The organism is Mameliella sp. AT18 (assembly GCF_028807275.1).
Taxonomy (GTDB): domain Bacteria; phylum Pseudomonadota; class Alphaproteobacteria; order Rhodobacterales; family Rhodobacteraceae; genus Antarctobacter; species Antarctobacter albus.
In genome coordinates, this window is the sequence record NZ_JARAMO010000025.1 from 1 (window position 1) to 51,548 (window position 51,548).

General features: G+C 65.6%; 52 protein-coding genes. 35 read left to right on the top strand and 17 right to left on the bottom strand.

What is annotated here, in order from left to right; genetic code table 11:
• Together PVW46_RS03110 and PVW46_RS03115 are read right to left on the bottom strand one after the other, a co-directional pair.
• The coding region (locus PVW46_RS03110; protein ID WP_500862254.1) for an ammonium transporter family protein at positions 1–791 on the bottom strand (791 nt) is incomplete at its 3' end.
• A 30-nt stretch (positions 792–821) separates the two neighbouring features.
• Entirely contained in the window at positions 822–1,160 is a 339-nt protein-coding gene (locus tag PVW46_RS03115) for a P-II family nitrogen regulator (RefSeq protein WP_043142336.1), read from the bottom strand.
• 253 nt (positions 1,161–1,413) lie between these two features.
• On the opposite strand from PVW46_RS03115, the gene PVW46_RS03120 reads away from it, so the two are divergent.
• A complete protein-coding gene (locus PVW46_RS03120) occupies positions 1,414–3,567 on the top strand; it encodes a transglycosylase domain-containing protein (protein WP_069207963.1) in 2,154 nt (717 codons plus the stop codon).
• 242 nt (positions 3,568–3,809) lie between these two features.
• Positions 3,810–4,601 (top strand): abortive infection family protein, encoded by a 792-nt coding sequence (locus PVW46_RS03125; protein ID WP_157903795.1) that lies wholly within the window; start codon positions 3,810–3,812, stop codon positions 4,599–4,601.
• 233 nt (positions 4,602–4,834) lie between these two features.
• On the opposite strand, the gene PVW46_RS03130 is transcribed toward PVW46_RS03125, so the two are convergent.
• Both PVW46_RS03130 and PVW46_RS03135 read right to left on the bottom strand, forming a co-directional pair.
• The gene (locus tag PVW46_RS03130; protein WP_043142341.1) at positions 4,835–5,422 is read right to left on the bottom strand and encodes an MlaC/ttg2D family ABC transporter substrate-binding protein; all 588 of its coding nucleotides are present in this window, start codon (positions 5,420–5,422) and stop codon (positions 4,835–4,837) included.
• Positions 5,423–5,435: 13 nt separating this feature from the next.
• Complete coding sequence (locus PVW46_RS03135) at positions 5,436–6,251, bottom strand: MlaA family lipoprotein (RefSeq protein WP_223306211.1); 816 nt, start codon at positions 6,249–6,251, stop codon at positions 5,436–5,438.
• A 126-nt stretch (positions 6,252–6,377) separates the two neighbouring features.
• Here PVW46_RS03135 and PVW46_RS03140 point away from each other — a divergent pair, with 126 nt between their 5' ends.
• The 6 genes from PVW46_RS03140 (at position 6,378) to PVW46_RS03165 (ending at position 12,298) form a co-directional block, all read left to right on the top strand.
• The gene (locus PVW46_RS03140; protein WP_069207962.1) at positions 6,378–8,108 is read left to right on the top strand and encodes a type I secretion system permease/ATPase; all 1,731 of its coding nucleotides are present in this window, start codon (positions 6,378–6,380) and stop codon (positions 8,106–8,108) included.
• On the top strand, positions 8,105–9,409 hold the full coding sequence (locus PVW46_RS03145) for an HlyD family type I secretion periplasmic adaptor subunit (RefSeq protein ID WP_043142348.1): 1,305 nt from the start codon (positions 8,105–8,107) through the stop codon (positions 9,407–9,409). Before PVW46_RS03140 ends, PVW46_RS03145 begins: the two co-directional genes overlap by 4 nt.
• 154 nt (positions 9,410–9,563) lie before the next feature.
• The gene (locus PVW46_RS03150; RefSeq protein ID WP_043142615.1) at positions 9,564–10,028 is read left to right on the top strand and encodes a RidA family protein; all 465 of its coding nucleotides are present in this window, start codon (positions 9,564–9,566) and stop codon (positions 10,026–10,028) included.
• Positions 10,028–10,777, top strand: coding sequence for a glycerophosphodiester phosphodiesterase family protein (locus PVW46_RS03155; RefSeq protein ID WP_069207961.1), 750 nt, complete (start codon positions 10,028–10,030; stop codon positions 10,775–10,777). Before PVW46_RS03150 ends, PVW46_RS03155 begins: the two co-directional genes overlap by 1 nt.
• A 34-nt stretch (positions 10,778–10,811) precedes the next feature.
• The gene (locus tag PVW46_RS03160; RefSeq protein ID WP_069208146.1) at positions 10,812–12,011 is read left to right on the top strand and encodes a GNAT family N-acetyltransferase; all 1,200 of its coding nucleotides are present in this window, start codon (positions 10,812–10,814) and stop codon (positions 12,009–12,011) included.
• Positions 12,008–12,298: a 4a-hydroxytetrahydrobiopterin dehydratase gene (locus PVW46_RS03165; RefSeq protein ID WP_043142353.1), complete on the top strand. Its 291-nt coding sequence runs from the start codon at positions 12,008–12,010 to the stop codon at positions 12,296–12,298. Before PVW46_RS03160 ends, PVW46_RS03165 begins: the two co-directional genes overlap by 4 nt.
• 48 nt (positions 12,299–12,346) lie before the next feature.
• On the opposite strand, the gene PVW46_RS03170 is transcribed toward PVW46_RS03165, so the two are convergent.
• Positions 12,347–12,832, bottom strand: coding sequence for a peroxiredoxin (locus PVW46_RS03170; RefSeq protein WP_043142356.1), 486 nt, complete (start codon positions 12,830–12,832; stop codon positions 12,347–12,349).
• An 83-nt stretch (positions 12,833–12,915) separates the two neighbouring features.
• Here PVW46_RS03170 and PVW46_RS03175 point away from each other — a divergent pair, with 83 nt between their 5' ends.
• From PVW46_RS03175 to PVW46_RS03185, 3 genes are all read left to right on the top strand, one after another.
• Complete coding sequence (locus PVW46_RS03175) at positions 12,916–14,121, top strand: NAD(P)/FAD-dependent oxidoreductase (RefSeq protein WP_069207960.1); 1,206 nt, start codon at positions 12,916–12,918, stop codon at positions 14,119–14,121.
• Positions 14,118–14,684 carry a 16S rRNA (guanine(966)-N(2))-methyltransferase RsmD gene (gene rsmD, locus PVW46_RS03180; RefSeq protein ID WP_069207959.1) on the top strand — a complete coding sequence of 189 codons (567 nt, stop codon included), beginning with the start codon at positions 14,118–14,120 and terminating at the stop codon, positions 14,682–14,684. Before PVW46_RS03175 ends, rsmD begins: the two co-directional genes overlap by 4 nt.
• A 120-nt stretch (positions 14,685–14,804) precedes the next feature.
• Positions 14,805–15,785 (top strand): MBL fold metallo-hydrolase, encoded by a 981-nt coding sequence (locus tag PVW46_RS03185; protein ID WP_069207958.1) that lies wholly within the window; start codon positions 14,805–14,807, stop codon positions 15,783–15,785.
• Between the two features lie 92 nt (positions 15,786–15,877).
• Here PVW46_RS03185 and PVW46_RS03190 read toward each other — a convergent pair whose 3' ends face one another.
• Both PVW46_RS03190 and map read right to left on the bottom strand, forming a co-directional pair.
• Positions 15,878–16,246 carry a thiol-activated cytolysin C-terminal domain-containing protein gene (locus tag PVW46_RS03190; RefSeq protein ID WP_043142367.1) on the bottom strand — a complete coding sequence of 123 codons (369 nt, stop codon included), beginning with the start codon at positions 16,244–16,246 and terminating at the stop codon, positions 15,878–15,880.
• A 233-nt stretch (positions 16,247–16,479) separates the two neighbouring features.
• Positions 16,480–17,289, bottom strand: a complete 810-nt coding sequence (map, locus tag PVW46_RS03195; RefSeq protein ID WP_043142370.1) for a type I methionyl aminopeptidase — start codon at positions 17,287–17,289, stop codon at positions 16,480–16,482.
• Between the two features lie 223 nt (positions 17,290–17,512).
• On the opposite strand from map, the gene PVW46_RS03200 reads away from it, so the two are divergent.
• The 4 genes from PVW46_RS03200 (at position 17,513) to PVW46_RS03215 (ending at position 20,875) form a co-directional block, all read left to right on the top strand.
• Positions 17,513–18,172: a histidine phosphatase family protein gene (locus PVW46_RS03200; protein WP_043142372.1), complete on the top strand. Its 660-nt coding sequence runs from the start codon at positions 17,513–17,515 to the stop codon at positions 18,170–18,172.
• A 74-nt stretch (positions 18,173–18,246) separates the two neighbouring features.
• The gene (locus tag PVW46_RS03205; protein ID WP_069207957.1) at positions 18,247–19,302 is read left to right on the top strand and encodes a saccharopine dehydrogenase; all 1,056 of its coding nucleotides are present in this window, start codon (positions 18,247–18,249) and stop codon (positions 19,300–19,302) included.
• Positions 19,299–20,429 carry a saccharopine dehydrogenase family protein gene (locus PVW46_RS03210; protein WP_069207956.1) on the top strand — a complete coding sequence of 377 codons (1,131 nt, stop codon included), beginning with the start codon at positions 19,299–19,301 and terminating at the stop codon, positions 20,427–20,429. The genes PVW46_RS03205 and PVW46_RS03210 overlap by 4 nt, the downstream gene beginning before the upstream one ends.
• Entirely contained in the window at positions 20,426–20,875 is a 450-nt protein-coding gene (locus PVW46_RS03215; RefSeq protein WP_069207955.1) for a hypothetical protein, read from the top strand. Before PVW46_RS03210 ends, PVW46_RS03215 begins: the two co-directional genes overlap by 4 nt.
• A gap of 142 nt (positions 20,876–21,017) precedes the next feature.
• Here PVW46_RS03215 and PVW46_RS03220 read toward each other — a convergent pair whose 3' ends face one another.
• Genes PVW46_RS03220 through PVW46_RS03230 form a run of 3 tightly spaced genes read right to left on the bottom strand, consistent with a single transcriptional unit; the run spans position 21,018 to position 23,365 of the window.
• Entirely contained in the window at positions 21,018–22,145 is a 1,128-nt protein-coding gene (locus PVW46_RS03220) for a CaiB/BaiF CoA transferase family protein (RefSeq protein ID WP_043142384.1), read from the bottom strand.
• Positions 22,142–22,816, bottom strand: coding sequence for a DsbA family protein (locus PVW46_RS03225; protein WP_043142386.1), 675 nt, complete (start codon positions 22,814–22,816; stop codon positions 22,142–22,144). The genes PVW46_RS03220 and PVW46_RS03225 overlap by 4 nt, the downstream gene beginning before the upstream one ends.
• Before the next feature lie 36 nt (positions 22,817–22,852).
• Positions 22,853–23,365, bottom strand: a complete 513-nt coding sequence (locus tag PVW46_RS03230) for a DUF721 domain-containing protein (RefSeq protein ID WP_043142389.1) — start codon at positions 23,363–23,365, stop codon at positions 22,853–22,855.
• Between the two features lie 94 nt (positions 23,366–23,459).
• On the opposite strand from PVW46_RS03230, the gene mutY reads away from it, so the two are divergent.
• The 3 genes from mutY (at position 23,460) to PVW46_RS03245 (ending at position 27,115) form a co-directional block, all read left to right on the top strand.
• On the top strand, positions 23,460–24,506 hold the full coding sequence (gene mutY / locus PVW46_RS03235; protein WP_069207954.1) for an A/G-specific adenine glycosylase: 1,047 nt from the start codon (positions 23,460–23,462) through the stop codon (positions 24,504–24,506).
• Positions 24,507–24,560: 54 nt separating this feature from the next.
• Positions 24,561–25,694 carry an alkane 1-monooxygenase gene (locus PVW46_RS03240; RefSeq protein WP_069207953.1) on the top strand — a complete coding sequence of 378 codons (1,134 nt, stop codon included), beginning with the start codon at positions 24,561–24,563 and terminating at the stop codon, positions 25,692–25,694.
• 500 nt (positions 25,695–26,194) lie between these two features.
• On the top strand, positions 26,195–27,115 hold the full coding sequence (locus tag PVW46_RS03245; protein WP_069207952.1) for a manganese-dependent inorganic pyrophosphatase: 921 nt from the start codon (positions 26,195–26,197) through the stop codon (positions 27,113–27,115).
• A gap of 110 nt (positions 27,116–27,225) precedes the next feature.
• Here PVW46_RS03245 and sfsA read toward each other — a convergent pair whose 3' ends face one another.
• Complete coding sequence (gene sfsA, locus PVW46_RS03250) at positions 27,226–27,948, bottom strand: DNA/RNA nuclease SfsA (protein ID WP_069207951.1); 723 nt, start codon at positions 27,946–27,948, stop codon at positions 27,226–27,228.
• Positions 27,949–27,996: 48 nt separating this feature from the next.
• On the opposite strand from sfsA, the gene PVW46_RS03255 reads away from it, so the two are divergent.
• The 4 genes from PVW46_RS03255 to PVW46_RS03270 all read left to right on the top strand — a co-directional run bounded on the left by PVW46_RS03255 (position 27,997) and on the right by PVW46_RS03270 (position 31,034).
• On the top strand, positions 27,997–28,731 hold the full coding sequence (locus PVW46_RS03255) for a competence/damage-inducible protein A (RefSeq protein ID WP_069207950.1): 735 nt from the start codon (positions 27,997–27,999) through the stop codon (positions 28,729–28,731).
• A gap of 86 nt (positions 28,732–28,817) precedes the next feature.
• Positions 28,818–29,555, top strand: coding sequence for a GNAT family N-acetyltransferase (locus tag PVW46_RS03260; protein ID WP_043142406.1), 738 nt, complete (start codon positions 28,818–28,820; stop codon positions 29,553–29,555).
• On the top strand, positions 29,552–30,121 hold the full coding sequence (locus PVW46_RS03265; protein WP_069207949.1) for a peroxidase-related enzyme: 570 nt from the start codon (positions 29,552–29,554) through the stop codon (positions 30,119–30,121). The genes PVW46_RS03260 and PVW46_RS03265 overlap by 4 nt, the downstream gene beginning before the upstream one ends.
• A complete protein-coding gene (locus tag PVW46_RS03270) occupies positions 30,093–31,034 on the top strand; it encodes an OmpA family protein (RefSeq protein WP_069207948.1) in 942 nt (313 codons plus the stop codon). The genes PVW46_RS03265 and PVW46_RS03270 overlap by 29 nt, the downstream gene beginning before the upstream one ends.
• 9 nt (positions 31,035–31,043) lie before the next feature.
• Here the strand turns inward: PVW46_RS03270 and PVW46_RS03275 are convergent, their stop codons facing one another.
• Positions 31,044–31,949, bottom strand: a complete 906-nt coding sequence (locus PVW46_RS03275) for a LysR family transcriptional regulator (RefSeq protein ID WP_043142413.1) — start codon at positions 31,947–31,949, stop codon at positions 31,044–31,046.
• Positions 31,950–32,157: 208 nt separating this feature from the next.
• Between PVW46_RS03275 and PVW46_RS03280 the strand changes: the two genes are divergently transcribed.
• Positions 32,158–32,598, top strand: coding sequence for a DUF4399 domain-containing protein (locus PVW46_RS03280; protein WP_069207947.1), 441 nt, complete (start codon positions 32,158–32,160; stop codon positions 32,596–32,598).
• A 75-nt stretch (positions 32,599–32,673) separates the two neighbouring features.
• On the opposite strand, the gene PVW46_RS03285 is transcribed toward PVW46_RS03280, so the two are convergent.
• Complete coding sequence (locus PVW46_RS03285) at positions 32,674–33,234, bottom strand: type 1 glutamine amidotransferase domain-containing protein (protein WP_069207946.1); 561 nt, start codon at positions 33,232–33,234, stop codon at positions 32,674–32,676.
• A 77-nt stretch (positions 33,235–33,311) separates the two neighbouring features.
• On the bottom strand, positions 33,312–35,336 hold the full coding sequence (locus PVW46_RS03290) for an NADPH-dependent 2,4-dienoyl-CoA reductase (RefSeq protein WP_069208145.1): 2,025 nt from the start codon (positions 35,334–35,336) through the stop codon (positions 33,312–33,314).
• A 147-nt stretch (positions 35,337–35,483) separates the two neighbouring features.
• Here PVW46_RS03290 and PVW46_RS03295 point away from each other — a divergent pair, with 147 nt between their 5' ends.
• From PVW46_RS03295 to PVW46_RS03315, 5 genes are read left to right on the top strand one after another with little or no spacing between them, the layout of a single operon-like run.
• The gene (locus PVW46_RS03295) at positions 35,484–36,575 is read left to right on the top strand and encodes a hypothetical protein (RefSeq protein ID WP_069207945.1); all 1,092 of its coding nucleotides are present in this window, start codon (positions 35,484–35,486) and stop codon (positions 36,573–36,575) included.
• A 50-nt stretch (positions 36,576–36,625) separates the two neighbouring features.
• On the top strand, positions 36,626–37,621 hold the full coding sequence (deoC, locus tag PVW46_RS03300) for a deoxyribose-phosphate aldolase (RefSeq protein ID WP_069207944.1): 996 nt from the start codon (positions 36,626–36,628) through the stop codon (positions 37,619–37,621).
• Positions 37,622–37,625: 4 nt separating this feature from the next.
• On the top strand, positions 37,626–37,916 hold the full coding sequence (locus PVW46_RS03305) for a hypothetical protein (RefSeq protein ID WP_069207943.1): 291 nt from the start codon (positions 37,626–37,628) through the stop codon (positions 37,914–37,916).
• Entirely contained in the window at positions 37,913–38,272 is a 360-nt protein-coding gene (locus PVW46_RS03310) for a hypothetical protein (protein ID WP_069207942.1), read from the top strand. The genes PVW46_RS03305 and PVW46_RS03310 overlap by 4 nt, the downstream gene beginning before the upstream one ends.
• The gene (locus PVW46_RS03315; RefSeq protein ID WP_069207941.1) at positions 38,269–40,602 is read left to right on the top strand and encodes an aldehyde dehydrogenase family protein; all 2,334 of its coding nucleotides are present in this window, start codon (positions 38,269–38,271) and stop codon (positions 40,600–40,602) included. The genes PVW46_RS03310 and PVW46_RS03315 overlap by 4 nt, the downstream gene beginning before the upstream one ends.
• Positions 40,603–40,626: 24 nt before the next feature.
• Here PVW46_RS03315 and PVW46_RS03320 read toward each other — a convergent pair whose 3' ends face one another.
• Together PVW46_RS03320 and PVW46_RS03325 are read right to left on the bottom strand one after the other, a co-directional pair.
• Positions 40,627–40,842, bottom strand: coding sequence for a helix-turn-helix domain-containing protein (locus tag PVW46_RS03320; protein ID WP_043142434.1), 216 nt, complete (start codon positions 40,840–40,842; stop codon positions 40,627–40,629).
• Positions 40,842–41,384, bottom strand: a complete 543-nt coding sequence (locus PVW46_RS03325; RefSeq protein ID WP_043142436.1) for a DUF2975 domain-containing protein — start codon at positions 41,382–41,384, stop codon at positions 40,842–40,844. Before PVW46_RS03325 ends, PVW46_RS03320 begins: the two co-directional genes overlap by 1 nt.
• A gap of 79 nt (positions 41,385–41,463) precedes the next feature.
• Between PVW46_RS03325 and PVW46_RS03330 the strand changes: the two genes are divergently transcribed.
• The 3 genes from PVW46_RS03330 (at position 41,464) to rlmH (ending at position 42,981) form a co-directional block, all read left to right on the top strand.
• A complete protein-coding gene (locus tag PVW46_RS03330; RefSeq protein WP_069207940.1) occupies positions 41,464–42,012 on the top strand; it encodes a hypothetical protein in 549 nt (182 codons plus the stop codon).
• 141 nt (positions 42,013–42,153) lie between these two features.
• Positions 42,154–42,507: a ribosome silencing factor gene (gene rsfS, locus PVW46_RS03335; RefSeq protein ID WP_043142440.1), complete on the top strand. Its 354-nt coding sequence runs from the start codon at positions 42,154–42,156 to the stop codon at positions 42,505–42,507.
• 3 nt (positions 42,508–42,510) lie between these two features.
• Positions 42,511–42,981, top strand: a complete 471-nt coding sequence (gene rlmH, locus PVW46_RS03340) for a 23S rRNA (pseudouridine(1915)-N(3))-methyltransferase RlmH (RefSeq protein WP_069207939.1) — start codon at positions 42,511–42,513, stop codon at positions 42,979–42,981.
• 3 nt (positions 42,982–42,984) lie between these two features.
• On the opposite strand, the gene PVW46_RS03345 is transcribed toward rlmH, so the two are convergent.
• Positions 42,985–43,788 carry an undecaprenyl-diphosphate phosphatase gene (locus tag PVW46_RS03345; RefSeq protein WP_043142444.1) on the bottom strand — a complete coding sequence of 268 codons (804 nt, stop codon included), beginning with the start codon at positions 43,786–43,788 and terminating at the stop codon, positions 42,985–42,987.
• 227 nt (positions 43,789–44,015) lie between these two features.
• Here PVW46_RS03345 and PVW46_RS03350 point away from each other — a divergent pair, with 227 nt between their 5' ends.
• From PVW46_RS03350 to gltB, 4 genes are all read left to right on the top strand, one after another.
• Positions 44,016–45,452, top strand: a complete 1,437-nt coding sequence (locus tag PVW46_RS03350) for an NAD(P)-dependent oxidoreductase (RefSeq protein ID WP_069207938.1) — start codon at positions 44,016–44,018, stop codon at positions 45,450–45,452.
• 119 nt (positions 45,453–45,571) lie between these two features.
• Positions 45,572–46,354, top strand: coding sequence for a hypothetical protein (locus PVW46_RS03355; RefSeq protein WP_069207937.1), 783 nt, complete (start codon positions 45,572–45,574; stop codon positions 46,352–46,354).
• Entirely contained in the window at positions 46,351–46,800 is a 450-nt protein-coding gene (locus tag PVW46_RS03360) for a GFA family protein (protein ID WP_223306213.1), read from the top strand. The genes PVW46_RS03355 and PVW46_RS03360 overlap by 4 nt, the downstream gene beginning before the upstream one ends.
• A 91-nt stretch (positions 46,801–46,891) precedes the next feature.
• The gene (gene gltB, locus PVW46_RS03365) at positions 46,892–51,427 is read left to right on the top strand and encodes a glutamate synthase large subunit (protein WP_069207936.1); all 4,536 of its coding nucleotides are present in this window, start codon (positions 46,892–46,894) and stop codon (positions 51,425–51,427) included.
• Positions 51,428–51,548: the final 121 nt, after the last annotated feature.

Genomic DNA, 51,548 nt, shown 5'->3' on the forward strand with positions numbered 1-51,548 from the left:
TGCGAGCCGCCGTTGAAGCCGAACCAGCCCAGCCACAGGATGAACGTCCCCAGGGTTGCCAGCGCCAGGTTGGAACCCGGGATCGGGTGCACCTTGCCGTCCTTGCCGAATTTGCCGATCCGCGGGCCAAGAACGATGGCACCTGCGAGCGCGGCCCAGCCACCGACCGAGTGCACGACCGTCGAGCCGGCGAAGTCGGAGAAGCCCATTTCGGACAGCCAGCCGCCGCCCCACTGCCAGGAGCCGGAGATCGGGTACATGACACCGGTCAGCACCACGACGAAGACCAGGAAGGGCCACAGCTTGATCCGCTCTGCCAGCGCGCCCGACACGATCGAGGCGGTGGCGGCGACAAAGACCAGCTGGAAGAAGAAGTCCGAACCGATCGAGGCGTAGTCAAGCGCTGCGTCCGCGGCAGCCACGCCAACCGGGTCCAGCACGGTCGGGCTGAAGAACGGGCCGATATAGCCGGTCATGATCCAGCCGTCGCCCGGGTACATCAGGTTGAAACCGATGAGCCAGTACATGATCGCGGCAACCGAGTAGAGCGCGATGTTCTTGGTCATCTGCATGGTGACGTTCTTGGACCGCACCAGGCCGCCTTCGAGCATGGCGAAGCCCGCGGCCATGAAGAACACCAGGAAACCCGCCATGCAGAACAGCAGGGTCGTCATGATGTAGGGGCCGATCTCGTCGAAACCGGGCGCTGCGGCCTCGGCGTCCTGTGCCAGGCCCATGCTCGGCAGGGCCAGCAGAAGCGCGGCCGGCGCAAGCGTCTTGAGAAGTTTCATGTCGTTATCCCTCATGATGAACTGCGCGCCTCAGAGCGCGTCTGCGTCGGTTTCGCCGGTGCGCACGCGCACGGCTTGCTGAACGTCGAGCACGAAGATCTTGCCGTCACCGATCTTGCCGGTCTGCGCGGTGGTCTTGATGGTCTCGATCACCTGGTCGGCCATCGACGACGACACGACGATTTCAAGCTTGATTTTCGGCACGAAATTCACGGCGTATTCTGCGCCGCGGTAGATTTCGGTATGGCCGGACTGAGAGCCGAAGCCCTTGATTTCCGTTACCATCATGCCGCGCACGCCGATGCCGGTCAGGGCTTCGCGCACCTCTTCCAGCTTGAACGGCTTGATCGTTGCAATGATCAGTTTCACCTTGGTCCCCTTCGGTCTGGCAGGGTCGCCCCTGCATTGCACCCGCAGCAAAACTGGTCCGGGGCCTCGAAATGAAGGGATCGGCCCGAATTTCGGGCGAACTTTCGGGCCAAAGAGTCTAATTTTTAGGCTATAAACATTCGACGCACATTATTTAATCGGAAAATAAACCCGTCTGGCGTTCAGCGATGGTCAACATTCCCGGCCGGGACAGGTAGAGTCGGGACCAAAGAAGAGTGACGGGCAGATCTTGATGAGTTCCTCGAAGGGCAAATCCGGCCGCTTGGTGGCCGATCGGCGCTATCCGCGCAAGGCCGGGAAATCCGCCGCAAAGCCGGCGCAAGGCCGCAAGACCAAAACGCGGCGCAAACCCGCCCGGCGGCAGCGGCGCGGCGGCATCCTGGGCTTTTTCGGCGCCATCCTGCGCTGGATCCTGCGGCTGGTCTGGCGGGTGACGTTGTCGGCGACGGTGGTCGTGGCGCTGATCCTGGGATCGGCGGTGCTGTATGTCTACAGCGGGCTGCCCGAACTGTCGGAGGTGACGGACGGGCGCGCGCGGGGCTCGGTGACGCTGCTGGACCGGGACGGCAAGGTCTTTGCCCTGCGCGGCGACCAGTTCGGCGGCGCGGTGACCGCGGACACCGTGTCCGAGCACCTCAAGAACGCCGTGGTGGCGACAGAGGACCGGCGGTTCTACTGGCACTTCGGCGTCAGCCCGCGCGGCGTGGCCAGCGCCATCCGCATCAACCTGCGCGAGGGGCGCGGGCCGCTCTCGGGGCACGGCGGCTCGACGATCACGCAACAGACCGCGAAACTGCTGTGCCTGGGCGTGCAGTACGACCCCGACGAGTGGGAGTCAGAGGCCGATTACGTCGCCGACTGCCGTCGCGGCTCGTTGTCGCGCAAGGCACAGGAAGCGATCTATGCCATCGCGATGGAGGCCAAGTACACCAAGGACGAAATCCTTTCGATCTACCTCAACCGCGCCTACATGGGCGGCGGCGCCTATGGCGCCGAGGCGGCCGCACAGCGCTATTTCGCCAAGCCGGCGGCGGCGCTGAACCCGGCAGAGGCGGCGATGCTGGCGGGGCTGCTCACCGCGCCCTCGACGCTGGCGCCCACCTCCAATCTCCAGCGCAGCCAGGACCGCGCGGCCACGGTGCTGCGGCTGATGTACGACCAAGGTTATCTTGGCGAAGAGGACATGCGCCACTACCAGGAGAACCCGGCAGTGCTGGCGCAGGGCGCGCGCAACCTGGGCGGCGGCTATTTCGCCGACTGGATCATGTCGTCGGACATGGACTACCTGATCGGCGACACGACAGAGGACGTGATCATCGAAACCACGCTGGACCAGCGCATCCAGCGCGCCACCGCCAGTGCGGTCAACAAGATCTTTGCCGAGAAGGTCCGCGAGGGATCGAAGGCGCAGGTGGCGGTGATCGTCATGTCGGCGGACGGCGCGGTGCGCGGCATGGTCGGCGGACGCGACACCGATGCCACCGGCCTGTTCAACCGCGCCACGCAGGCGGTGCGCCAGACCGGATCGGCCTTCAAGCCCTTCGTCTACGCCACGGCGCTGGAACTGGGCTATTCGCCGCTGGATACGGTCGTCGACGAACCCTATTGCCTGAACATCCCCGGCTCGGGCCAGTGGTGCCCCGAGAACTATTCGCGCCGGCATTACGGCCGGGTGAGCCTGGCCGAGGCGCTGGAGAAGTCGCTGAACATCCCGGCGGTCAAGGTCTCGGAAACCGTGGGCCGTGACCTGGTGCTGCGGGTGGCGCGTGATTTCGGCATCTACCGCGAGCTGGCGGACACGCCGGCGCTGGCGCTGGGGGCCTCCGAGGCGACGCTGCTGGAGATGACCGGCGCCTATGCGGGCATCCTGAACGGCGGTTCATCCGTGCGGCCCTACGGCCAGCGGCTGATCCGCTACAAAGGCGCGTCGGACCCGCTGATCGAGGCCAGCGGCGGCATGGGGGAACGGGTGATCCGCGAAGAGGCCGCGCAACAGCTGGTCTGGATGATGCGCCGGGTGGTGGCCCAGGGCACCGGCGGCCGCGCCGCCCTGCCCGACCGCCAGGTCGCCGGCAAGACCGGCACCAGCCAGGAGGCACGCGACGCCTGGTTCGTGGGCTTTACCGCCGATTACGTCGCCGGGGTCTGGATGGGCTATGACGACAACACGCCCCTGACCGGCGTCACCGGCAGCGGCCTGCCCGCGGAAATCTGGCACGAGGTCATGCTGCGGGTCCACGACGGTCTGCCGGTGAGCCCGCTGCCGATGATGGAACCGGTGCCGCCCAAGGTCCCCGAGCCGGAGCCCCAGCCCGTTCCCCGGCAGCCTCAGCGGCGCGATTCCATCCTGGAACAGGTGTTGCGGGACATCCTGGGCGGCAACTGAGGACATCTGCCCGCACATCGGAAAAGACAACGGGATGGCCCCAGGGCGGCCAGCTCTTTGGAGGAGATGGTGCGCGTGAGACCCCGCAGTGGGGTCGGAGCGCAATAACCGCTTTGAGTCCACTTTGACCGATGCAGCCGTTTCCTCGAATGTCCGGTGTCCGGATGGTTCAAACAATCGAGACCTTGCGCGTGGGTCACCACTTGGTCCACATTCGGACATCCTTTTTTCGAGGAAAGCTAATGACCTATGGCGATTTCGGTGAACCTGAGATTCCTGAGGACCTTTTTGAATGTGCACTTTTTCTAAGAAACAACATCATTGGTCTGACGACTAAAGGGGGGTCGGAGACCGCGTACAAATTAGCCAGAATAAGGCTAATGGAAGACCCGGCGAGCAAGCGGCTTCTGCCGAACTTTGTGCGATTCTCAAATGATGCCGCTTCTGTGCAGTCAGCATTATCGAGCGTCGCAAGTGGTTCAGGTTCGTGGGCTATTCGCCGAGGCCACGTTACTGACGCCTTCATACCGGTATTGACCTTCCTCGAGTCAGGTGGCGGTGCGGCAGACGCCACGATCACAGACGGTCTTGATGTCTATGATGCTCCTGCTGTCCAAGCTTTTTGGGCGAAGGCTTTGGAGAGGCGAACAACGGACCCTGATGGCGCCGTGACCGCCGCTAGTACGCTCCTTGAAGAAGTCTGCAAACACATCATCGAGGACAGCGGTGCAAAGTGGGAGGCAAAATGGAATGTGCCAAAACTCTATTCTGAAGCCGCAAAAGTTTTAAAGCTCGCACCATCGCAGCACCAAGAAGAAGTGTTCAAAACGATTCTGGGAAACTGCCAGAGCGTCGTTCAAAGTATTGGTTCTTTGCGCAACAAAGGTGGTGATGCCCATGCTGGGGGGCGCTCACGAGTTCCATTCAAGCCGCGTCATGCCGCTTTGACGGTTAACCTTTCTGGGTCCATGGCCCTGTTTCTGATTGAAACTTGGCAAGCGAGAGTTGAGGAACAACGGAGCAGCGATCAATAGTGGCGGCAGATTCCTGCAGCAGACATTAGCGCAGCCTCAGTGAATGACCGCTCCGTCCCGCACACCTGACATTCATCGCAACCCTCTCCCGCGTTTTTTTTTCGGGAGAGGGTTTCCTGTCATCGGGCTGTCCTGAAAGGCTCTGAGCTCCGCACTGCATCAATTGATGCAGAGGACCAGCCCCAGGGGGACCGGCCCGTTTCCATTCGGTGGGCAGGACGCGTGGGCGCGGCTCAGCCAGCCCGGCGCAGGTCGGCGATCAGCTGGTCGATGTTGCCACGGCGGGCATCCAGCATGGCGCCGATCTCTTCCTTTTCGGACAGCAGCATGTCGGCACCTTCCACGAAGAGGTTGTAGAACCGGTTCGAGTCGGACACGCGGAAGGCGGTTTCCAGCGTCTTGGACCCGCTCATGTGGGCAACACAGCGCACCTCGTAACCGCGGCTGATCGCATGGACCGACTGCACCTCGATGCGCCCGCCCTGGAACTCGCGGAACCGCTTGCCGTACTTGCGCGCGATGTAGCCGGTGAAGGCCTCGGTAAAGGCCTTGCGCTGCGCGTTGCTGGCGCTGCGCCCGGCAACCCCCAGCACGTTGGCGGCGATCAGCGGCGTGTCACCGTATTTCTTGAACAGCCGCTCGAACTCACGGTACATCGACGCTTCGGACTTGCCCGAGGCGATGACCGTGTTGATCTCGTTCACGAGGTTGTGCACGAGGTTCGCGGCCTGCTGCCCGGTCAGGGCAAGAGCGGGCATGGCTGGCATCGCGGCGAGGGCTGCGCCCGCCGCGATGAAATGGCGACGGTTGAGATGGGTCATCACGGGACTCCTCTTAGAAACCTTCAGTGTCGACGGCGAAGGGATCGAAATCCGCCCCCGGCGCCTCTTCACCCAGCTCGTAGCGGCGCTGTTGCAGGTAGATCAACCGCAACTGGGTATAGCTGTCGGCGCTGTCGTAGAGAACCGAATCGACGGTGCCGCTGAACTGGCTGCGTTCACCGAACTTGTCGATGGCCTTTGCGACCGTGCCGATATACCGATCTGGAGTCGGAACCACGTATTTCAATGGATCGGTGAACAGGTCGACCACGTCACCGGCGGCATCCCGCTCGGTCGACGGCCCCAGCAAGGGCACCTCAAGGTAGGCGCCCTCTGGCACGCCCCAGACCGCCAGGGTTTCACCAAAATCAGTCTCGTCGGGCTTGAGGCCCCATTCATTGGCCACATCGAACAGGCCGCCGACACCGATGGTCGCGTTCAGCGTAAAGCGCATGGTGTTGCTGGTCGCGCGCAGCAGGCGCCCCTGAAGCAGTTGGTTGACCACGGTCTGCGGCAGCGACACCGTGTCGGCAAAACTGGAAACGCGATCCTGCACAAAGGGCGGCACGGTCTCGGCGTAGCCCGGTCCATCGCCGCTGAAGAAGGTCTTGTCGACCTTCTTGTTGAAGTCGTGCACTTTGCGGTTCTGCGTCTCGTAGGGGTCGTGGATGCCCCCCGGCGCGCCCTCGGGCCCCGGGACGGAACAGCCCGCGATGCCCAGAACGACGGTCAGAACCACAACCGGCCTTACATACACCATCAACCCCCAGTCCTCTTCAAACCCCTTGGGAAAGCCGCGCGCCTTCCGTAAAAGGGTAGGTAATTTCATCTCCGCCCCTTCCCAACGAAGGATCCCGGAATCCCCGGCCATGTGGCACAATAGCGACATGAGACGGACAGGGTTTCACTGTCACCGATTCCGGCCCAAGACACAACGAAGGGCTGATACAGGCATATGAGCATGGCACAGAAAGACACCGGCCGCGACGAATTGCGGGCAGCCCGCAGGCAAAGCCGGCCATATTACTGGTTCGTCGGCATCTTCAGCTTTTTCGTCAACATGCTGATGCTGACCGGGCCGATGTACATGCTGCAGGTCTATGACCGCGTGCTTGGGTCCCGGTCCGAGGCGACGCTGATCGCGCTTTCTGTGCTGGTGGTCTTTCTCTACTCGATGATGGGCCTGCTGGACTACGTCCGGGGCCGTATCATGGGACGGGTTGCCGCGCGCTTCCAGGCGGCGCTGGACCTGCGGGTCTTCGACGCCGTGCTGCGGCGCGCGGCGGTGCAGAACGACGAACTGGCCCAGACCGGGCTGCGGGACCTGGAATCGGTGCAGCGGCTGATGTCCTCGCCGGTGCTGATGGCCTTCTTCGACATTCCCTGGACGCCCTTCTTCATCTTCGCGATCTTCATCTTCCATCCGTGGATGGGCTTTCTTGCGATCTGCGGCGGCCTGTTCCTGATCGCCGTGACGCTGATCAACCAGACGGTCAGCAAGAACCCGACGCAGAAATCCAACGTCGCCGTGATGCAGGCGGAACGCACCTCGGACCAGATCCGCGCCGAGGCCGAGATGGTGCAGGCGCTGGGGATGCGCGGCGATGCCTTTACCCGCTGGATGCAGGCGCGGTCGCAGGCGCTGTCGGGACAGATCCATTCCGCCGACCTGACCGGCACCTTCACCACGATCACCAAGACCTTCCGGATGCTGCTGCAATCGGCGATGCTGGGCCTGGGTGCCTACCTCGTCCTGCAGGGAGAGCTGACACCGGGCGCGATGATCGCCGGGTCGATCCTGATGGGCCGGGCGCTGGCGCCGATCGAACTGCTGATCGGGCAATGGGTGCTGGTGCAGCGCGCGCGCAAGGGCTGGGACAACCTGGCCCAGCTTCTGACCGAGGTGCCCGAGGCCGGAACCCCCACCGCCCTGCCGAAACCCAAGGCCAAGCTGGACGTCCAGCAGCTGACCGTCGTCGCCCCGGGCGAACAGCAGGCGGCGCTGCGGCTGGTGTCCTTCAGCGTCGGGCCGGGCCAGGCCTGTGGCGTGATCGGGCCGTCGGGCGCGGGCAAGTCGACGCTGGCGCGTGCCCTGACCGGGGTATGGCGCCCGGCAGGCGGCAAGATCCGGCTGGATGGGGCATCCCTGGACCAATACGGCGCCGAGACGCTGGGCAAGCACATCGGCTACCTGCCGCAGCGGGTGACGCTGTTCGATGGCACCATCGCCGAGAACATCGCCCGCCTGTCGCCCCAGCCCGATGCCGAAAAGGTCGTCGAGGCGGCGATGAAGGCCGACGCGCACGAGATGATCCTGAAATTGCCGCAGGGGTATGATACAAGGGTCTCGGCCGCCGGCGGACGGCTGTCGGGCGGCCAGATGCAACGCATCGGGCTGGCCCGTGCAATGTACGGCGACCCGGTGGTGCTGGTCCTCGACGAACCGAACTCGAACCTCGACAACGAGGGGTCCGAGGCGGTCAACAAGGCGATCAAGACCTTCAAGGCAGAGGGCAAGATCGTTCTGATCATGGCCCACCGCCCCGCCGCCATCAAGGAATGCGACCTGCTTCTGATGCTTGAAAACGGCGGGCGCGCGGCCTTCGGGCCCAAGGACGAGGTGTTGCAGGCCATGGTCAAGAACCACCAGCAATTGCAGAAAGCCGGACCGGGAGGCGTCAGATGAGCCCCGAAAAACAGTTTTCCCTGCGCATGCCGATGATCTTCGGGATCATCGGCCTGACGATCCTGGTGGGGGGCTTCGGCACCTGGGCGGCGACGACGAATATCTCGGGCGCCATCGTGGCCTCCGGCCAGATCGAGGTCGACCAGAACAGGCAGGTCGTGCAGCACCCCGACGGCGGCGTGGTCGCCAAGATCCTGGTCGACGAGGGCGACACCGTGACGGAAGGCCAGGTGCTGATCCGGCTGGACCCGACCCTGTTGCTCTCCGAGCTGAACATCATCGAGGGCCAGCTGTACGAGATCATGTCGCGGCGCGCCCGCCTGCAGGCGGAACGGGACGCCAAGGACGAGATCGTCTTTGCCGAGGAAGTGCTGAACCGCGCCGTCACCGACCCGGAGGTTGCCGAACTGGTCGAAGGTCAGCGCAACCTCTTCTTTGCCCGGCGCGACTCCGTCGAGGGCGAGATCGGGCAGCTTCGCAAACGCTCAGACCAGATCGCCGACCAGGTGATCGGCATCCTCGCCCAGCAGGAGGCGCTGGCGCGCCAGCTGGAGCTGATCAAGGAAGAGCTGGTCAACAAGGAGGAACTGCGTGCGCAGGGCCTGGTGCGGGCGCCGGAAATCCTGGCCCTGCAGCGCGAGGAAGCGCGGCTGGCCGGATCGGTGGGGGAACTCAAGGCCTCGAAGGCGCAGGCCGAGGGCCGCATCACCGAAATCGACATCCAGATCCTGAGCCTGCAGACCAAGCGCCGCGAAGAGGCGATCACCACCCTGCGCGACCTGCAGTTCCGTGAACGCGAACTGGCGGAAAAACGGCTTGCCATCCGTGAGCGGCTGAACCGGCTAGACATCACCGCGCCGGTGGGCGGGGTGATCTACGGGCTGACGATCTTCACCCCGCGGTCGGTCATCCGTCCGGCGGACCCGGTGCTGTTCATCGTGCCGCAGGACCGCCCGCTGGTGATTGCCGCGCAGGTCGAACCGATCCACATCGACAAGCTTTTCGTCGACCAGGAGGTGAGTTTGCGCTTTTCCTCGCTCGACCAGCGACAGACGCCGGAACTGTTCGGCCGGGTCGTGCAGATCTCTGCCGATGCCTTCGAGGACCAGAATTCGCGTGTGCGCTATTACCGGGCCGAGATCGTGCTGAACGAGGGCGAGATCGACCGCCTGCCCGAGGGTGCGGCGCTGATCCCCGGCATGCCGGTCGAGGCCTTCATCCGCACCGAAGACCGCACGCCGCTGGCCTACCTGGTCAAACCCTTCACGGATTATTTCGCCAAGGCCTTCCGCGAAAGCTGAGGGGCCCGTTGAAGCGGTTTGGACACCGCTTCAACGCCTTTGCAAAGGCGTTGGGCAAGGCTCTTTCCAAGAGCCTTGCGGCGCGCGGTCTCGGCGCTTGCGCCCGCATTCCGGCGCCGTTAGCGTGGCCGCGAAATCCGACGAGGAACGCATCATGACCAACGCCATCGACGCCCGCCTGGCCGAGCTGGGCCTGACCCTGCCCGACGCCCCGGCCCCCGCCGCCAACTACGTGCCCTACGTCCTGTCGGGCAACCTGGTCTTTGTCTCGGGACAGATCAGCATGAACGCGGATGGGCTGATCACCGGCAAGCTGGGCGCCGGCCTGAGCGTCGAAGAAGGTGCTGCGGCGGCGCGGGCCTGCGCGCTGAGCCTGCTGGCGCAGGTCAAGGCGGCCTGCGGTGGCGACCTCAGCCGCCTCAAGCGGGTGGTCAAGCTGACCGGCTTCGTCAATTCGACAGATGATTTCACCGACCAGCCCAAGGTCATCAACGGCGCCAGCGACACGCTGGTCGAGATCCTGGGGGATGCCGGCCGGCACTCGCGCTCGGCGGTTTCGGCCGCCGCGTTGCCGCTGGGTGTCGCCGTCGAGATCGAAGGCATCTTCGAGATCGCGTGATGGTGCCCCTGCCCGCGGCCTTTCTGGACCGCCCGATTGCCCACCGGGCCCTGCACGGGCCCGGGCGGCCCGAAAACTCGCGCGCGGCGATCCGCGCGGCGATGGACGCGGGCTATGGCATCGAGATCGACCTGCAACTGTCGAAAGACGGACAGGCGATGGTCTTTCACGACTATGCGCTGACCCGGCTGACCGGGGCCAGCGGGCCGATCCAGCAACGCAGCGCAGCCGACCTGGCGGGGCTGACCCTGCTGGGCGGGGACGAGGGCGTGCCGCGTTTCGCCGAGGTGCTGGAGATCGTCGGCGGCGCCGTGCCGCTGCTGGTCGAACTCAAGGACCAGGACGGGCGGATGGGGCCGAACGTGGGGCGGCTGGAACGTGCCGCCGCCGAGGCCGCGCAGGGTTATCGAGGCCCGCTGGCCTTCATGTCCTTCAACCCGCATTCGGCGGCCGAGATGGCGCGGCTCTGTCCCGATGTCCCGCGTGGGCTGACCACCTGCGCCTGCACGCCCGAGGATCACCCGACACTGAGGGCCGAGGCCCGCGCAGAGCTGCGCGAGATGCCGGGGATCGAGGAGATGGGCGCCGGGTTCATCAGCCACGACCACCACGATCTGAACAGCCCGCAGGTGGCCCGGCAAAAGGCGCGCGGGCTGAACGTGCTCTGCTGGACGATCCGATCGCCCGAAGAGGAGGCGCAGGCGCGGCAGGTCGCCGAGAATGTGACCTTCGAGGGGTACATGGCTTGATCGGCGCGCAAGGGATGCCAGATTGAGCGATGTCATGACGGATCAAAGCCAGACCCCCACCCTGACCGTCGAAGTGCTGTCTTCGCTGGACCAGATCGCCGCCGCGACCTGGGACGCCTGCGCCTGTCCCGAGGCTGTGGACGGCGGGCGCCCCAACGATCCCTTCACCACGCACCGCTTTCTCAAGGCGCTGGAGGACAGCGGTTCGGTCGGGGCGGGCACCGGTTGGGACCCGCGTTACCTTGTGGTCCGCGACGGGGAAGAGACGATTGCCGTGGCGCCGATGTACGGCAAAAGTCACAGCCAGGGCGAATACATCTTCGATTTCAACTGGGCCCATGCCTACGAGGGCGCGGGCGGGCGGTACTATCCGAAACTGCAGATCGCCGTGCCCTTTACCCCCGCCACGGGGCGGCGGTTCCTGACCAAGCCCGGGCACGAGGTTGCGGGCATGTCGGCGCTGGTGCAGGGCGCGGTGCAACTGGGGGCCGAAAACCGCCTGTCTTCGATGCATGTCACCTTTTGCACCGAGGCAGAGGCCATCGCGGGCGAGGAAATGGGCCTGCTGCGCCGCACCACGCAGCAGTTCCACTGGCAGAACCACGGCTATGCGGATTTCGACGCCTTCCTGGCCTCGCTGAGTTCGCGCAAGCGCAAGAACATCCGCAAGGAACGCGCCCGGGCGCAGGATTTCGGCGGCGAGATCGAAATGCTGACCGGCGACCAGATCCGCCCCGAGCACTGGGACGCCTTCTGGGTCTTTTACCAGGACACCGGCAGCCGCAAATGGGGCACCCCCTACCTGACGCGGGCCTTCTTCGAGGCGGCGCATGAGACCCTGCGCGACGACATCGCGCTGGTCATGTGCACGCGTGACGGGCGGCCCGTGGCCGGGGCGCTGAACTTCATCGGGCGCGATGCGCTTTACGGGCGTTATTGGGGCTGTGTCGAAGATCACCCCTGCCTGCACTTCGAGGCGTGCTATTATCAGGCCATCGACCTTGCCATCGCACTGGGGCTGGCCGCGGTCGAGGCCGGGGCGCAGGGCGAACACAAACTGGCGCGCGGATACCTGCCGCGCCAGTGCCATTCGCTGCACTGGATCGCCGACCAGGGCTTTGCCGATGCGGTGGGGCGCTACCTGGACGCGGAGCGGCGCGCGGTGGACGAGGACATCGAGGTGCTGACCGCTTACGGCCCCTTCCGCAAGGACAGACAGGAGGACCACGAATGACTGAGAAACTGTCGGACACCGCCCGCAAGACCGTGCTGGAACCGCTGCTGGAATCGGGCTGGGAGATGGTCGAGGGGCGCGATGCGATCGCCAAGACCTACCAGTTCAAGGATTTCACCGAGGCCTTTGCCTGGATGACCCGCGCGGCGCTCTGGGCGGAAAAATGGAACCACCACCCGGAATGGTTCAACGTCTACAAGACCGTGCAGGTGACCCTGTCGACGCATGACGTGGGCGGGCTGTCCTCGCTGGACGCCAAGCTGGCGCGCAAGCTCGACAGCCTGTGACAGGTGGCCTGACGGCCCGGCAGGAACGCCGGGCCAATGGTTCGGGGATCAGATCGCCTCGACCAGCGCCTCACCGGATGAATTGGTGCAGCCGCGCGTATCCTCGACGTTCAGAACCGTCACCTTGCCGTCCTCGACCAGCATGGTGAGACGTTTCAGTCGGTCGTAGAACCCGATCTCGGGCACCGAAAAATCCATGCCAATGCTCTTGGCAAAAGAGGCATCGAGATCGCCCAGCATGGTGATCCCGGCCTCTTCCGCGCCGCTGGACTTTGCCCAGGCCGCCATGACGAAAACATCGTTCACCGCAACGCCGATGATCTCTTCGACACCTTTCGCCGCCAGCTGATCCTTGACCCGGATGATGCTGGGCAGATGCGCCTGGTCGCAGGTGCCGCTGAAGGCGCCCGGAAAGCCCACGATTGCCACTTTGCGCCCCTTGGTCAGGTCGCTCAGCTTGACCTGTTCGGGACCCTCGTCGCCCATACGGGACAGAGTTGCCTCGGGGAGGCTGTCACCTGCGGAAATTGCCATTATCCTGTCGCTCCTGCGAATTGCGTTTCTCTGATGCAGGACTATAGGGTGACGCGGGCAAAGGAAAACCGGAGGGCGGAAATATGAGCGATGTCGTGGTGATCGGCGCAGGACAGGCGGCGGCCTCTCTGGTGGCGCGGCTGCGGTCGAAGGGGCACGAGGGCAAGATCACCCTGATCGGCGAAGAGCCGGTGCCGCCCTACCAGCGCCCGCCGCTGTCCAAGGATTACCTGCTGGGCAAGATGGAGCTGGAACGGCTGTTCCTGCGGCCCGAGGCCTTTTACGCCGAGAACGGCATCGACTTGCGGACCTCTGACACGGTGGTGTCCATCGACCGGGCCGACAAGACCGTGATCGCCGGCGGAGAGGCAATTTCCTACGACCATTGCGTGCTTTGCACCGGATCGGTGCCGCGCCGCCTGCCGGGCGCCATCGGTGGCGAGCTGGAAGGCGTGCATGTCGTCCGCACGTTGCACGACGTGGACAGGATGGCCCCCGACTGCACCGAGGGCAAGCGCGTGCTGGTCGTCGGTGGCGGCTATATCGGGCTGGAGGCCGCGGCGGTCTGCACCAAGCTGGGGCTGACAGTGACGCTGGTCGAGGCTGCGGACCGCATCCTGCAACGGGTCGCCGCGCCGGAAACCTCTGCCTGGTTCCGCGAGTTGCACCAGGCGCGGGGCGTGGACCTGCGCGAGGGCGTGGGCCTGAAACGGCTGATCGGAGAGACCCGCGTGACCGGCGCCGAGCTGGCCGATGGCACCGTTCTGGACGTGGATTTCGTGATTGTCGGCGTCGGCATCACCCCCGCCACCACTCTGGCCGAGGCTTGCGGGCTGGAGATCGACAACGGCATCGCGGTCAATGCGCAGGGCCAGACCAGCGATCCGGCGATCTGGGCGGCGGGCGATTGCGCCTCCTTCCCGCAGAATGGCCAGCGGATGCGGCTGGAGTCGGTGGGCAATGCGATCGACATGGGCGAACTGGTGGCCGACAACATCATGGGCGCCGGGCGCGATTACGTCGCCAAGCCCTGGTTCTGGTCGGATCAATACGACGTCAAGCTGCAGATCGCCGGGCTGAACGCCGGCTATGACCGGATCGTGGTCCGCGAGGATGGCGAGGCCCGCGCGCATTGGTACTATGCAGGGGACACCCTGCTGGCCGTCGACGCGATGAACGACAGCCGGTCCTACATGGTTGGTAAACGGCTGATCGAGGCGGGCAAGAGCCCCGACCCGGCAGCGGTTGCCGACCCGGAAACGAACCTCAAGGCATTGCTGAAGGCGTGAGGATCGTCGCGGGTGACTGGCGCGGGCGGCGGCTGGCCGCCCTGGGCAAGGGCGACGCCGGCGCGCATCTGCGCCCCACCACAGACCGCGTGCGCGAGGCGCTGTTCAACATGCTGGGCGGCGGGCGTTTCGGAGATCCGTTTGACGGGACCCGCGTGCTGGACCTGTTTGCCGGGACCGGCGCGCTGGGGCTGGAGGCCCTGTCACGCGGAGCCGAGAGCGCGGTTTTTGTCGATGACGGGCGCGTGGCGGGCAAGCTGATCCGCGAGAACATCAAGACGCTGGGCTGTGGCGACCGCGCACGGCTGATCGGCCACAATGCTACCCGCCTGCCCCCGGCAGAGGCGCCTTGCGAGCTGATCTTCCTGGACCCGCCCTATGGCAAGGCGCTGGGGGAAAAGGCGCTGGCCTCGGCCCGGGCGCAGGGCTGGGTCGCGCCGGATGCACTGGTGGTCTGGGAAGAAAAGGCGGCGCAGGCGGCGCCCGAGGGGTTCGACCTGTTGGACACGCGGCGTTATGGCGACACGCATGTGACGCTGTTGCGGGCGGCGGCGCAGGCGTGAGCCGAAGCCCCGGCGCGAGGTCAGCGGAACGGATGAGCATCGTCTTTTGCCAAGCCGCTGGAAGTTTCGCGTCTTGATGATATCTTCCCATTCAAATGCATGAATGACTGGGAGGTATCCATGTCCATCTTTCGCCCTTCGCGCCGAGACCTGCTGAACATCGCGGCCCTGTCCCCGGCGCTGGCGCTGCCGGCTCTGGCGGCCTCGCCCGCCCGCGCACAGACGCTGGGCGCGCCCGCCGGGGCCAACCCGGCGCATTTCCGGTTCCAGCTGGGCGAGGCGGTGCTGACCGTCGTTTCGGACGGCCACCTGGAAATCCCGGCCAACGGTCTGGGCGTGAACGCCGACCCCGAAGAAGTAAAGGCTTTCCTCGAAAGCTATTTCCTGTCGACCGAGACCAATTATTCGCACACCAACCACCTGGTGATCGAACTGGGCGAGGCCAAGGTGTTGGTCGATGTCGGTTCGGGCAACCGGTTCCTGCCGACGGCGGGCAAGCTGATGGAGAACCTCGGCGCGGCGGGGATCGACGCCAGCGAGATCACCCATGTGGTCATCACCCACGCCCACCCGGATCACGTCTGGGGCATCCGCGACGATTTCGACGAGGCAATTCTGCCGGACGCCCAGTTCTTCATCGGCGGGACCGAGCGCGACTTCTGGTTGCAGGACGGTCTGGTCAACAGCGTGCCCACCGAGATGCAGCAATTCGTCGTCGGCGCGGTGAATTCGTTGAACGTGGACGGTGCGGAGTGGACCGTGGTCGGCGACGAGGCGGAAATCGCGCCGGGCATCCGGGTCATCGACACGCCCGGCCACACCATCGGGCACATGTCGGTGGTGGTCGAATCCGGCGGCAAGCAGTTGATCGCCCTGGGAGACAGCATGAACCACGCCTGGATGAGCACCGTGCGCCCCGAGTGGGTCAGCAATTTCGACATGGACGGTGAACAGACCGTGGCCACGCGCAAGCGCCTGCTGGACATGGCGGCCACGGACGGGATGGCGGTGCTGGGTTATCACTTCCCCTTCCCCGGCGTGGGGCACATCGCCGCCGAGGGTGACACCTATCGCTTTGTCCCGGCGCTGTGGCAGTGGTGAGAGTGTCCCCCCGCAAACAGGGTGTCTGAGCAAACAACGCCGGGGTCCGGAACGGGACCCCGGCAGCCTGCATCACGCATCGGCCCAAGCGGTCACATGCCCGAGCATTTCGCGTTCAGTGTCGTGCCCGACAAGGTCAGGTTGAGGTCCTCCGGTCCGTCAAAGCCCTTCTCGCAGACCGTGCTCCACGACGCGATGAACCATTCCTCTTGCGCCGACACGAACATGTTGGTCGAGTCCTCCGGCACGCGGATGCATTTCTGGGTGCCTGCGGTGAAATTGCCCGAATGGGTGTGAACCCGTCTCCCTCCCTCATCGTAATCCACCTCGAACCGGGCGACGAAGGCGCCATCGTTCTTGACGCAAACGCGCGAGTCGGCGGCCTGCGCAACATCGGGAACAAAAAGCGAAAAGGCAAAGGCCATCGGGGCGGCAACCGCCACCTTGCAAAAATCGAACATTCAGAGATCTCCCTTGAGATAATGGTTGGTCAACAGACAAAACCACGACATTCCGTCGAAACAACTTATGCCGGAATGCGCCACAAGAGATACCACCTTACGTAGCGTCACGCAATCAGTTCGGGAAAAGCTCGGTCAGGATTCGCCTTTGCAAGCCCAAAGCCAAAGGCAAAGGACAGCCCCGGAACGACGCCAAAGCGACGCCCCTATTCGGCATTGGGCAAATTTTCGGGTCAGTAGGTCGGGTGGAACAGCCCCGCGGGCGAGAGGGTAAAGATCTCGACCCCGTCCGCGGTCACGCCCACCGAATGTTCGAACTGGGCGGAAAGCGACTTGTCCCGGGTGACGGCGGTCCATTCGTCGGCCAGCACCTTGGTTTCGGGGCGGCCGAGGTTCACCATCGGTTCGATGGTGAAGAACATGCCCTCTTCCAGTACCGGCCCGGTGCCGGGGCGCCCATAGTGCAGCACGTTGGGCGGCGCGTGGAACACCTGCCCCAGACCGTGACCGCAGAAATCGCGCACGACGGACATGCGGTTGGCCTCGACAAAGGTCTGGATGGCATGACCGATGTCGCCGAAGGTGTTGCCGGGCTTGACCGCCTCGATCCCCGTCAGCAGGGAATCATGCGTGACCTGGATCAGGCGTTCCGCCTTGCGGCTGAGCTTGCCCGCGACATACATCCGGCTGGTGTCGCCGTACCAGCCGTCGACGATCACGGTCACGTCGATGTTCAGGATGTCGCCGTCCTTCAGCTTCTTGTCGCCGGGGATGCCGTGGCAGACGACGTGGTTGACGCTGATGCAGGTGGCGTGCTGGTAGCCTTTGTATCCGATGGTCGCCGAGGTGGCGCCCTCTTCGGTCACGCGGCGTTCGATGTAGGCGTCGATGGCGCCGGTGGTCTGGCCCGGTTCGACCAGTTCCGCCACCTCGTCCAGCAGCTGCGCGGCCAGCCGTCCGGCCACGCGCATTCCTTCGAAATCCGCCTGGGTATGGATGCGGATGCCGTCGCGGGTCAGTCGATGTCCAGCCTTGTCTTTCACGTCGCGTCCTCTGCTTTTGCCCCTATCTAACGGGCGAAGACGGGATTTGCCAGTAGGGGCGCGGTGCAACGGGCGGCCAACAATGGTCAAAGCCGCATCTGACGGCGTCCGGACCGGGGGGTGCCTCTGCGCTGCCCCGACGATTTCCCCCACCCCGCCCGGGTAGGCCTTTCGCTTCGCGTCGGCGCGGCGTATCAGCCGGGCAAAAGAGCGGAGTTTCTCCATGTCCTTCATTACCCTGGTCCGCCACGGGCAGGCCAATTCCAGCGCCCGGGACGAAGGCAGCTATGACCGGCTGAGCGAACTGGGCTGGCAGCAGGCCCGCTGGCTGGGCGGCTATTTCGAGCAGACGGGCGAGAAATTCGCCCGCGTCTACTCGGGCACGCTGCGCCGTCATCGGGAAACCGTCGAGGGCATCTCACCCGAGAGCCTCGCCGCGCCGGTGCAGGACGCGCGGCTGAACGAACTGGCCTATTTCGACATGGCGCAACTGATCGAGGCCCAGCACGGCATCGCCATTCCCGGCGACCGGGAGGAATTCATCCGCCACATGCCCCGGCTGCTGGCGCTCTGGCGCGATGGCGCCATCGAAGGGGCTCCGGAAAGCTGGGAGGCTTTCGAGACCCGCGTGACCGAAGCCCTGACCGAGATCGCGGACGGCGAGGGCCGCGCATTGGTGGTGACCTCGGGCGGGCTGATCGGCATGGCCATGCGGGTCATCATGCAGCTGGAGCTGAAGGCGATGGCACATCTGTGCCTGGCCATCGAGAACAGCTCTCTGCACCGCATCCAGCCGCTGGCCACCGGCCTGGCCATGACCCAGTTCAACGCCCTGCCCCATCTCGACAGCGCAGAACGACAGCACGCCCGCAGCCACCTGTAAGGTGCGGGCAGAGGAAAATCCTTGCACCCCGGCCCGCGCGCAGGTTCTCTGCCCGGCAAACACCAGGAACGCACATGACACATCTGTGGATCCGGGCGGAAAGCCGCCCCAACGAGGAACGCACCGGCATCACCCCCGCAGGCATCACCGCCCTGCGCGACAAGGGGATCCGCGTCACCGTCGAGGACAGTCCGACCCGCATCCTGCCGATCGACGATTTCGCCTCGGCCGGGGCCACCATCGTGCCCGAGGGCAGCTGGCCCGAGGCCCCGCAGGACGCGATCATCTTTGGCCTCAAGGAACTGCCCGAGGCGGACACGCCGCTGGTGCACCGCCACATCATGTTCGGCCACGCCTACAAGGGGCAATCGGCGGGCGCGCGCCTTTTGAAACGCTTTGCTGCCGGGGGCGGCGCGCTTTACGATCTGGAATACCTGGTGGATGAAAACGGACGCCGGGTTGCGGCCTTCGGGTACTGGGCCGGCTACGCGGGCGCGGCGGTGTCCCTGTTGGCCTGGGCCGCGCAGGCGGATGGCAAGACCTGCCCCCCGGTCCACACATGGAACGATGCGAACATGCTGCAGGACGACCTGCGCGCGGCGCTGGACATTGCGCCCTGCGGCTCGGCCATCGTGATCGGCGCCCTGGGCCGCGTCGGCAGCGGGGCGCGGGATCTCTGCGCACAGATGGATGTGCCCGTCACCTGCTGGGACATGGCAGAAACCGCTCACGGCGGCCCCTTTCCGGAAATCCTGGATCACGGGGTGTTCCTGAACTGCATCCTGGCGACCGAGGGCGTGCCGGTCTTTGTCCCGCGCGATTCCGTTGACAGCCCCCGCGCCCTGCGCGTGATCGGCGATATCGCCTGCGACCCGGACAGCCCCTTCAACCCGATCCCGATCTACGACACGGCGACAAGCTGGGCCGCGCCCGTGACCCGCGTCTGCGAGGCGCCGCCGCTGGACGTGATGGCGATCGACAACCTGCCCTCGCTTCTGCCGCGCGAATCCTCGCTGGATTTCGCGGAACAACTGCTGCCCCACCTGCTGACGCTGGATGCCATCGACACGGGCGTCTGGGGACGGGCGCATGAGACCTACCTGAAACACAAACCGGAGGAACGCACATGACCATCCATTGGTGCGGCACCGGCCTGTCGGCCGTGCCCGGCCTGCGCCGCCTGATCGAAAACGGCCACCCCGTGACCGTCTGGAACCGGACAGAGGCCAAGGCCCGCGAGGCCGTGGGCGACCTGACCGATGACATCCGCGCCTTCGACATCGCGGCCCTGGGCGCGGTGCTGCAAAAGGGCGACGTGATCGTGTCGATGCTGCCCGGCGACTGGCATGTGCCGCTGGCGGAACTGGCGCTGGAAAAAGGCGCCGATTTCGTCTCGTCCAGCTATATCGCGCCCGAGATGCGCGCCCTGGATGAACGCGCGAAACAGGCTGACGCCAGGCTGGTGAACGAGGTCGGCCTTGACCCGGGCATCGACCACCTGATGGCGCATTGGCTGATGGCCGACTACCGCGCCTCGGAGGCCTTCGATCCGGACAACGCGCTGTCCTTTACCTCCTACTGCGGCGGCGTCCCCAAGATCCCCAACGCCTTCCGCTACAAGTTCAGCTGGGCACCGGTGGGTGTCCTGAAGGCGCTGCGCTCGCCCTCGCGCTCGATCCGGCAATTCTCCGAACTGAACGTGAACCGGCCCTGGGACGCTCTGTCGCGCTATGACGCACCGCTGCCCACACCCGAAAGCTTCGAGGTCTATCCGAACCGCGACAGCCTGCCCTTCATGGCGGAATACGGCTTCGAGCAAGGCTGGAAGGTCAAGGATTTCGTCCGCGGCACCCTGCGCCTGAACGGCTGGGCCGAGGCCTGGGCCGACATCTTTGCCGAGGCCGGCACCGCGACGGATGACCGCCTGCAGGAAATCGCGGACAAGCTGCTGCAGGAAAACGCCTACGACGATGGCGAACCCGACCGCGTGGTGCTCTGCGTCGCGCTGGAGGCCGCGAAGGACGGCGTGCCGGTCTATCACAAGACCTATGTCATGGATGCCTGGGGCGACGAGCGCAGTTCCGCAATGGCGCGACTGGTCTCTGTCCCGGTGTCCCTGGCGGTGGAATCGGTGCTCAACCGCGAGGTTCCGGCCGGTGTCAGCGCGGCGCCCTCGGAGCCGAAACTGGTCGAGCGCTACATGGGCGCGGTGCAGACGCTGGCCCAGCACCTGGACGTGGTGGATCATCTGGCATGAAACGGCTTGCCCTGATCGCCGCCCTGCTTGCCGGCCCCGCCTGGGCCGGGGATGTCTGTCATGACATCGACGCCACGCTGGGCTGGCAGGATGCCGATTTTCCGGCGGGCCTCGTGCAGGACGTCCGGTCCACCGGCTTCTGGTCGGTTGAACCGGGATTGACCCCGGCGGGCACGCAGGGTCACGGCGGTCTGGACGCCAAGGCCCTGGCCGCGCGTCCCGAGGCGCGCCCGCGGGTCAGCGCCTCTCACGGCGCGCTGCTGGTCCGCTTCGAGGTGGCCGGCGCCGCGCAGGAAATGGAGTGGACGCGCTTTCACGGCGCCATCCAACAGGCCGGGGCTTTCAACATGAACGTCGACAGCATCGCCTTTCGCATCAACGAGGGCGACGCGGACCTGGCGGACAACGACGGCGCGCTGACCGTCTGTTTCCGCTACATCGACTGAACGCCTGACACTCCAGCGGCGCCGTCAAAGGCGCCCGGCCCGCTGTTTCTTTGGGCCCCAAATACCTCTGGGGGTGAATGCGCGGCACGCGCAGAGGGGGCAAAGCCCCCTGCCCCGCGCTCAACCGTTGCGGCGGTGCGGGTTAGCTGCCCGCATCCCCCAGCTTTGGCGCCGGATGGTCCAGCACCAGCTCCGCGTCTGAGAACCGGAAGGGTGCGCGCACGCCCGGTACGCCCTCGGGCGCGATCTGCAATCCCCGTGCCACGACCTGCGGATCGGCAAAGACCTCTGCCATGTCGTTGATCGGCCCGGCAGGCACGCCCTGCGCCTCGCAGGCGGCCAGCAGGTCGTCCCGCGTGCGCTGGCGCGTGGCCGCCATCAGGCGGTCGATCATCGCCTCGCGGTTGGCGACCCGGTCGGCATTGCTGGCAAATTCCGGTGCCTCGGCCATCTCCTCCAGTCCCAGCAGGCGGCAAAGCCGCTGGTACTGTGCGTCGTTGCCGGTGGCGATGATGATATGGCCGTCCGCGCAGTCAAAGACCTGGTAGGGCGTCAGGTTGGGGTGATAGTTGCCCGTGCGGCCCGGCGGCGTACCTGTGCTGAGATAGTTCAGCGCCTGGTTCGCCATCGCCGCAACCGCGCAATCCAGCAGCGCCATGTCGACGTGCTGGCCCTTGCCGGTGCGTTCACGCTGATGCAGGGCGGCGAGGATACCGGACACCGAGTAGAGCCCGGTGAACAGGTCGGTGATCGCAACGCCCGCGCGCTGTGGCTGGCCGTCCGGATCGCCGGTGATCGACATGAAACCGGACATGCCCTGGATGATGTAGTCATAGCCCGCACGATGCGCGTAAGGCCCGTCCTGCCCGAACCCGGTGATCGAGCAGTAGATCAGGCGCGGGTTGACGGCGCTCAGGCTGGCATAGTCCATCCCGTATTTCGCCAGCCCGCCGACCTTGAAATTCTCGATCAGGATATCGGCGCCGGCGACCAGGTCGCGCATGCGCGCCTGGCCCTCGGCGCTGGTCAGGTCGACCACCTCGGACCGCTTGCCTCGGTTGCAGGAATGGAAATAGGCCGCCGAGGTATCGCCGTCACGCTCGATGAAGGGCGGACCCCAGTTGCGCGTGTCGTCACCCTGGGGCGCCTCGATCTTGATGACCTCTGCGCCCAGATCGGCCAGCGTCTGGCCGGCCCAGGGGCCGGCCAAGATGCGTGCCAGTTCGATGACCCTTACGCCTTCGAGGGGGCCGCGTGGTGCCGATGTCATTCGCCCAGCTTGTCGTCCAGGATCTCGGCGAACTCGTCGTAGCTCATGTTCGTGTACTTCTTGCCGTCGATCACGAAGCTGGGCGTCGAGTTGATGCCATGCTCAGAGGCGTTCTTCTGGTACCAGGCCACCAGGGTCGAGATCTGGGCGGTATCGTTCAGACAGGCCTCGATCTGGTCGCCTTCCATGCCGGCCAGGCGCCCGATCTTGCGCAGCTCGTCGACCACCGCGGCCTCCGAGCCCTTGCGCGCCCAATCCTGCTGGCCCTTGTAGATCAGATCGGTGATGCCAAAGAACTTTTCCTCGCCGCCGCAGCGGGCGATCAGCGAAGCCCAGACGCCGACCTTGTCGAAGTAGACTTCGCGGTAGATGAATTTCACCTTCCCGGTGTCGATATAGTTCTCTTCCAGCTTGGGGATCAGGTTGGCATGGGCCGACGCACAATGCGGGCAGGTGTAGGAGGCGTATTCGATCACCTCGATCGGCGCATCCGCATCGCCCTTGACCATCTCGACGACGGTCGAGGTGTCCACGTCCGGCGACTGCGCCTGGGCGGCACCGGGCAGGCGCACGTCGGCAGCCCCGGTCTGTCCGGTCCCCTGGGTCATGTACCACGCACCACCGGCGATCATTGCCAGCGCCACGGCGCCCGCGGGAAGAATGGATTTCATGTCGTAAGCCTCTTTCCTGTCGGTCCTGGGGCCAGGTCAGTCCCGGCCCGTCCTCGATATGACGTTTGCCGCCAGACGTTCAAGCGCCGCGCGCAAATCCGCGTCGCCCACCTGTTCGGCCTCTGCGCGGGCCCGGGCCTGCACCTCGGGTGAGGGCATCGCGCCCGCGCTGTCCTTCTTGCGGTACTGGAAATCGACCTGCCCTTCGGCAAAGCCGGTGGCCGCGGTCTGCGTCACCCGCACCCTCGAAATGGCGTTGTATCCATAGACCGCGTTGATCCGCGCGCGGATTTCCTCCTTGCGCATCTCGACCATCGGGGCGCGTGCTCCGGTGGTCAGCAGGGTCAGCGTGCCGCCGAAGCCGCCCTTGGAATAGCTGACTTCCACCGGGCGGGCGATTCCGGCCAGATCGGCGCCGGCAATCTCCTCCCAGTGGGTCAGCACGCGGGTCTGGGCGAATCCCCGCCCTTCCGCCGCCTGGCGGATGCGCCCCTGCAAAAGCTTGGAGGCGCTTGAAAACCCGTATGTGGTGGTCTTGCGTCCGGCCACGTTTGACTCCCTTTACCGCGCGCTATTCTAGTGGCACGGCAGGGCGGCGCCAGCCCCCTTCCCACACGGAGTTTCACCCTTGCGTGATGAGCCCATGCCCCGACCCGACCCACAGGCGCTGCTTGACTGGTACGACCGCCATGCGCGCGCCCTGCCCTGGCGCGTCGGCCCCGCCGCCCGCCTGCGCGGCGAGCGTCCCGACCCCTACCGGGTCTGGCTGTCCGAGATCATGCTGCAACAGACGACCGTGGCCGCCGTACGCGACTATTTCCACGCCTTCACCGCGCGCTGGCCGACGGTGCAGGCGCTGGCGGCGGCCCAGGATGCGGATGTCATGGCCGCCTGGGCCGGGCTGGGCTATTACGCCCGGGCCCGCAACCTGCTGAAATGCGCCAGGGTGGTGACGGATGTGCACGACGGCATCTTTCCCGACGATCATGCCACGCTGCTGACCCTGCCCGGTGTCGGCCCCTATACCGCCGCCGCCATCGCGGCGATTGCCTTTGACGATCCGCAGACCGTGGTCGACGGCAACGTGGAACGTGTCATGGCCCGGCTCTTCGACGAGCACACGCCCCTGCCCGCCGCCAAACCAATCCTGACCGATCACGCTGCCCGGCTCACCCCGCGGGACCGCCCGGGATGCTACGCTCAGGGGGTCATGGACCTTGGCGCCACGATCTGCACCCCCAAACGACCGGCCTGCGGGCTGTGCCCCTGGCGCAAGTCCTGCGCCGCCTGGGCGGAGGGGACCGCCGCCGAACTGCCCAGGAAGGCGCCCAAGAAACGCAAGCCCACCCGCCTGGGCATCGCCTACCTGGCGCGCCGGATCGACGGCGCCTGGCTGCTGGAACGCCGCCCGGACAAGGGCTTGCTGGGCGGGATGCTGGGCTGGCCCGGCTCGGACTGGGGCGAAGAGGCCCCGCAGGACAATCCGCCGATCCGCGCCGAATGGAAGACCCTGAACGCCGAGGCGCGCCACACCTTCACCCATTTCCACCTGCGCCTGACGGTAAAGACCGCCCTGGTGCCGCTGGATCGCCGACCGCTTCGCGGAGAATTCATCGAATTGCCCGATTTTAGCCCTGCCGATCTGCCAACGGTGATGCGCAAGGCCTTTGACCTTGCGCAAGGACAGTGAGCGCCCGCGCATGGCAATTCGGGCATAGTCGGTGAGAGAAACCGGAGCAGTGACATGATCCCCGCCGCCCAGGTCGCGAAATTCTCCGCAGCGCTGCCCTTTTGCCTGTCCTTCATCCTGATCCCGCTGGTCTGGACCGGCGCCGTACTGGGCGGCTGGTGGATCGCGCTGACGCCGCTTTGTGCGTGGTATCTCTTTTCCGCAATCGACATCGCCGTGGGCCTGAACACGGAAAACGCCGACCTGGACACCACCGAGGACCAGCTGTTCTGGTATCGGCTGCTGACCCAGGTCTGGGTGCCGCTGCAGGCGCTGACGCTTTTCGGCCTCGTGGCCTATGTCAGCAGGGCCACTCACCTGAACGGGCTGGAGAAATTCGGCGTGATGTTCGGCACCGGCGTGATGACGGGCACGGTGGGCATCGTCTATGCACATGAACTGCTGCATCAGCGCAACCGCCTGGAACGCTGGCTGGGGGATATCCTGCTGGCGATGGTGCTTTATTCGCATTTCCGTTCGGAACACCTGCTGGTGCACCACCGCTACGTCGGCACGCCGCGCGACCCGGTGACGGCGCGCTACAACGAGGGGTTTCACCGCTTCTATCCGCGCGTCCTGCGGCAAAGCCTGCTGTCCTCCTTCCGGGCCGAGACAGCCATGCTGGCGCGCAGGAAATTGCCCTGGCATCACCGCTCCAACCCCTTCTGGCGCTACTGGGCACTTCAGGGCGCGATGCTGGCGCTGGCGCTGGGTCTGGGCGGCTGGACCGGGCTGGTCCTCTTCCTGGTGCAGGCGGGCGTGGCCATCTGGCAGCTGGAAGTCGTCAATTACGTCGAACACTACGGCCTGACCCGCAAACACCTGGGCGAGGGCAGATACGAACATGTCCTGCCGCGCCACTCCTGGAACGCGGAACACCGGGCGACGAACTGGCTGATGATCAACCTGCAGCGCCACTCCGATCATCACTACAAGCCCGACCGGCGCTTTCCCCTGCTGCAGACCTACCCAAAGGACGAGGCACCGCAACTGCCCTACGGCTATCCGGTCATGGCCATCGCGGCGATGATCCCGCCGCTCTGGCGGCGGATCATGAACCCGCGGGTGCGCGCCTGGCGGCGACAGTTCTACCCCGAGATCGAGGATTGGCGGCCCTACAACAAGGCGGCAACACCGCTGCCGCGATGAGACACACCAAGCCAGCGACAGGTGTCGTCGTCGGCATCGGCTTCATTGGCCTTGTACTTGTTGCTTTGGACTACGGATTCAGCCACGGCAGGATTCAGAAATCCTATTGTTCCTGGGTAAAGGACGGTCCCTGGTCACCCGTCAGAGAGGTTTGTATCACCAAAGCCTGCTACGCGCGGGGGACTTGTGGGGTCCGTTCCTATCCCGCCGCGCAGTGCCACAAGTTGCGCATCGGCGACGACATTGGTCGGGTCCATGCATGGCTGGGGGATCACATGTCCGCTTCGGGCGCTCGATACACTTGGCATTGGGACAAGGTCTCTCACGACACCGGTGTGATCGCACGTTTTGAAGATGACCGACTGCTGACATTGGACTGTCCCGCCGCCTCGAAATAACGATGGCCCCAAGGTCGCACCCCGCCTGCGACGGGGTGACAAGGCGCCATGGCGGGGCTATGAGGCCCGCAAAATCGACGCGTCCATCGAATGAGGATTCCCATGACCACGCAGGTTTTCGGCCACAAGTCCCCCGACACCGACAGCACCGGCAGCCCGATCATCTGGGCCTGGTATCTCAACGAAGTCAAAGGCGAGGCCGCCAAGCCGGTCCTCTTGGGCGAGCCCAACACCGAGGCCGCCTTCATGTTGACCCACTGGAACCTCGACAAGCCCGAGATCATCTCGGACGTCGCGGCCGATGCGTCGGTGGTCATCGTCGACACCAACAACCCCGCGGAACTGCCCGCCTCGGTCAACTCGGCCGACATCCGCGCCATCATCGACCACCACAAGCTGGTCGGCGGCCTGGAAACCAAGGGCCCGATCGACATCACCGTGCGCCCGCTGGCCTGCACCGCCACCATCATGGTCGACCTGATGGGCGACGACGCCGCCAAGATGCCGAAAGAGATCAAGGGCGCGGCGCTGACCTGCATCCTCTCGGACACGATGGAATTCCGCTCGCCCACCACCACCGACCATGACCGCGCCGTGGCCGAGAAGCTGGCCGCCGACCTGGGCATCGATGTCTCGGATTATGCGGCACAGATGTTCGCCGCCAAGTCCGACGTCTCGGCCTTTTCCGATGCCGAGCTGATCCGCATGGACAGCAAGGAATACGAGGTCGACGGCGTGAAATTCCGCGTCTCGGTGCTGGAAACCACCGCGCCCGAGATCCCGCTGGACCGCAAGGCCAGCCTGATGGAGACCATGAAGAGTGTCTGCGCCGAAGACGGTGTCGATGACGTCCTGCTCTTCGTCGTGGATATCCTCAAGGAAGAAGCCACCCTGCTGGTCCCCAACGACCGCGTGAAAGGCGTGGCCGAAAAGAGCTTTGGCGCCAGCGTCGCGGGTGACAGCGTTGTCCTGCCCGGCATCATGAGCCGCAAGAAACAGATCATCCCGAACCTCAAGGTCTGAGGATCGGCGCCCGTTGCGGGCGATCCGGATCTGAATTTTGGACGGGGGCCTGCGCCCCCGTTCTTCTTTTTCGGGTGGGGGCTCTGCCCCCATACCCCCGGAGGTATTTTTCAGCCCAAAGAAACGGCCGGGGTCGAAAAGGGCATTGGCGCGCCGAGCGTGACCCCCTCTGGCGAGATATGGCAGCCCAGCGCCAACACCTCGATACCCGCCTCCCGCGCGCCGGCAAAGGCCGCCGCATAGTCCGGGTCGATATCCGCCGCCAGGGTGACCCGGGTGCAATCCGTGCGCTGGACGAGATAAAGCATCACCGCGCGGTGCCCCTGCCCCACCATCGCCGCCAGTTCACCAAGGTGTTTCGTACCGCGCGCCGTGACGCTGTCGGGAAACTCGGCAAGGCCGGGCGTGCGCGAGAGCGTCACGGATTTCACCTCGACATAGCAATCGGGGCGGCCCGCGCCGCTCAGCAGAAAGTCGATACGGCTGTTCTCGCCGTATTTCACCTCTGGGCGGACCAGCTCGTATGCGTCCAGCCCGGCGACCTCGCCCGCCATCAGGGCGGTCTTCAGCACACGGTTGGGCACGCCGGTGTCGACGCCGGTGAAATGGCCGCCGGCGTGTTCCACCAGGCGCCAGGCCCATTTCAGTTTCTTTTTCGGATCGTCATTGGGTTCCAGCCAGATGCGCTGGCCCTCGTCCTTCAGTCCCAGCATGCTGCCGGGGTTGGCGACATGGGCCGTTACCTCTCGCCCGTCCTCCAGCAGGCAGTCGGCGAGAAAGCGTTTGTATCGGCGGATCAGGGTCGCGGGGACCAGGGGGGTTTGAAAGCGCATGGCTGCCGCCTATACCCTCTGGAAAACACCGCGCCAAGGAGCTTGCCCATGCCCAATCCCACCGCCGCCATGCTGGTCATCGGGGACGAGATCCTGTCGGGGCGCACCCGCGATGCCAACATGCATCACCTGGCACAGGAATTCGCCAAGCACGGCATCGACCTGAAAGAGGTCCGCATCGTGTCTGACGACCGCGACGCGATCGTGGCGGCGCTGAACGCGCTGCGGCAGGGGTATGACCATGTCGTGACCTCGGGCGGGATCGGCCCGACCCACGACGACATCACCGCACCCTGCGTGGCCGAGGCATTCGGCGTGGCGATCAGCGTCCGCGACGATGCGCGTGCGATCCTGCAGGAACATTACGACCGGCAGGGATCGGAGCTGAACGAAGCGCGGTTGCGCATGGCGCGCATTCCCGATGGCGCCACCCTGATCGAAAACCCGGTTTCGGCGGCGCCGGGGTTCACGCTGGGCAACGTGCATGTCATGGCGGGCGTGCCGGCGGTGTTCCAGGCGATGGTGTCCAGCGTGCTGCCCAAGATGACCGGCGGACAGCCCCTGTTGTCCCAGACCCTTCGGATCGAACGTGGCGAAGGCGACATCGCCGGGCCGCTGAGCGCCCTGGCGGAGCGGTTCACGGACCTCTCCATCGGGTCCTACCCCTACCAGCGCAACGGCGTCTACGGCGCCAACGTGGTGATCCGGGGCCCCGATGGCGGGCGGATCGACGCCGCCATGTCCGAGCTGAGCGCGCTGTTCCCCGAGGCGGTCGCCCACTAGGTGCCGCACGAAAGGCGCGCACGCCGCATGGACAGCCCAACCGGCAGCGGCCATAACGGGATAAACCTCAATTTCGGGCCGCCGCAATGACCGACGACCTTTCCGATTACTTCGAGGCACTTGATGCCACCTGGCCCGCGGCATCGCGGGTCGAGGCCGGGCCGTGGCTGTTGCGCGAAGGGCGTGGCGGCGGCAAGCGCGTATCCGCCGCGACCGCGCATGGATCATGGGATGGCGATGACCTTTCGGCGGCAGAGGACGCCATGCGCCTCATGGGACAGGCCCCGCTGTTCATGGTCCGCCCCGAAGACGCCGCACTGGACACGGCTCTGGCGGCGCGAGGCTATGAGAAGATCGACCCGGTGCAGCTGTGGTCGGCGCCGATCGAGCTTTTGACCGACCTCAGGTTGCCGCGCGTCACCGCCTTTGCGATCTGGGAGCCGCTGGCCATCATGCGCGAGATCTGGGAGGCGGGCGGCATCGGCGCCGAACGCCAGCGGGTGATGGACCGCGCGCCCCTGCCCAAGACCGGGTTGTTCGGCCGCGTGTCGGACAAACCCGCTGGCGCCGGGTTTTGCGCGATCCATGACCGCACCGCGATGGTCCACGCCTTGGAAATCGCGCCCGAGCACCGGCAGAAGGGGCTGGGCGGCTGGATGATGCGCTGTGCCGCGCTTTGGGCGGCACGGAACGGGGCGACCCGCATCGCCGTGGCCGCGACCGAGGAAAACACCGGCGCCAATGCGCTTTATGCAGCCTTGAAGATGGAGGTCGTGGGGCACTACCATTACCGCATCCTGAACGGCGACTGCGAGGAAATGTGACCGACGCCCTGCCCACCGCGCTCAACCTGCCTATGGTCGACCCCCTGCCGGAGGCCACGCAGAAATATTTCGATGTCTGTCAGGACAAGCTGGGCCTCGTGCCCAATGTCCTCAAGGCCTATGCCTTCGACATCGACAAGCTCAACGTCTTTACCGCCATGTACAATGACCTGATGCTGGCGGACAGCGGGCTGACCAAGCTGGAACGCGAGATGATCGCGGTTGTCGTCTCCTCGGTGAACAAGTGCTTTTACTGCCTGACCGCGCATGGCGCCGCCGTGCGAGAGCTGTCGGGCGACCCCAAGCTGGGCGAGATGCTGGTGATGAACTGGCGAGTGGCGGACCTGAACCACCGCCAGCGCGCCATGCTGGGGTTTGCCGAGAAGATGACCAAGGCCAGCGCCGAGATCGCCGAATGGGATCGCGAGGCCCTGCGCGATGCCGGTTTCTCGGAACGCGACATCTGGGACATCGCCAACGTGGCGGGGTTCTTCAACATGACCAACCGGGTTGCCAGCGCCACCGATATGCGTCCGAATGACGAGTACCACGCGCAGGCGCGCTAAGGCGCTGGCACTGGGCCTGGTGCTGGTGGCGGGCAGTGCGGCGGCGGTCGAACTGACCTTGCCGCGCGGTGCGCAACAGAGTTTCGGCACCGTCCAGTCGCCCGGGGCCTATTCAATGCCGACCGGTCCGTGGAAAAACGGCTACCTGCCGGTCGAACGGGTCGAAGGCCGGATCGAGGTCGCGGCCTGGCATCTGCCCGACAGTGACGAGACGCCCTTTCAACTGGCAAAGCCGCTGCGTGACAGCCTGATCGAGGAAGGCTTTGAAATCCTGCTGGACTGCCGGGCGCGGGCCTGTGGCGGCTTCGACTTCCGTTTTGCCACGCTGGTTCTGCCGGCGCCGGAAATGTTCGTGGACCTGAGCGACTATCATTTCATTTCCGCGATTTCGGACAAGGAAGGCGCGGTCTCGATCCTGACCAGCCGCGATGCGCGCGCCGGGTACATCCAGATCATCCGCGCCGGCGGCAGCGTCGGAGAAATCCGGCCCAGCGCACCGGTGGACCCGGTGCCAGTCGTGCCCGCGCGGCCGCGCGATGACATCATTCAATCGCTGGAGAGCAGCGGCCACGTGATCCTGCGGGACCTGCTGTTCCGCTCGGGGTCCACCGCGCTGGGAGAGGGGCGCATCGCCTCGCTGGATGCCATCGCCACCTACCTGGCGGCGAACCCGTCTCGGCAGATCCTGTTCGTCGGGCACACGGATGCGACGGGGTCGCTGGAGGCGAACAGGCGGGTGTCGTTGCGCAGGGCCGAGGCGGCGATGAGCTACCTGCGCGACCGGCACGGCACGCGGGCGGCGCAGATCGGTGCGGAGGGGGTTGGATACCTGGCCCCGGTCGCGTCGAACCTCACGCCTGAGGGGCGCGAGGCAAACCGCCGGGTCGAGGCGGTCCTGATCTCGACGGAGTGACGCGCGGGCCTACCAGGCCTGTGGTCCCTTTTCGGCAAAGGCATGTACCAGGAAGTCGATGAAGGCGCGGACCTTGGGCTGGGTAAACCGACCCGGAGGATAAACCGCGTAGATGCCCTGCGTTTCCACCGGCAGATCGGGGATCGCGTCCTCGACCAGACCGGCCTCCATCGCTTCGTGATAGAGGTAGGAGGGCAGGTAGGCGATGCCCAGGCCCGCGATGCAGGCGTTCAGCAGAGACTGGCCATCGTTGACCGTCAGCCATCCGGCCGTGCGCACCTGGCGCTTTTCGCCCGAGGGCGCGGTCAGCTTCCAGACATTGCCGGAGGACTGGTTGGAATAGTGCAACAGCTTGTGTTCGTTCAGGTCGTCGATCCGCTGCGGGCGGCCGAACTTCTGGAAATAAGACGGCGAGGCGATCATGCGCTTTGTGGTGTCGGTCAACTTGCGCGCACGCAGCGTCGAATCCTCCAGCTCGCCGATCCGGACCGCCATGTCGAAGCCTTCCGAGATCAGCTCGACGTAGCGGTTGTTCAGGACCATGTTGACGGTGATGTCGGGAAACTCGGCCAGGAATTCGCCCAGCACTGGACTAAGGTGATTGACCCCGAAATCCGTCGCCACGGAAATCCGCAGCAACCCAGAGGGCGCGGATTGCATGGAGGTGACCAGCGCATCCGCTTCTCCGGCATCGTTCAACACCCGGCGCGCGCGGTCGTAGTAGGCCAGGCCGATCTCGGTGGGCGAGACCCGGCGCGTCGTGCGGTTCAAAAGGCGCGCGCCAAGCCGCGCCTCCAGGCTGGACACATGTTTTGACACGGCAGACTTGGAGATGCCCATCTTCTTGGCCGCATCGGTGAAACCGCCCTGGTCCACGACAGTGGCAAAGGCCTCCATTTCGGTCAGACGGTCCATTCAGGTCTCCATTCCAAGGTCTTTCGTTCTGCAAGCAATGCTTTTGAACTGGGGCGCAACTTGGGCAAGGAGGGGACAATTGAGGGGTATTGCGTTGCGCTGTCTGCGACGGGGAAACACAAAAAGCCTGACCGGAATCGCGCAAAAGTGTAGCCTGAGCCCCTGAAGGCAACTTCGACAGAACTGATTTTCAGGGAGGATCCACCCCATGTTTCGTTCAATGCTCTGCGCCGCCGCCCTGGCGGTGGCACCCTTGGCCCTCATGGCCGACGGTGTGCCCGCGCCAGAGGGCGCCAAGGTCTATTTCATCAACATCGCCGACGGCGACACGGTGCAAAGCCCCGTCACGGTCCGGTTCGGCCTCTCCGGCATGGGCGTGGCCCCCGCCGGGATCGACAAGGACAACACCGGCCACCATCACATCCTGATCGACCGCGCCCCCTTTGGCGAAGGGGCCGAGGACGCAGAGTTCAAGGACTACGGCATCCCCGGCGACGACAACCACCGCCACTTCGGCGGTGGCCAGACCGAGGTCATGCTGGGGCTGGACCCGGGCACGCATACGCTGCAGCTGGTGCTGGGGGACATGAACCATATCCCGCACGACCCGCCGGTCGTCTCGGACCAGATCACCATCACGGTGGAGTAGCCAATCCCCGGACGGACGAAGGGCGCGCCGCGACTGCGACGCGCCCTTTTTCAGGGTCCGGTCAAAAGATCCGCATCAGGCCGCCTTGCGGCTATGATGGCCCTCTTCGACCTCTTCCACGATCTTGGCGACAAAAGCGTCGAGGTCCCCCGGATTGCGGCTGGTGACGATGCCGCTGTCCGTGATCACCGGTTCATCCATGACCCGCGCACCCGCGTTCTTCAGGTCGGTCCGGATCGAGGGGTAGGCCGTCATTTCACGGCCTGCCACGATATCGGCCTCGATCAGCACCCAAGGCGCGTGACAGATCGCGGCGATCACCTTGCCCTGCTTGGCAAAGGCCCGCACCAGCGCCGTCACAGGCGCCTCGACGCGCAGCAGATCCGGGTTGATCTGCCCGCCGGGGATCACCAGCGCATCGTATTGCGTGGCGTCGGCATCGGCGATGCGCAGGTCGGCGCCCGTCGGGCGCCCCCAGTCGCTGCCTTGCCATCCTGTCGCGGCCTCGCCGTCGAGCGTGGCGACATGGACCGTCGCGCCCTTGGCGCGCAGCTGGTCGCGGGGAACTTCGAGCTCTGACTGTTCAAAGCCGTACGTGGTGATGATGAGGATCTTTGCGTTGCCGATATCGGCCATGACAAACCTCCTTGCTTGCGTTTCGGTTACAGGAGGAACGCCTGCAACCGGCGCATGTTCCAAGAAGACCCCTGCCGTCAGAGTGCGGCAGCCAGCCGCGTGCCCTGGTCGATGGCGCGCTTGGCATCCAGTTCGGCGGCCACGTCTGCGCCACCGATCACATGGGTCTCGATGCCCTTCGCCTCCAGCGCATCGGCCAGCGTCCGTTCGCTGACCTGCCCGGCACAAAGCACGATGGTATCGCAGGCGATCACCTCGGGCCGTTCGCGCGCCTCGCCATAGCTGACATGCAGGCCCGCGTCGTCGATGCGCTCATAGTTCACCCCGCTGCGCATCTCGACGCCCTTCATCTTCAGCGCGGCCCGGTGAATCCAGCCGGTTGTCTTGCCAAGACGCTTGCCCGGGCGTTCCGGCTTGCGCTGCAACAGCACGACCTCGCGTTCGGCAGCATCGGGCTGCGGCCCTTCGGGAGCCAGGCCCGACCGCGCCTCGGCCGGGTCCGTCACGCCCCATTCGCGCATCCAGTCGGGCAGGCTTTCTGTCGGGCTGTCCCCGGTCACGAGGAATTCAGCCACGTCGAAACCGATCCCGCCCGCGCCGATGATCGCCACCCGCTTGCCGACCTCTGCACCATCGCGCAGCACGTCGACATAACCCCTGACCGACGGATGGTCCTGCCCCGGGATCTGCGGATCGCGCGGCAGGACGCCGGTGGCCACGATCACGGCGTCAAAACCTGCCAGGGTGTCGACTGTTGCCTCTGTGCCAAGGCGCACTTCGACGCCCGTGGCCGAGGTCATGGCAGAGAACCAGTCGACCAGGCCGTCGAACTCCTCCTTGCCGGGGATCTTGCGGGCCATGTTCAGCTGTCCGCCCAGGGTCTCCGCCTTGTCGAACAGAACCACCTTGTGCCCGCGCTCCGCCGCCGTGATCGCAGCAGACAGGCCGGCAGGACCGGCCCCCACGACCGCGACATGACGCGGTGCCTCGGCCGGTTCAACCACCAGCTCCGTTTCAAACGCCGCCTTCGGGTTCACGAGGCAGGTCGAGACCTTGCCGGCGAAGGTATGGTCAAGGCAGGCCTGGTTGCAGGCGATACAGGGGGCGATGAGGTGGGATTTCCCCCCTGCCGCCTTGGCCACGAAATCAGGATCGGCGAGGAAGGGCCGCGCGAGGCTGACCATGTCGGCGCAGCCCTCGGCCAGCACTTGTTCCGCCACCTCGGGCGTGTTGATCCGGTTCGAGGTGATCAGCGGCACCCCGACCTTGCCCATGAGTTTCTGCGTCACCCAGGCAAAGGCCCGGCGCGGCACGCTGGTGGCGATGGTGGGCACCCGCGCCTCGTGCCAGCCGATGCCGGTGTTGATGATATTGGCGCCCGCCGCCTCGACCGCCTGCGCCAGTTGCACGACCTCGTCATGGGTCGAGCCATTGGGGATCAGGTCGATCATCGAAAGACGGAAGATGAGAATGAAATCCTCGCCCACCGCCGCGCGCACCCGGCGCACCACCTCGATGGGCAGGCGCATCCGGTTCTCATAGCTGCCGCCCCAGCCATCGGTGCGCTTGTTGGTATGGGTGACAAGGAACTGGTTGAGGAAATACCCCTCGGACCCCATGATCTCGACCCCGTCATAGCCCGCCTCGCGGGCGCGGGCGGCGGATGTCGCGATGTCCGCGATCTGTTTCTCGATGCCCGCCTCGTCCAGCTCATGCGGCGGGAAGGGAGAGATCGGCGATTTCACCGGCGAAGGCGCGACGCAGTCGGGGCCGTAGGCATAGCGCCCCGCATGCAGGATCTGCATGGCAATCTTGCCGTCCGCCGCGTGCACACGGTCGGTGATCATGCGGTGGTTGGCGATGTCCTCAGGCGTGAAAAGGCCCGCCGCGCCCGGAAAAACCCCGCCCTCGCGGTTGGGCGCCATTCCCCCCGTCACCATCAGGCCGACCCCGCCGCGCGCCCGCGTGGCATAGAATTCCGCGACCCGGTTCCAGTCGCCCCGCTCTTCGAGGTTGGTGTGCATCGACCCCATCAGCACGCGGTTCTTCAGCGTGGTGAAACCAAGATCGAGCGGGCGCAGCAGGTGCGGATAATCTGTCATCATGTCCTCCCGGGGTCCTCGCGGCCACCTCACATGATGCACCTGACGCTGTCACGATCAACGTCACGTCATGGCCGCCGCGCGAAGACCGCTTTACCCCATGCCGCCGCTGCGCTAGCGCAAAGAGGCGCAGCACTGGAAGACCCGATGAGCGATTTCGCCACCCTCAGCCTCGACGGCAGCGGCCTGTCCCGCCTCCCGCGCGTGCGGGCCGCGAAACGGGCCGAGGACTACCTCGAACGCTTCGACGCGACGACGCTGTGGCTGGACGCGGTCTGGCACGATGGCGCGGTTGTCCTGATCTGCCCGCGGCTCAACAACCTGGACCGCATGGTGGCGCGGGCCCGGTTCACCCTGGACAGCACCGAGGTGCGCCCGCGCTTCAAACGCTATTACCGCCATACCCTGATCCGCCTGCCCGCCAGCGCCCAGCCGGAGCGTGTCGCAGTCGAGATCGGCGACTGGCGCGGCGAAACGCCCGTCAATGGCCCCGACAGCACGCTGGACGGGCGCAACGTGCTGATGACCCTGTCCAGGGACAACCACCCGGACTGGATCGAGGATTGGGCGCGGTTCCACATCGCGCATCACGGCGCAGACGCTGTGCTTTTCGTGGACAATGGATCGGAAACCTGGGGCGTCGACCAGATCCGTCCGGCGCTGGAACGGGCGGGCTTTGCCCAGATCATCATCCTGTCGACGTCCCTGCGTTACGGGCCGCGCGGGTTGCCGCCTTTCATCAACGCGGAACTGTTCCTGCAGACTGGCGTCCTGAATGCGCTGCAATTCCGGTTCCTGCAGGGCGCGCGCGCAGTCCTGAATTGCGACGTGGACGAACTGGTGATGACGCCGGGCCGGACGGTCTTCGATGCCGCCGTGCAAAGCCGCGCGGGGTTTGTCCACTTTCCGGGGCGCTGGGTGCATCCCGCGCCGGAGGCAGAGGGCTGGTCCTGGCACGCCCGGCACAGCCACCGCGACGAGCCGGTCAAGACATGCCCGCCGAAATGGTGCGTGGTGCCCGGCGGCCCCCTGCGTGGCTATCAATGGCGCGCGCATGAACTGGAACGGCTGCCCTTTGCCCGGCGCTTCCAGCTGGACAACGCTTGGTTCTATCACTGCCGGAACATCACCAACGGCTGGAAATCGCTGAAACGCACGCAGGTGCGCGGCGACACCGTGCCGGACCCGGGATTGCAGGAGGCGCTGGCCGCAGCGGGCCTGCCTCAGCGTTCCGCTTGAAAACCCCTGCCGCCGGGGGCAGGCTGACCGCGAACCAGTTTGGAGGGCGCATGACACCCGTCACCGCCAAAGGCGACAAGACCGCGCAACTGCCGCAGCTTCAGGATGCGCGAAACCCCGGCATGTTGCTGGACATGGATTGGGTCCGCGCCGCCCGCGCCAACCGTTCGGCCATCGAACGGCGCGCGGCCACCCTGCCGGGCCGCCGCTCGGTCAAGAAGGAGTTCCAGGCCGCCTGGCTGGCCCGCGCAATCTCCTGCATCGACCTGACGACGCTGGCGGGGGATGACACGCCGGGCCGTGTCGCCCGGCTTTGTGCCAAGGCCCGCCATCCGGTGCGCGCCGATTTGCTAGAGGCTTTGGGGCTGGAGGGGCTGACCGTGGGCGCGGTCTGTGTCTACCACGACATGATCGCCCCGGCGCTGGCGGCCCTGCAGGGCTCCGGCATCCCCGTGGCCGCCGTGTCGACCGGCTTTCCGGCGGGGCTGTCGCCCTTTCGCCTGCGCGTGGCCGAGATCGAGGAAAGCGTGCAGGCCGGGGCGCAGGAGATCGACATCGTCATCTCGCGCCGCAAGGTCCTGACCGGCGACTGGCAGGGGCTCTATGACGAGATGCGCACCTTCCGCGCCGCCTGTGGCGAGGCGCATGTCAAGGCGATCCTTGCGACCGGCGAACTGGGCACGCTGCAGAATGTCGCCCGCGCCAGCCTCGTCTGCATGATGGCGGGGGCCGATTTCATCAAGACCTCGACCGGCAAGGAAAGCGTCAACGCCACCCTGCCCGTCAGCCTGGTGATGATGCGGGCGATCCGCGCCTATCACGAGGCCACGGGCTATCGTGTCGGCTACAAGCCCGCGGGCGGGATCTCAAAGGCCAAGGATGCGGTGACCTATCTGGCATTGGTCAAGGAGGAACTGGGCGACCGCTGGCTGCGTCCCGACCTCTTCCGCTTTGGCGCCTCGTCGCTCCTGGGCGACATCGAACGGCAGCTGGAACACCATGTCACCGGGGCCTATTCGGCCTCGTGGCGGCACGCGGCGGGGTGACGCCATGCAGATGACACCGCAATGGTCGCTGATGATGGTCGCCGTCTTCCTCGTGATGGGGGTCAGCAACTGGCGGCGGCGGCGCCTGAAGCGCGCGGCGCGCGACCTGCCGACACGGCTATTCCGCCAGCTGGGGCCGGAACCGGAATTCGACTTACCCGACAGCCCGCCAGAGGGGCTTGAAGACTTCGCCGCCCTGCAAAGGCGCAGCCTGCGCGTACAGCACTGGGTCTGGGGGCTGGCGCTGCTCTGGCTGGTCTATGTCATCTACCTGGCAATGGGGGCCACGCAATGAAGCCCGCTCCTATCGCCCTTGCCGCGCTGGGCCTTGCGACACCCGCTCTGGGCCAAAGCTATGCCTGCGCGCCCTGGGGCGCGGGGTCGGACACGGCCCCGATAGCCGCGATCACCGTCAGCCAGCGGATGATCACCATCGAGCAGGGCGGGTTGAAGACCACGGCACGCATGGCGCAGGCTACGTTGAAACGCCGGGTTTTCCTTGCCGAGGATGCGGCGCTGGTCGTCTACGGAGATGCGGTTCTGAACGCCGGGCAACCGCCCGCCTTCGGGGATCGCGTCACCCTTCAGCACCTGCGTTACGACGCGACGGCACCGAACCTGGCGCAAACCGCCTGCGAGAGGCTGAAATGAGCATCAAAGAGATCTTCGAAAGCATGGACTACGGCCCCGCCCCCGAAAGCGCCGGGGATGCGCTGGCCTGGATCGTCGACCAGGGATCGCGGTTCGGCCATTTCATCAATGGGGCCTTTACCGAGGCGGGCGAGGGGTTCGACAGCCGCAACCCGGCAACGGGAGAGGTGCTGGCGACGCTGACCCAGGCGACACAGGATGACGTGGACGCCGCCGTCGCCGCCGCCCGCGCGGCACAACCCGAATGGGAGGCGCTGGGGGGGCCGGGCCGCGCGCGCTATCTCTATGCGCTGGCGCGGCTTTTGCAGAAGCACGCGCGGCTGTTCGCGGTACTGGAAACGCTGGACAACGGCAAGCCGATCCGCGAAAGCCGCGACATCGACATTCCGCTGGCCCAGCGGCATTTCTACTATCACGCGGGCATGGCCCAGTTGATGGACAGCGAGTTGCCCGACCGGCAGGCGCTGGGGGTCTGCGGGCAGATCGTGCCGTGGAACTTTCCGCTGCTCATGCTGTCGTGGAAAATCGCCCCGGCGTTGGCCACCGGCAACACGGTGGTGCTGAAACCCGCCGAATGGACCTCGCTGACCGCGCTTTTGTTCGCCGAAATCTGCCAGCAGGCCGGGCTGCCAAGGGGCGTGGTCAACATCGTCACCGGCGACGGCCGCGTGGGTGAGATTATCTGCGACGCGGACGTGGACAAGATCGCCTTTACCGGCTCAACCGAAGTGGGGCGCAAGATCCGCCAGGCGACGGCGGGGCGCGGCATCGGCCTGACGCTGGAGCTGGGGGGGAAATCGCCCTACGTCGTCTTCGAGGATGCCGACCTGGACAGCGCGATCGAGGGGCTGGTGGATGCGATCTGGTTCAACCAGGGACAGGTCTGCTGCGCCGGGTCGCGCCTCTTGGTGCAAGAGGGTGTGTCTGACGCTTTCCACGACCGGCTGCGCGCGCGGATGGACAAGCTGCGCATCGGCAACCCGCTGGACAAATGCATCGACGTGGGCGCCATCGTCGACCCCGAACAGCTGCGCCGGATCGAAGGCATGGTGTCGGGCGCCGAGGGCACGGTTTATCGCGCCAACTGCCCCCTGCCCGAGGGCTGTTACTACCCGCCCACGCTGGTCTCGGGGCTGTCGCCCGCCTCGCCGTTGATGCAGGAAGAGATCTTTGGCCCGGTGCTGGTCTCTTCGACATTCCGCACGCCTGCCGAGGCGGTCGCGCTGGCCAATAACACGCGCTATGGCCTTGCTGCCAGCGTCTGGTCCGAGAACATCAACACCGCGCTAGACGTGGCGCCGCAACTGGCGGCGGGGGTCGTCTGGGTCAACGGAACCAACATGTTCGACGCCGCCGCCGGGTTCGGCGGTGTCCGCGAAAGCGGCTTTGGCCGAGAAGGCGGCTGGGAGGGGCTGCGCGCCTATACCCGCGCCCGGGGCGAACCCGGGGCCTTGTCCCCGGTCGAGGCCTATGCCGGCGACAGCGCCGAACCGCAGCCGGTCGACCGCACCGCGAAGCTCTATGTCGGTGGCAAGCAGGCGCGTCCCGACGGCGGCTATGCCCGCAGCATCTACGACGCGGCGGGCAAGCTGATCGGCCAGGCGCCCATCGCCAACCGCAAGGACATCCGCAACGCCGTCGAGGCCGCGCGCGGCGCGGGCGGCTGGGCCAAGGCCACGGCCCATAACCGTGCACAGGTCTTGTATTACATCGGTGAGAACCTCTCGGCCCGGGCGGGGGAGTTCGCGGCCCTGATCGACCGGCTGACCGGCAGCGACGGCGGCGCGGCAGAGGTCGAGGCCAGCGTGAACCGGCTGTTCACCGCTGCCGCCTGGGCGGACAAGTTCGACGGCGGCGTGCGCAGTGTCCCCATGCGTGGCGTGGCCCTTGCGATGAACGAACCCTGCGGGGTCATCGGCGCGCTCTGTGCGGACGAGGCCCCGCTCCTGGGGCTGGTCTCGGTCATGGCGCCGGCCATCGCGATGGGGAACCGGGTGGTGCTGGTCGCCTCCGAACCCTTCCCTCTGGCAGCGCTGGAATTCTACCAGGTTCTGGAAACCTCGGACGTGCCCGGGGGCGTGGTGAACATCCTGACCGGATCACATGCCGAGCTGGCCCCGGTGCTGGCGTCGCATATGGACGTCGAGGCGGTCTGGTCTTTCTCCTCCAGCGATCTGTCGGAGGTGATCGAGAGCGCCTCGGCGGGCAATCTGAAACGGACCTGGGTCAACGACGGGCGCGCTCGCGACTGGCTGAACGCCGGGGACGCACGCGATTTCCTGGAGCAGGCGACCGAGGTCAAGACCGTCTGGGTGCCCTACGGCGCATGAGCGGTGTGGCGGGGCAACCCCGCCCTACGCCTCAGCTTCTGGCAGGGCCTCCAGCAGGTCGCCGGGCTGACAGTCGAGAACCTCGCAGATCTTTGCCAGCGTCTCGAAACGGATCCCCTTGACCTTGCCGGATTTCAGCAGGGAAATGTTCTGCTCGGTGATGCCCACACGCTCGGCCAGCTCGCGCGAGCGCATCTTGCGCCGCGCCAGCATCACGTCCAGCCGCACGACGATCTGCATCAGACGAATCCCTCGTTCTCGGACCGGAGCGCCACCGCCTGGCTGGTGACCAGCCCGACGATCAGCATCATGCCCCCCGCAAGGACAAAGCCCAGGTCAGCCGAGGACACGGCAAGTGAGACCATCCTTTGCCCTGCGGGCGCCCCCAGGGTCAGCAAGAGTGTTTCGACCGGATGGCCCAGAAGACCCACCGCCGCCTGCGCGAGAAAGCCCAGACCGATGTGCCGCAGCGCGTGAGCCGCCGTTGGGGTCAGCGCCGCGTCACCCGCGTAGCAGGCAAAAAGCCGGCTCATGTGCCAAAGGGTGTAAAACACGGCACCCAACGCAATCCAGGCTCCGGCCACCAGCGCCATCCGGCTCGCCAAGCCGAGGGTGCGCCCGCCCATGTCCAGCCCAAGCGCGTCGGCACGATGGGACACAAGGAACACCGGATCGACGGCAACCCATGCCACAAGCCCGAGGAGCACCGTCATCGCGATGAAGGACAGCCCGCGCAGAACCTGGGCGGCGCGGCGCGTGGCACGGGGAAGTTGGTAGGTCATATCGAGGTCCAGCTTGCTATTTAATCAACATTACTTAATGTAAAACGATAAAAAATGATTCCACAAGAGGAGATTCTTCGTGCTTCGCCTTATCCCCATCCTCGCCCTATTGAGCGCCTGCACGGCGCTCGTACCGCAGACCCTGCAAGACTTGCGCAAAGTCGATCAGCTGACCGCCGACCCGGTGGATTTCCAGATCCATCTGCACCTGCCGGAGGGCCTGGATCTTCTCCCTGACTCGGCGCGGCTGACCCTCACGGCGGTTTCGGCCAGGGGCGCGTTCGACGAGAGCTTTGTCCTGCGACGCCGGGACATGCGGGACGGATCGCTGATTCTTGCCGTCGCGCCCGCCGGCCTCGACGGCCTGCGTGCAGCACAAGCCCGCGCCCGCACATGGAAAACCGAGGCGCCAGAACGCACCTCCGGCTCGCTGGAGATGTCCTTTGGCCTTTGCCTGCACGGCTCGGGGCCTGACATGGATGCGCCCGTTTCCGCCGATATCGTCCTGGAAAACGGTGGTCAGGCGCGCCCCCTGTTGCGCCCGCAACCCGTTGGCCGCTACCTGAAAACGCTGAAGGCACGGGCAGATACGACCCCTGCCCCCTGCCCCTCTGCCACGCGACATTGAGAATTTACATTTCCGATGCTATCTTTAAAGCATGCCCATGCGCCCGGGCTTGGGGGGCGCGTAGCGACACAGGAGGACATTGTCCTGTCTTCGACGACACTTGCGGCGCATGCCGCTGATCAAGGCCGGGGCATTTCGGCCATGACACAGAGCGAACCGACCGCCGAGGGCATTCTCGCGGCAGTGCTCGAAACACTCTCCGACAACAAGGCAGAGGATATCGTGCAGATCGACCTGCACGGCAAATCCTCGGTGTGCGATTACATGGTCATCGCCACCGGCCGCTCGTCGCGCCAGGTCGCGGCGCTATCGGAAAAGCTGGCAGATGAACTCAAGCAGCGCTTCGGTGTTCTCTCCACGATGGAGGGCAAGGATACCGGGGACTGGGTGCTCATCGACGCGGGGGACGTGGTTGTCCATCTCTTCCGCCCCGAAGTGCGCGAGTTCTACCAGCTGGAAAAGATGTGGGCTCCGGTGGCAGGCAACCAGGCCTGAACGGTGCGCGTACATCTTTGCGTGGTTGGCCGGCTCCGGAAGGGGCCGGAAAAGGCGCTTGTCGATGATTACCTGACACGTTTCGACCGCACGGGCCGGGCGCTGGGCCTTGGCCCGGCGCAAGTGATCGAGGTCGAGGACCGCAAGGGCGGCGGCATGGCGGGTGAGGCCGCTCTGTTGCGCCGCGCGATCCCCTCGGGTGCACGGATCTGTGCGCTGGATGAGCGCGGCCACATCTGGTCCTCGCCCGAGTTTTCCGGAAAACTGGCAGACTGGCGAGATGGTGGCGCTCAGGACCTGGCCTTTGTCATCGGTGGCGCCGACGGAATCGACCCCGCCCTGCGGGCCGAGGCGCAGGACCTGATGTCCTTTGGTCGGATGGTCTGGCCACACATGCTGGTGCGGGTCATGCTGGCCGAACAGCTATACCGCGCCGCCTCGATCCAGGCGGGGGCGCCTTATCACCGGGTGTGACGTTCAGGCGTAGGCGATCCAGAGCAGGATCAGCCCCAGGATCACCCGATAGATGACATAGGGTGTAAAGCTGACAGAGCGCAGGAGCCGCATCATCAGCCAGAGCGCCCCCAGCGCCGACAGAAACGCCAGCGCCGCCGCAATCGCACCATCACGCGCGGCCTGGGCATCGGCGGTCGCGATGACCTCGGCCCCCAGCAACGCGGCTGACGCCATGATCGTCGGGATCGACATCAACATGGCCAGCTTGGCGCCGTCGTGCCGGTTATAGCCCAGGTGGCGCGCCGCGGTGATGGTGATGCCGGACCGCGAGGTGCCCGGGATCAAGGCCACGGCCTGCCACAGCCCCATGATGATGGCATCCCGCAGGTTCCAGTCGCTGTCCGCCTTGTCCTGCGCCCCTTTCATGTCCGCCCAGTAGAGGACAAGACCGAAGACAAGCATGGTCCACCCGATCACCGCCGTCGAGCGCAGCATGTCGTCCAGCCCCGAGAGCTTGAGCGCCAGTCCGAAGAGGATCACCGGGATGGTGGCCACAAGCAGCAGAAAGGCGAGGCGCGCGCCCGGCGTGTCCATGCGCCCCGTCATGAGCCGCAGCGTGCCCTTGGCTGCATCCTTAACGTCGGCTCGGAAGTAGAGGATGACAGCCAGCAAGGTTCCCACGTGAACGGCCACGTCGATCACCTGGCCCTGGTCCTGCATCCCCGTCAGGTTCGGCAAGAGAATCAGGTGGCCCGAGGACGAGATCGGAAGGAATTCGGTAACCCCCTGTATCAGGGCGAGAATCAGCAGTTGCGTGAAAGCCATTGTCGGGGTCCAATCAAAGCTACGCGCCTTGGTATAACTCCTTGTTTCAGAGCCGAAAGTGGCAATTTGGGTCCGATTTGGACCTATTTTTGGCAGCCGCATGTGGTTTTGAGACGCCAAAAACGGGAATATTCTGGATATAGGTCAACACAGCTGACTTTCATTCCAAGCCAAGCTTCTGTAAGGAGGCGCGGACGATCTAGGGATTACCTGCAAAGGGTGGATGAATGGCGAAGCAGCCGATGCTGAAATTTGTGTCCGTGGGGCGGGAGATGCCGGTCAAGCGGGAGGCCGCGGAGCGCCGGACGGATTTCGACGAGATCTATGCGGAATACGCCGATGCGAAGGCCAAGGAACAGGCCGCGCGCTGCAGCCAGTGCGGCGTGCCCTATTGCCAGAGCCACTGCCCGCTGCACAACAATATCCCCGACTGGCTGCGCCTGACCGCCACGGGCCGCCTTCAGGAGGCCTATGAGGTCAGCCAGGCCACCAACACCTTCCCCGAGATCTGCGGCCGCATCTGCCCCCAGGACCGCCTCTGCGAAGGCAACTGCGTGATCGAACAGTCGGGTCACGGCACGGTGACCATCGGCTCGGTCGAGAAGTACATCACCGATACCGCCTGGGAAGAAGGCTGGGTCAAGCCCGTGACCCCGGCACAGGAACGCTCCGAAAGCGTCGGCATCATCGGCGCCGGCCCCGGCGGGTTGGCGGCGGCGGACATGCTGCGCCGCGCCGGCGTGCAGGTCACCGTCTATGACCGCTACGACCGCTCGGGCGGGCTGCTGACCTATGGCATCCCCGGCTTCAAGCTGGAGAAAGACATCGTGATGCGCCGCAACAAGCAGCTCGAAGAGGGCGGCGTGCGCTTTGTGATGAACTGCAACGTGGGCGAAGACCTGTCGTTCGAAGAAATCCGCGCACAACATGATGCGGTCATCATCGCGACCGGCGTCTACAAGTCGCGTGACCTGGGCGGCCCGGGCGCGGGTGCCAAGGGCATCGTCAAGGCGATCGACTACCTGACCGCCTCGAACCGCGCGTCGAACTTTGGCGACAGCGTGCCGGAATTCGAAAGCGGCGAGCTGAACGCAAAGGGCAAGAAGGTTGTCGTGATCGGCGGCGGCGACACGGCGATGGACTGTGTCCGCACCGCGATCCGCCAGGGCGCCACCAGCGTCAAATGCCTGTATCGCCGCGACCGCGCCAACATGCCAGGGAGCCAGCGCGAGACGCAGAACGCCGAGGAAGAAGGTGTGGTCTTCGAATGGCTGACCGCGCCCAAGGGCTTCAAGGGTGAGCCGGTCAATGCCGTGATGGTCGAGAAGATGCGCCTGGGCGCACCGGACGCCACCGGCCGCCAGCGCCCCGAGGTGATCGAGGGATCGGATTATGACGAGCCCGCAGACCTGGTCATCAAGGCGCTCGGCTTCGAGCCCGAGGAACTGCCGACTCTCTGGGGCTGCCCCGAGCTGGAAGTGACCCGCTGGGGCACCATCAAGGCAGAGTTCACCAGCGGCCGCACCGCCCTGCCCGGCGTCTATGCCATCGGCGACATCGTGCGCGGCGCAAGCCTGGTGGTCTGGGCGATCCGCGACGGTCGCGACTGTGTCGAGGCCGTGTTGCAGGACCTGAACTCCAAGGGAGCTGTCGCCGCGGAATGACCGGGACGGTCTGTACGTTTTGTACAAAACGTACAGCGTTTCCAGCATTTTGTACAAACAGGCAAGGGTTGGTTAACCAAGGCGCAGGCGGCGCCGGAATGGGTCAGAAAGGCTGTCTCATGTGGCTCGAAAGATTGACCAGGGGTAAAGGCTCGACCGCGCTTTGCGCCGGTCTGGCGGCGCTTGCGCTGCTGGGCGGGGCCGGCGCGGTCCAGGCCCAGGGCGGGCTGTTCACCCCGCCCGAGGGCTGCGAGACCTACCTGACGGTGCAATCCCGCAGCTGCGTCGTGACCAACCACTATGTCTGCCCGCAGATCGACCCGGATCACAGGTTCCGCACCGATTTCGGCGAGGCCGGTCCCTATTTCACCAGCCGCATCGACGATGACGGCCAGTGGATCGAAAGCGGCCCGCCCGACGATCCGACCCGCACCCGGACGGTGCGCCCGATCCCCGATCCCGGCAGCATCTCCGAGCTGGTCGAAAACGGCATCGACAGTTTCGATTTCACCCAGCGGTCGACGCTCGACGGGCCGACCCGTGTCACCGGGTTCGACCGGATCATCGGCGAAATCGAGATCGACGGCGAAAAGCTGTACCGGACCGAGTTCGAGATGACGCGCCGCGATGCCTCGGGGCGGGTGATCGAACATGTCCGGGGGCGCGAATACGTCTCGGACAAGCACATGCGGTTCTTTGCGGGCTTTGCCGCCGACGTCACGGAAGACGAGCGCCAGGCCAACGCACGCGACCGCAGCCCGGTGGAGTTCATCTATCCCGGCGAACAGGGGTTCCGTGGCATCTATCCGCGCCACGACTGCGACCTGATGAGCGGCCTGGAGGGGGTTGAGCCGGGTTGGGGTCACCCGCTTGGCACCAGCACAGCGGAGGACCGGGCATGAGCGCGCGCAGCGGGGGCTGCATGTGCGGCGCGGTCCGGTTCACCGCGCGCGATGTGCCGGCGCAGGCCGGAGCCTGTCACTGCGAGATGTGCCGCCGCTGGACCGGCTCGGCGCTGATCGGCGTGACCGTGCCGCTGGAAAACGTGACCTGGGAGGATGAAACCCACCTGGGCCGTATCCAGTCCAGCGACTGGGCGGAACGCGGGTTCTGCACGCGCTGTGGCTCGGGGATGTTTTTCCGGGTGACGATGGAATCCGCCTACTCCGGCGACCTGGAACTGCCCATCGGCGTCTTTGACGAGGCCGACGGTTTCGAGATGACGAACGAGATCTACATCGACGTGAAACCCGACAGCTTTGCCTACGAGGGCCAGGCCGGGCGCAAGTTGATGACGCGGGCCGAGTGCCACGCGAAATTCGGCGTTCTTGCCGAACAGACGGACTGAAAGACTTTCGGCCCGCCCCCGTCACCGGGACGCAGGCCATCACAGCGATGCCGGGCCGCGACGTGCGGTCCATGAACGGAGGGCTTGAGCCATGACCAAATACGATGCCGACTGGGTGCGGGCCGAGGAAGCCAAGCGCAAGTGGATGAGCGAAAACGGCATGTACCACGAGAGCGAAGAGCACAGCTCTTGCGGCGTGGGCCTTGTCGTGAACCTGGACGGGAAACCGTCGCGGCGCGTCGTCGAGGCGGGGATCACCGCGCTCAAGGCGATCTGGCACCGGGGTGCCGTCGACGCCGATGGCAAGACCGGCGACGGCGCGGGCATCCACGTCCAGATCCCGGCTCCCTTCTTTTACGACCAGGTGCTGCGCACCGGCCACACGCCGCGCCGCGACGAGATGATGGCCGTGGGCCAGGTCTTTCTGCCGCGCACCAACTTCGGCGCGCAAGAAGCCTGCCGGACGATCGTGGAGACCGAGGTCCTGCGCATGGGCCACTACATCTATGGCTGGCGCCACGTCCCGGTGAACGTCGACTGCCTGGGTGAAAAGGCCAACGCGACCCGCCCCGAGATCGAGCAGATCATCATCTCGAACGCCAAGGGCGTGGACGAGGAGACCTTTGAGCGCGAGCTTTACGTGATCCGGCGCCGGATCGAGAAGGCGGCGGCAGCGGCGGGGATCACCCAGCTGTACATCGCCTCGCTGTCCTGCCGGTCGATCATCTACAAGGGCATGATGCTGGCCGAGCAGGTCGCGGAATTCTATCCCGACCTCCAGGACGAGCGGTTTGAATCGGCCTTCGCGATCTACCACCAGCGCTATTCGACCAACACCTTCCCGCAGTGGTGGCTGGCGCAGCCGTTCCGGATGCTGGCCCACAACGGCGAGATCAACACGCTCAAGGGCAACACCAACTGGATGAAGAGCCACGAGATCCGGATGGCCTCGGGCGCCTTCGGGGACATGGCCGAGGACATCAAGCCGATCGTGCCCAATGGCTCGTCGGACTCGGCGGCGCTGGACGCGGTGTTCGAGGTGCTGGTGCGCGCCGGGCGCAACGCGCCGATGGCCAAGACGATGCTGGTGCCGGAAAGCTGGTCCAAGCAGGCGGTGGAACTGCCGCAGGCCTGGCGTGACATGTACTCCTACTGCAACTCGGTGATGGAGCCCTGGGACGGGCCGGCGGCACTGGCGATGACCGATGGCCGCTGGGTCTGTGGCGGGCTGGACCGCAACGGTCTGCGCCCGATGCGCTATGTCGTGACCGGCGACGGGATGCTGATCGCAGGCTCGGAAATCGGCATGGTGCCGACGGACGAGGCGACGGCGCGCGAAAAGGGCGCGCTGGGACCGGGCCAATTGATCGCCGTCGACATGAAAGAGGGCAAGCTCTACCACGACGTCGAGATCAAGGACAAACTGGCCGCCGCGCAGCCTTTTGGCGACTGGGTCGGCAAGATCACCGAACTGGACGAGCCGCTGGCCGCCGTTACGGAAAAGCCGCTTTTCGAGGGCGCCGAATTGCGCCGCCGCCAGATCGCTGCCGGCTATACCGTCGAGGAGCTGGAACAGATCCTGGCGCCGATGGCCGAGGACGCCAAGGAAACGCTGGCCTCGATGGGTGATGACACGCCCTCTGCGGTCCTGTCCAAGAAGTACCGGCCGCTGAGCCACTACTTCCGCCAGAACTTCAGCCAGGTGACGAACCCGCCGATCGACAGCTTGCGCGAATTCCGGGTCATGAGCCTCAAGACCCGCTTCGGCAACCTCAAGAACGTGCTGGACGAGGACAGCAGCCAGACCGAGATCCTGGTGCTGGACAGCCCCTTTGTCGGCAACGCGCAGTTCGACGAGTTGAAGAACCACTTCAACGCGCCCTGCACAGAGATCGACTGTACCTTTGCCGCCGGTGAAGGCGCCCTGCGCGAGGGTCTGGCCCGCATCCGGGCCGAGGCCGAGGACGCGGTGCGCTCGGGCTCTGGCCACCTGATCCTGACCGACGAGCACAGCGGCCCGGGCCGGGTCGCGATGCCGATGATCCTGGCCACCAGCGCGGTGCACAGCCACCTGACGCGCAAGGGGCTGCGGACCTTCTGCTCGCTCAACGTGCGCTCGGCAGAATGCATCGACCCGCATTACTTCGCGGTGCTGATCGGGGCCGGCGCCACCATCGTGAACGCCTACCTGGCCGAGGACAGCCTGGCGGACCGCATCAACCGCGGCCTTCTGGACATGACCCTGACCGAGGCGGTGGCCCGCTACCGCGAGGCCATCGACCAGGGCCTGCTGAAAATCATGTCAAAGATGGGCATCTCGGTCATCTCTTCCTATCGCGGCGGCCTGAACTTCGAGGCCGTGGGGCTGAGCCGTGCCATGTGCGCGGAATACTTCCCCGGCATGATCTCTCGCATCTCGGGCATCGGGGTCAGCGGCATCCAGCACAAGGCGGAGCAGATCCACGCGCTGGCCTTTGAGCGCGGCCAGGACGTGCTGCCCATCGGCGGTTTCTACAAGGCGCGGAAATCCGGCGAGACCCACGCCTGGGGCGCGCAGACCATGCACCTGATGCAGGCCGCCTGCGACCGCGCCTCTTACGAGATGTGGAAGCAGTATTCGAACGCGATGCAGTCGAACCCGCCGATCCACCTGCGCGACCTGCTGGCGATCAAGCCGCTGGGCAAGGCGCTGCCGATCGAAGAGGTCGAAAGCATCACCTCGATCCGCAAGCGGTTTGTGACGCCGGGCATGTCTCTGGGCGCGCTGAGCCCCGAGGCGCACAAGACGCTGAACGTGGCCATGAACCGCATCGGCGCCAAGTCGGACAGCGGCGAAGGCGGCGAAGATCCGGCGCATTTCGTGCCCGAGCCCAACGGCGACAACCCCAGCGCCAAGATCAAGCAGGTGGCATCGGGCCGCTTTGGCGTCACCGCCGAGTACCTGAACCACTGCGAAGAGCTGGAAATCAAGGTGGCCCAGGGCGCCAAGCCCGGTGAGGGTGGCCAGCTGCCCGGCATGAAGGTCACCGACCTGATCGCGCGGCTGCGGCATTCGACCAAGGGCGTGACGCTGATCTCGCCGCCGCCGCACCACGACATCTACTCGATCGAGGACCTTGCGCAGCTGATCTACGACCTCAAGCAGATCAACCCGCGCTGCAAGGTGACGGTCAAGCTGGTCGCGTCGTCGGGCGTCGGCACCATTGCCGCCGGCGTGGCCAAGGCCGAGGCCGACGTGATCCTGATCTCGGGGCACAACGGCGGCACGGGCGCCAGCCCTGCCACCTCGATCAAATATGCCGGCCTGCCCTGGGAAATGGGTCTGACCGAGGCGCACCAAGTGCTGGCGATGAACAACCTGCGCGAGCGGATCACGCTGCGCACGGACGGCGGCCTGCGGACCGGCCGGGACATCGTCATGGCCGCCATGATGGGCGCCGAGGAATACGGCATCGGCACCGCCGCGCTGATCGCGATGGGCTGTATCATGGTGCGCCAGTGCCAGTCGAACACCTGCCCGGTGGGCGTCTGCACCCAGGACGAATCCCTGCGCGCCAAGTTCACCGGCAATGCCGACAAAGTGGTGAACCTGATCACCTTCTACGCGCAGGAAGTGCGGGAAATCCTCGCCGAGATCGGCGCACGTTCGCTGGACGAGGTGATCGGCCGGGCCGACCTGCTGAGCCAGGTCAGCCGCGGGTCGGACCACCTGGACGACCTGGACCTGAACCCGCTGCTGATCCGTGTCGACGGGTCGGATGACATCGTCTACGACCGCAACAAGCCCCGCAACCCGGTGCGCGACACGCTGGACGCGGAAATCGTGCGGGACGGCCAGCGCTTCCTGGAAGACGGCGAAAAGATGCAGCTGTCCTACGCGGTGATGAACACGCACCGCACCGTGGGCACCCGCGTCAGCAGCCACATCGTGCAGAAATTCGGGATGCGCAACGCACTGCAGCCGAACCACCTGCACGTCAAGCTGACCGGCAGCGCCGGCCAGTCGCTGGGCGCCTTCGCGGCGCCGGGCCTCAAGATCGAGGTTTCGGGCGATGCCAACGACTATGTCGGCAAGGGCCTGTCGGGCGGTCTGATCGTCGTGCGTCCGCCGCTGGTCTCGCCGCTGAACGCGGCCGAGAACACGATCATCGGCAACACGGTGCTTTACGGCGCCACCGACGGGCACCTCTTCGCGGCGGGCCGCGCGGGCGAACGTTTCGCGGTGCGCAACTCGGGCGCCAAGGTGGTGATCGAGGGCTGCGGCTCGAACGGCTGTGAATACATGACCGGCGGCGTCGCGGTGATCCTGGGCAGCATCGGCGCCAACTTCGGCGCCGGGATGACCGGGGGCATGGCCTATATCTACGACCCCGAGGGCACGGCGCGGCAGATGATGAACATGGAAAGCCTCGTCACCTGCCCGGTCACCGTGACCGCCTGGGAAGACCAGCTGAAAGGCCTGATCGAGCGCCACGTCGAGGAAACCGCGAGCCGCAAGGGCAAGGACATCCTGCAGAACTGGGACCTGGAAAAGGATCATTTCGTGCAGGTCTGCCCGAAGGAGATGCTGAACAAGATCTCTCATCCGCTGGGGATCGAGGGCGACCTCGCGGTGCCGGCGGAATAAGGCGACAGGGGAACGGTCACGAAGGGGCCCGGTCACATCGACCGGGCCCTTTTGCGTCTTGGCAAGGTCGGACCGGGGGCGCTGCCCCCGGACCCCCGAGGTACTTGGAAAACCAAAGAAG

Excerpts from the sequence above, each read along its gene's own strand:
- PVW46_RS03125 (WP_157903795.1), top strand. The coding sequence starts at position 3,810 with ATGACCTATGGCGATTTCGGTGAACCTGAGATTCCTGAGGACCTTTTT.
- PVW46_RS03280 (WP_069207947.1), top strand. The coding sequence starts at position 32,158 with ATGTTTCGTTCAATGCTCTGCGCCGCCGCCCTGGCGGTGGCACCCTTG.
- PVW46_RS03240 (WP_069207953.1), top strand. The coding sequence starts at position 24,561 with ATGATCCCCGCCGCCCAGGTCGCGAAATTCTCCGCAGCGCTGCCCTTT.
- PVW46_RS03270 (WP_069207948.1), top strand. The coding sequence starts at position 30,093 with ATGACGAGTACCACGCGCAGGCGCGCTAAGGCGCTGGCACTGGGCCTG.
- PVW46_RS03210 (WP_069207956.1), top strand. The coding sequence starts at position 19,299 with ATGACCATCCATTGGTGCGGCACCGGCCTGTCGGCCGTGCCCGGCCTG.
- mutY (WP_069207954.1), top strand. The coding sequence starts at position 23,460 with ATGCCCCGACCCGACCCACAGGCGCTGCTTGACTGGTACGACCGCCAT.
- PVW46_RS03190 (WP_043142367.1), bottom strand. The coding sequence starts at position 16,246 with ATGTTCGATTTTTGCAAGGTGGCGGTTGCCGCCCCGATGGCCTTTGCC.
- PVW46_RS03145 (WP_043142348.1), top strand. The coding sequence starts at position 8,105 with ATGAGCCCCGAAAAACAGTTTTCCCTGCGCATGCCGATGATCTTCGGG.
- PVW46_RS03130 (WP_043142341.1), bottom strand. The coding sequence starts at position 5,422 with ATGACCCATCTCAACCGTCGCCATTTCATCGCGGCGGGCGCAGCCCTC.
- PVW46_RS03200 (WP_043142372.1), top strand. The coding sequence starts at position 17,513 with ATGTCCTTCATTACCCTGGTCCGCCACGGGCAGGCCAATTCCAGCGCC.
- PVW46_RS03245 (WP_069207952.1), top strand. The coding sequence starts at position 26,195 with ATGACCACGCAGGTTTTCGGCCACAAGTCCCCCGACACCGACAGCACC.
- PVW46_RS03260 (WP_043142406.1), top strand. The coding sequence starts at position 28,818 with ATGACCGACGACCTTTCCGATTACTTCGAGGCACTTGATGCCACCTGG.
- PVW46_RS03220 (WP_043142384.1), bottom strand. The coding sequence starts at position 22,145 with ATGACATCGGCACCACGCGGCCCCCTCGAAGGCGTAAGGGTCATCGAA.
- PVW46_RS03350 (WP_069207938.1), top strand. The coding sequence starts at position 44,016 with ATGGCGAAGCAGCCGATGCTGAAATTTGTGTCCGTGGGGCGGGAGATG.
- PVW46_RS03165 (WP_043142353.1), top strand. The coding sequence starts at position 12,008 with ATGACTGAGAAACTGTCGGACACCGCCCGCAAGACCGTGCTGGAACCG.
- PVW46_RS03295 (WP_069207945.1), top strand. The coding sequence starts at position 35,484 with ATGAGCGATTTCGCCACCCTCAGCCTCGACGGCAGCGGCCTGTCCCGC.
- PVW46_RS03290 (WP_069208145.1), bottom strand. The coding sequence starts at position 35,336 with ATGACAGATTATCCGCACCTGCTGCGCCCGCTCGATCTTGGTTTCACC.
- PVW46_RS03305 (WP_069207943.1), top strand. The coding sequence starts at position 37,626 with ATGCAGATGACACCGCAATGGTCGCTGATGATGGTCGCCGTCTTCCTC.
- PVW46_RS03140 (WP_069207962.1), top strand. The coding sequence starts at position 6,378 with ATGAGCATGGCACAGAAAGACACCGGCCGCGACGAATTGCGGGCAGCC.
- PVW46_RS03160 (WP_069208146.1), top strand. The coding sequence starts at position 10,812 with ATGACGGATCAAAGCCAGACCCCCACCCTGACCGTCGAAGTGCTGTCT.
- PVW46_RS03170 (WP_043142356.1), bottom strand. The coding sequence starts at position 12,832 with ATGGCAATTTCCGCAGGTGACAGCCTCCCCGAGGCAACTCTGTCCCGT.
- PVW46_RS03275 (WP_043142413.1), bottom strand. The coding sequence starts at position 31,949 with ATGGACCGTCTGACCGAAATGGAGGCCTTTGCCACTGTCGTGGACCAG.
- PVW46_RS03135 (WP_223306211.1), bottom strand. The coding sequence starts at position 6,251 with ATGAAATTACCTACCCTTTTACGGAAGGCGCGCGGCTTTCCCAAGGGG.
- PVW46_RS03215 (WP_069207955.1), top strand. The coding sequence starts at position 20,426 with ATGAAACGGCTTGCCCTGATCGCCGCCCTGCTTGCCGGCCCCGCCTGG.
- PVW46_RS03355 (WP_069207937.1), top strand. The coding sequence starts at position 45,572 with ATGTGGCTCGAAAGATTGACCAGGGGTAAAGGCTCGACCGCGCTTTGC.
- PVW46_RS03225 (WP_043142386.1), bottom strand. The coding sequence starts at position 22,816 with ATGAAATCCATTCTTCCCGCGGGCGCCGTGGCGCTGGCAATGATCGCC.
- PVW46_RS03185 (WP_069207958.1), top strand. The coding sequence starts at position 14,805 with ATGTCCATCTTTCGCCCTTCGCGCCGAGACCTGCTGAACATCGCGGCC.
- gltB (WP_069207936.1), top strand. The coding sequence starts at position 46,892 with ATGACCAAATACGATGCCGACTGGGTGCGGGCCGAGGAAGCCAAGCGC.
- deoC (WP_069207944.1), top strand. The coding sequence starts at position 36,626 with ATGACACCCGTCACCGCCAAAGGCGACAAGACCGCGCAACTGCCGCAG.
- PVW46_RS03310 (WP_069207942.1), top strand. The coding sequence starts at position 37,913 with ATGAAGCCCGCTCCTATCGCCCTTGCCGCGCTGGGCCTTGCGACACCC.
- rsfS (WP_043142440.1), top strand. The coding sequence starts at position 42,154 with ATGACACAGAGCGAACCGACCGCCGAGGGCATTCTCGCGGCAGTGCTC.
- PVW46_RS03120 (WP_069207963.1), top strand. The coding sequence starts at position 1,414 with ATGAGTTCCTCGAAGGGCAAATCCGGCCGCTTGGTGGCCGATCGGCGC.
- PVW46_RS03285 (WP_069207946.1), bottom strand. The coding sequence starts at position 33,234 with ATGGCCGATATCGGCAACGCAAAGATCCTCATCATCACCACGTACGGC.
- PVW46_RS03360 (WP_223306213.1), top strand. The coding sequence starts at position 46,351 with ATGAGCGCGCGCAGCGGGGGCTGCATGTGCGGCGCGGTCCGGTTCACC.
- PVW46_RS03155 (WP_069207961.1), top strand. The coding sequence starts at position 10,028 with ATGGTGCCCCTGCCCGCGGCCTTTCTGGACCGCCCGATTGCCCACCGG.
- PVW46_RS03175 (WP_069207960.1), top strand. The coding sequence starts at position 12,916 with ATGAGCGATGTCGTGGTGATCGGCGCAGGACAGGCGGCGGCCTCTCTG.
- PVW46_RS03315 (WP_069207941.1), top strand. The coding sequence starts at position 38,269 with ATGAGCATCAAAGAGATCTTCGAAAGCATGGACTACGGCCCCGCCCCC.
- PVW46_RS03320 (WP_043142434.1), bottom strand. The coding sequence starts at position 40,842 with ATGCAGATCGTCGTGCGGCTGGACGTGATGCTGGCGCGGCGCAAGATG.
- PVW46_RS03325 (WP_043142436.1), bottom strand. The coding sequence starts at position 41,384 with ATGACCTACCAACTTCCCCGTGCCACGCGCCGCGCCGCCCAGGTTCTG.
- PVW46_RS03205 (WP_069207957.1), top strand. The coding sequence starts at position 18,247 with ATGACACATCTGTGGATCCGGGCGGAAAGCCGCCCCAACGAGGAACGC.
- PVW46_RS03255 (WP_069207950.1), top strand. The coding sequence starts at position 27,997 with ATGCCCAATCCCACCGCCGCCATGCTGGTCATCGGGGACGAGATCCTG.
- PVW46_RS03150 (WP_043142615.1), top strand. The coding sequence starts at position 9,564 with ATGACCAACGCCATCGACGCCCGCCTGGCCGAGCTGGGCCTGACCCTG.
- PVW46_RS03345 (WP_043142444.1), bottom strand. The coding sequence starts at position 43,788 with ATGGCTTTCACGCAACTGCTGATTCTCGCCCTGATACAGGGGGTTACC.
- sfsA (WP_069207951.1), bottom strand. The coding sequence starts at position 27,948 with ATGCGCTTTCAAACCCCCCTGGTCCCCGCGACCCTGATCCGCCGATAC.